A 55,022-nucleotide genomic window follows, 5' to 3' on the forward strand; every position below is an offset into this window, starting at 1 on the left:
GACCAAAATTATGACCAGCTATGTCGTTGGGCAGGCGCTGAAAGCGGGCAAGATTAAATCTACCGATATGGTGACCGTGGGTCGCGATGCCTGGGCAACCGGCAACCCGGCGCTGCGCGGCTCATCGGTGATGTTCCTCAAACCGGGTATGCAGGTGTCGGTTGAGGATCTCAATAAGGGCGTCATCATTCAGTCCGGCAACGATGCCAGCATTGCGATTGCCGACTATGTCGCAGGAAGCCAGGATGCGTTTGTTAGCCTGATGAACGGCTATGCGCAGAAAATGGGCCTGGCGAATACCACCTTTATGACCGTGCACGGCCTTGATGCGCCGGGTCAGTTCAGTACCGCCCGCGATATGGCGCTGCTGACCAAAGCGATGATCCACGACGTCCCTGAAGAGTACGCTATCCATAAAGAAAAAGAGTTTACCTTCAATAAGATCCGTCAGCCTAACCGTAACCGCCTGCTGTGGAGCTCCAACCTCAACGCCGATGGCGTGAAAACGGGGACCACAACCGGAGCGGGCTATAACCTGGTCTCCTCGGCAACGCAGGGCGACATGCGCCTGATTGCCGTAGTGCTGGGCACCAAAACCGACCGTATTCGCTTTAACGAGTCAGAAAAGCTGCTGACCTGGGGCTTCCGCTTCTATGAAACCGTGACGCCCATTAAGCCGGACGCCACCTTTATCACCCAGCGCGTGTGGTTTGGCGATAGCAGCGAAGCGAAGCTAGGCGCAGGTGAAGCCGGCTCGATTACCATTCCGCGCGGTCAGATGAAGAACCTGAAAGCCAGCTACGCCCTGAAGGATACGCAGCTGACGGCACCGCTGACCAAAGGGCAGGTGGTGGGGACCATCGACTTTAAACTCAATGATAAAACCATTGAGCAGCGTCCGCTTATCGTGATGGAAGCGGTAAACGAAGGCGGCTTCTTTAGCCGAATGATGGACTTCGTGCTGATGAAACTGCACGGCTGGTTCGGCGGCTGGTTCTCATAATCTGCCGGTCGCGCCCTGCGGGGCGCGATCAGTACAGCAGTGAAATCTGTTTTTCCTTCGCCAGCGCCAGCAGATCGTCATCCGGACAGACGTCGCTGGCAATCACGTCAAAACGCGATAAATCGCCCATTCTCGCCGGCCTGACCTTACCGAATTTACTGTGATCCACCACCAGCACGTGGTAGCGCGCGCTGCTCATCGCCCAGTGCTTAACCGGCAGTTCCTCAAGGTTGTAGCAGGTCGCCCCCTGCTCGCAGTCAATTCCCGCCGCCGAGTAGAAGGCGATGTCCGGGCACAGATGGCTCAGGGTATCCTGCAGGCTCAGCGGTTTAAAAATCGCGTTGCTGGCGTGAAACTCGCCGCCGCAGAGGATGGCCCGACAGTGGGGCTTTTCCTGCAGCGCAAGAAAGGTATTCAGCGAATAGCAGACGCCGGTAAACGGCAGGGCGTTATCAATCGCGTCGATGATCCACGGCGTGGTGGTCCCGCAGTCAAAAAAGGCCATCTGGTGGGCTTCAAGCAGGCCGGCAGCGTGGCGGGCGGCGCGGCGTTTTTCATCCACGAGGCGAGTTTTCTGGTCGCTAAGCAGGTAGTGCGTGGCGCTGCGCGGCTCCAGGACGATGTAGCCGCCCAGCAGGACAACGGGTCCATTATGGCCGTTCAGGTCGCGACGGATGGTCATTTCAGAAACGCCCAGCAGCGCTGCGGCTTCTTTAAGATGAAGCTTATCGCTGCGCTTGAGGGCCTGAATAAGCTGGCTGATGCGTTCATCACGACGTGTTTCCATAATCCCTCTAAGCTGAAATCGCCCTGCATTGGCAGGGCGTCAGTGGGCAATTTTACCTGCCTGAAGGGGGTTAGTCACGCGTCTGAAGTGCGCGCCGGGTGAGGGGCCAGGCGGCGCGGGCTATTCGCGTACCCAGCCTTTGCGGATCGGCAGGGAGAAACAGAGGCGGTACAGCCGCTGCAGGTATTGATAGAGCGGACGACCGCCGCTGTGCCACAGCAGCTGCGCGGCCAGGCAGCCGCACATGGCGGTCAGCAGGCCGCCGAGCATGTCCAGCGGCCAGTGAACGCCGAGATAGACCCGAGACCAGGCGATAGCCATCGCTGCGGCCATCAGCGCGATCCCGGCGCCCAGGCGATGCCAGAATAAGAAGGCCAGCGCGAAGGTAAAGCTGATGGTGCCGTGGTTGCTTGGGAACGAGTTATTCGGCGAGTGGTGCAGGAACTGATAGCCAACGTCGGCGGCGAAGGGGCGCTGATGCGGGAAGAGAAGGCCGAAGATCCACGACAGCGTCAGGCTTATTGCCAGGGCCAGCAGCACCTTAAATACCAGCTGGCGCTGGTTCGGTCGCCACAGCCACAGCGCGGCCGTCAGTAAAGGAACAATCAAAATCAAATCTTTGGCGAGCAGGGTGGCCAGCGCAATAGCCCACGACGGTGAGGCGGGGGTGGCGTTGATCGATGCGAACAGCGCGTAGTTGATATTTTCCAGCATACTTTCAGGCTCTTAGGGTCCGATAACAATAAGCCGCCCACCTTAAGAGACGGTGGCGATGAAATAAAGAAGTATTGTCTTAATTATCAGCTTGTTATGATGCATTTTCGGCTGGCGTATTCGTTTGCGCGCCGGCTGGAATGAGTATAAGGCCTGTAACCTAATTGAAATATAAACGAAATATAGACAGGGATAATAAAAATGGCGCCGGGCGGGGGAAACGTTGTGCTATTTTTAATTGTCACTCACAATTCACTATCTCCCCGGCAAGACTTTCATTAAACTTTGCGCGATTTTTTCTAAATAAGAGCTTTCATGCAGAATTATTCGCTTTCAGGCAAACGCCTCGGACGGCAGGCGCTGCTTTTTCCGCTGTGCCTGGTTTTATACGAATTCTCCACTTATATCGCCAACGATATGATCCAACCAGGCATGCTCTCGGTGGTCGCCGAGTTTCAGGTCGGTAATGAGTGGGTTCCGACTTCCATGACCGCCTACCTTGCGGGCGGGATGTTTTTACAGTGGCTGCTTGGCCCGCTGTCGGACCGTATTGGTCGCCGCCCGGTGATGCTGACCGGGGTGGTGTGGTTTATCGTCACCTGCCTGGCGACGCTGCTGGCCCAATCCATCGAACAGTTCACGCTGCTGCGTTTTTTGCAGGGCATCAGCCTGTGCTTTATCGGGGCGGTTGGCTACGCGGCGATTCAGGAGTCATTCGATGAGGCGATGTGTATCAAAATCACCGCCCTGATGGCTAACGTCGCGCTGATTGCGCCGCTGCTCGGGCCGCTGGTCGGCGCGGCCTGGGTCCACATCCTGCCGTGGGAAATGATGTTCGTGCTGTTTGCCGTGCTGGCGGCCGTCGCCTTCTTCGGGCTGCAGCGGGCGATGCCGGAGACCGCCACCCGCATGGGCGAGAAGCTGTCGATGAAAGAGCTGGGCCGTGATTATGGCCTGGTGCTGAAAAATCTGCGCTTTGTCGCCGGGGCGCTGGCTACCGGTTTTGTTAGCCTGCCGCTGCTGGCGTGGATTGCCCAGTCGCCGGTCATTATTATCAGCGGTGAGCAGGCGACCAGCTATGAGTACGGTCTGCTGCAGGTGCCGGTGTTTGGCGCGCTGATTGCCGGTAATCTGGTGCTGGCGCGGCTGACCTCCCGACGCACGGTACGCTCGCTGATTATCCTCGGCGGCTGGCCGATTATGCTTGGTCTGCTGCTCTCCGCGGTGGCGACGGTGGTATCGACCCACGCCTATCTGTGGATGACCGCCGGCCTGAGCGTCTATGCCTTCGGAATTGGCCTGGCTAACGCCGGCCTGGTTCGCCTGACGCTGTTTGCCAGCGACATGAGCAAAGGGACGGTGTCGGCGGCGATGGGGATGCTGCAAATGCTGATCTTCACCGTCGGGATTGAAGTCAGCAAACACGCTTATGAGCTGGGGGGCAGCGGGATGTTCAGCCTGTTTAACCTGCTAAGCGGCGTGCTGTGGCTGGCGATGATTATCTATTTTCTGCACGATAAAAGCGTCGGTAGCGGCAACGATCCGCAGTAAATCATGCTGGTAATCCCGGGCGCGGCGCGGCGCCTCACCCGGGAAAGCGTCAGGCGAACGGCGCTTCGCGATTCAGCACCTTATCGATAATATGCAGCACCCCTTCCTCATTGTTATGCGGCGCGTTGTAACCGGCGACGGCTTTTACCGGCGCGGCGGCGTTGGCCATGGCATAACCGAATCCGGCGTGTTGCAGCATTTCAATATCATTCCCGCTGTCGCCAAAAGCGACGACCTGATGATTTTCAATCCCCCAGCGTTCCTGCAGGATGCGCAGGCCGTTGGCCTTGTGCACGCCAGGCATAATCAGGTCGATGCTGCCGTAGCCGGTGGCGACGGCGTTGACCATCCCGCCTAGCGCCGCATGCAGCTTTGGCTGCATCTCGGGGATCAGATTATCGGGCACGTTAAGGCCAAATTTCAGGATCGCATCGTCGAGGTTATTGAAGTCATCCACCAGTTCAAGGCGATGATAATACTTCGCCGCGACCGCTTTTAGCTCATCGTTGTATCGATTGAGCGTATAGGCGCTGCGCTTGCCGCAGGCGATAATTTCAATTTCCGGCAGCGTCTGCAGAAAGTCGATGACCGCGTGAAAGTGATCTTTCGGCATCTGGCAGTTAAATACGTCATCTCCGGCGTTGACCACCCAGCCGCCGTTTTCGGCGACGAAGGCAATCTCATTGGCCACTTCGGGGAAAAACGAAATCAGCTGGTAGTACTGGTTGCCGCTGGCGACGACAAAGCGGATATCCTGCTCGCGCATCCGCCGATACTGGCTGAGAAAACGCTGGCGATTATAGGTTTTGGCATCGCTTAAAAAGGTACCGTCCATATCTACCGCAATTAGTTTGATGCTCATTAACTGTTCTCCATTACAGGTTCAGGCTGCGGCCTGGCCACCGCCCTAGCGACCAGGGCCGCCACCATGACCAGCCCCAGCACCACCATCATGGCGCTGCGCAGGCCGAAATGTTCGCCGAGGAAGCCCAGCAGCGGCGGCCCGACGAGGAAGGCGAGGTAGCCGGTTATCGCCACCACGCTGACGCGCTTCGGCGCATCCGGCCCGGTGTCGCTGGCGGCCGAAATGGTCAGCGGGAAACCGAGCGACGCGCCGAGCCCCCAGAGCAGCACGGAGATCCCGGCGACCCACGGATTATCAACAAAAATAATCAGACCAATGCCCAGCGCGCCCATTACCGCGCTGGCGCGAACCACCGTCACCCGGCTGTAGCGGTCAATGAACCAGCCGCCGGTAAAGCGGCCAACGGTCATCCCGAGGGTGAATCCGGCGTAAATTAAGGAGCCTGAGGTTGGGCTAAAGCCGTGACCATCCACCATCAGCAGCGGCAGCCAGTCGTTGGCGGAGCCTTCGGCGAACGCCATTGCCAGCACCACGACGCCAATCAGCAGCAGCTGAACGTCGCGCCAGACCGGCAGGCCTTTTTCCCCCTGCTGAGCGGCCTCGGCAGCATTTTTCCCGGTGCCATCAGGGATGGCGCGAATGGCTATCGCAATTGGCGCGATCGCCACCAGCGCGGCCAGCAGAATGTGCGGCGCGGCGGGCAGGCCAAAGCCGGTGACCGCCATACCTATACCGGCGCCGATCAGGGTGCCGAAGCTGTAGAAGCCGTGCATCATCGGCAGCACGGTTTTATTCATTTCGCGTTCGACGGCGGCGCCTTCAACGTTAATCGCCACTTCTGCCGAACCGAAGCTGGCGCCGAAAATCGCCAGCCCGATGGCAAACAGGGTCGCCGAAGTGAACCACAGCGCCACGCTCAGCACCGCCATGCCCACCACCGCGCAGGACATGGTGGTACGAATAACCTTGCGGGTGCCGAAACGTTTAACCAGCCACGCCGAGCAGAGAATGCCGCTCATCGAGCCAATCGACAGGCCAAACAGAACGATGCCCATTTCCGCCGTCGATAGCGCCAGCAGATCGCGGATTGCCGGCGTGCGCGTGGCCCACGAGGCCATTAGTAATCCGGGGATAAAGAAGAACATAAATAGCGCCCATAGCCGAAGCTGGAGGGCTCTGCGGGAGTTTTGCGCTGTCATCCGTAAACGCCAGTGAATGAGAAGATGCAGACAACACTAGCAAGTTTGTGTACATTTGTACATACACCGGATAGCCTTCAGGTTAGCGAATTGTTGGCTATCGTTATTCCCATCATGACCTGTGAATGGGGCGCAATGAAAAGAGATGAATATGGCCCGTCGACCGAACGATCCCCAGCGTCGGGAGCGCATTTTGAACGCGACCCTGGACACGATTGCCGCCCACGGTATTCATGCGGTCACGCATCGTAAGATTGCCTGCTGCGCCGAAGTCCCGCTGGGTTCGCTGACCTACTATTTCAGCGGTATAGATGCGCTGATTGAGGAGGCGTTTTGCATTTTTACCGCCGAGATGTCCGCTCAGTATCAGCAGTTTTTCGCCGGAGTGAGCAATCGCGATGAGGCCTGTGACGCCATCGCCGATCTGATTTTTAGCGCCCAGGTGACCACCGCGCGGAACATGGAGCTGATGTATCAGCTGTATGCCTTCTGCAGCAGCCAGCCGGCGCTAAAGGCGGTGATGCAAAGCTGGATGCAGCGCAGCCAGCAGACGCTGGAGCAGTGGTTTGAACCGCAAACCGCCCGCGGGCTGGATGCGTTTATTGAAGGCATGACACTGCATTTCGTTACCGACAGCGCGCCGCTCTCAAAAGAGGCCATTCGCCTGATGGTCGGCCGCCTGGCCGGGGAAGCGTAGCGCCGCCGAAGGTCTGTCTTTAGATAAGACAGCTTCTGCCCCGTTAGCGCAAAACTATGGGTAATAAACGTCATGATGCAAACCGCCGTCGGCGCTGTAAACGGACGATTGAGGGCGGAGTGATTCAGGATGGGGAATTTCAGGCAACAAAAAACCCATTTATATAAATGGGCTATGTAAAACATGGACTTACATAATAATCAATTAGTTACAAAGGTGATAAGGGGTGATAAATGTTAGGGAGTGGCAACCGCTGCCGCCATTTTGTCGCCATTCTTCATCGTGGCAAGTGGGTTAAACCTTAGTGCGGTTTCAAGGTGATCTGGGGCGAGGTGAGCATAACGCATTGTCATTTTAATATCGTGGTGTCCCAGTATTTTTTGCAGAGCGAGTATGTTTCCCCCGGACATCATAAAGTGAGCTGCAAAGGTGTGGCGAAGAACATGCGTTAGCTGGCCACGCGGCAAGATGATAGAAGTTTTATCCATCACTGATGCAAATTGAAAATAGTAGTCATCAAAAAATTTGAACCCCTTCAGCGCGGTGATTTCTTCATATAGCTCCTTGCTGATAGGGATGCTTCTGTTTTTCTTTCCCTTCGTTCTGGTGAACGTGATGCGGTACTTCGTTACCTGCGACCTTGTCAGATTGACTGCCTCTCTCCATCTTGCCCCAGTACTGAGGCAAATCTTCACAACCAGCGTCAACAGCTTATTTTGGCGCTGGCAGTCATACAGAAGTTCTGCAATCTGATCATGTGTCAACCAGGCCATTTCCTTTTCAGCAATAGTAAACTTACGCATGTTTTCAAGAGGGTTTGGCTGAAGCCATTCGCCCAAGCGAATCAGTTCACTAAAGGCACCGCTTAAATAACTTTGTTCAAGATTTACCGTGACAGGGCTAGCGCCATTCTTCCATTTCTCACTGAAATATATCTCTCCCGTTAGGCGTTTATCGCGGTAGTGAGCAAACATTTTTGGGGTGAGCGATGTAGCCAGAGGATTTCCTAGTGCGTCCACGATCAGCAGTAGCTTTTCGTATACGTGTTCGCCAGCAGAAAGCGAAATGCCGTGCAGTTTATACCAGAGGTTAACAATATCTTTTAAAGAGCGCCGATCAGCGACATCGCCCAGCCACGGTTTGGCCGCGGCCTCATCCATCGTGTGGCGCTCAAAGGCCATTGCCTCACCTTTTGTTGCAAATTGCTTTCGAACCCTGCGCCCGGAACGTCCGGCAGGGTAGCATTCACAGAGCCATTTGCCCGTTTCAAGTTTCCGAATAGCCATTCAATACCCCTTATTACTTGCTATGGGGGGTATAATTCACTGTTTATTTATACAGTGTCAATGTTTGATGTTCGCACCATCAAACATTCGACATTAGGTAATAGTGGCATTTAGCTAATGGTTTAAGGTCATTGATCCCACATTCAAAAGATTGGCCGCCAGATATTGGGGCTACAAGCACCCTGCCAACAGGAATACGGGTCAGCTCTTTTATGCTTGTTTTTCCCTCAATTTCAACAACCCATGTTCCATCCGATAGTTCGTCAGTTTTCATGTCTGCGACGTACGGGATTTCGTCATCAAGGATGATTACAGGCTTGCTGAGGTGAGAGGGAAGCATTGCCTTATCGAGCATATAAAAATTGGATTCGTACAGATTCCCATCAATGATTTTCTTACGAGGAACCGCGACCACATCACCCATGGCGTTGTCGTTGGCCGTCTTTATATACTCATTTGGAGAGTTTTCCGCTACGTTATGGAAGGCTTCGCCCTTCCCAAAGGAGAGCCATTCAAGCGAAGCGCCTGTTTCCATCGCGCACTGAATAACCCAGTCTGCGGGAAAAATATCCCTCATCCATCTTGTGCTCATTGTGCTAGTTGATGCGCCAAGCTGTTCGCAAAGCGCCTGTCTTGTCTTGAATCCATAAGCAATTAGTAATCGCTTGATTACTTCCTGTCCGCCTCTATTGAAGTCCATAATTACGCCTTTGGAGTTTTAATTATTGACTAACTCCATTTGAAGCATTAGCCTTCCGTTTGAAGTACGGAAATGGAGTTATTAATACTTGTCACCGCTAGTTACGGTTTAAGACTCAAACGAGGAATCTTGCACTATGACCACTAACATTTCAATCAATCTGCCTGTCCCTTCAATCTCTAAAGAAAAGTACATCGAACTCACCGGGTTATCTGAAGATACTGTGGATGCCATGCTGAAAGATGGCCGCTTACCTCGCCATCGCTTACGCAAAGATAAGGGTCGTGAAAAAGTCATGATCAATATCGCGGCAATGACAATTGACGCCCTTGCGGGTTGCAACATCGTACTTAACTGATTCGATTTTGAAACGCAGGGAGAGTGTTGACTATGTTTGATTACCAAACTTCTAAACATGCGCACTTTGATGCCGCTTGCCGAGCGTTTGCGCTGGCGCATAACCTGGAAGAAGTTGCAGCGGCTGTGGGAATGCGTCCACAAATGCTGCGCAATAAACTGAATCCTGTGCAACCGCACCGCCTGACGTGTGATGAATTGCTGGCAATTACTGACCACACAGAAGATGCCCGCCTGCTGGATGGGCTTCTGAGCCAGATTAATTGCCTGCCGTCAGTTCCAGTGAACAATGCCACGCCGGGGAATATGCAGTTTTGTGCCCTGACCGCCACCGCCAGTGTCGGTGCGATCGCTGGGGAAGCCGTATCAACGGAGTGCATGACCTCCGCCCGCCGAACTCAAATCCTTGATCGCGCCCGCGATGCCATCCGTAGCCTTTCCGTGCTGGCTTATACCGTTGAAAGCCGTATTCAGTCCGCGCCGGTGCTGGCTGCTGCTGTCGATATCGTGACAACTAACGTCACAGGAATGATGTGAGGGAAAACAATGAAAGCCTTTGTTACCTATTTGAAGCACCAGTCACCACCTATGCAGCTAGCCAGCGGTTCAACTGGCTGGATTGAGCTGCCAGATGGTCAGCGCTGGAATCCCAGCCACGTATATAAATTTACGGCGCATCAACCGCGCCGCCGTTGGTGGCATCGCCTGATGGGATTAGTCCGGGGGCAGTATGGCCATTAATCAGGAACGGCAAAAGCTGGGGCTGGCGCAGCTGCGCAACATACGCCGCAAATATTTCAGTAACAGCAGTGAAGCCGCTGATTGGTGGGACAAGTTAACGCCGGAGTGGCGCGGGGTTGTCCTCCATGCTGCGGGCGTATCTTCCGGATCCGGGGAGTTTAAAGCCAGTCTTAGCAAGTGTTGCTGGCGTGAACTTTTCGAACGTCTGGACTATCGCGCCATGATCCACTTGCGCCAGGGCATATCCAGGGCGCGTCTGACTTTTGAGGGATTCGGTTCGTTGCGGGACTCTGATTTTTCAGCCCGTACAGCACATGACAGACCGATTAAAAAAGCGCATCCGATTAATAGCCGCAACGGGGTGCAGATGATTATTGCGCCTCATATCGTTAGCAAAATGCAGCAGGAGAATCACTAATGTCCATTATTTCAGTAGACGCTAAAGAGCTGGGGCGTGAGCTGGCCGCATGGGGCGTACCACACAATTACGCCATTCTCTTTTTGGAAAAATGCACTGTAAAAAATAATCGTGTTGCCCTGCATCCATTTTTCTTTAATGACACTGAACATATGACCAGCAAGCGCCACTGGCTGGCAGTCAATGCAGCTTACTGGTGCTGTGCATATCGTGAGGCGGAAAGCCAGCTACAGCAGGTGGAAGCGCTGGCCAGCATCCGTTCCATGTATTACATCGCTGGATCGTTGGGTGCTGGTGAAATCAAGGCGCTGATCCAGGAGTGGTGGCGCAATACTTATGAACTGCATAAGGTTCCTGCGCCTAGTTATACCGCCGTACCTATTACCTTTTCTTTCCACTAACTAATCGCCTGATTTTTTGGCCATCCCAACGGTGGCCGGGGATTCTTTTGCCTTAAGGAAGCCAAAATGAACATGACACGTAACCATTTGCACGCAATAAATTCCGGTACTGACCTGCTGGCCATGCTGACCAAAGCAACTGCAGAAGGTAAGGCCGTTGCCGCCGATCTGTGTTCCACTCGCCTGGATAAGCTGGCCACCCATGCCGCAAATGAAGGTTTAAGCGCGGCTGAGATTGTCGAACTGATCCGGGAAGAGGCAGCGGCTATTTGCAGTAAAGGTGGTGCAGCATGGCAGTAAAAACACCGTTGAAATGGGTGGGCAGTAAAGCCCGCCTTATGCCGCAGCTGCTTCCGCATTTACCTGAAGGTAAACGCCTGATTGAGCCATTTGCCGGTTCCTGCGCCGTAATGATGAATACGGATTATGACGAGTACCTGATTGGTGACATTAATCCTGATCTGGTCAATCTGTATAAGGCCATGGCCTATCATACCGATGCGTTCCTTGTTGAGCTGGAAACGCTATTTTCTGCCGGTTCGCTGGGTGAAGAAGAAAGCCGGGCTGTTTTCTATTATGCAGTCCGGGATTTGTTCAATCAGTCAGAGAAGGGGGGCGCAAATTGCGTGGAATCGGCCGCGCGTTTCATGTACCTGAACCGTCACGGCTTTAATGGTCTGTGCCGCTATAACCGGCGCGGGCAGTTCAATGTACCGTTTGGTAAGTACAAGAAACCTTATTTTCCGTTAGACGAAATTCATGCATTTAAGGAAAAGGCAAAGCGGGCAACGTTTATCACCGCTCACTATTCGGAAACGCTTGAATTAGTCCGGGATGGTTATGACGTTATTTATTGTGATCCGCCATACCTGACGGAAAGCGATAATTTTACCGCTTACCATGGAAGCGATTTTACGCATATGGATCAGGGAAGGCTGGCGCGGAAGTTGCGCCGCCTGGCACGTAAAGGGATTAGTGTTGTTGCCTCAAACAGTAATCTGGAGATGGTGCATTACCTGTATGCCGGTTTTGAGGCGGTGCAGGTGAATGCGCCCCGTAGCGTTGGGGCATCGGCTGTTAGTCAGAAGATGGCCAGTGAGCTGATCCTGAAATCCCCACTTGATTCAATTGCAAAGGCCATCGCATGACGTTGGCCTTAGACAAACATTGCGCCGCCGATTCAGGGCGGCGTGATGCTAATCAGTCTGAAGATGCACACGCCATCACACACTGGGCGTATTCCTGGAATGCACCCCGTAAGGCCATTTCAAGCCCGATACCCACATACGAAGAACTACAGCGCCGAGATCGAGAGAATGCGGCGCTGGCTTGCGCCCAGGATTTGCTACAAAAGCAATCTGTGATTGTTCGTATGTCGGTAAATGCGACAGCCAGCAAGTTGGAAAAAGAACAGGGTATAAAGCGCGCAAATGCTTACCTGGCTAAAACCTTCCTTGAACGCATTCTGCCGCGTATCAATATTGTTTCAGAGCGTTATCACATCGGCAAAATGACCGCCGATACTGTGCGCCTTATGTACCGCTTCAACCACCTGCCTGATATGTCGAAAGAGGATATTGACCTGCTGGCGCAGGATGTTTCGACGTTCATCACAATGGAACTCAGTAGCATAAACGATGAAATGCCGGATGCCGGTGCGCTTAAGTTGCTGCATGCACTTTATGTCCGTGCTGCTGCCATTACTCATGCATTCCGCCAGTCTGCGCCGGATTATGAAAAGTTAATGCGTCGTTGCTTCGAGGAGCCAAAAGCCGCCGCTTCTCTTGCCAAAATGATGTCTGATCAGTGGTGGGCGCTTCGCCTGCGCCGCCATGCGTCAGAGTGGCGCGAGCATTTACATATCGCCCTGAATCACGTCAGCAAAAAGGTCAGCACTTACGCCAGCAAACAGCTTATTCGTGACTGGAAGGAGCAGAAGCGCCGCACGCGGGAATTCCTGAAGTCGATGGAGCTTGAGGATGAATTCGGCAACCGGATTAGCCTGATTGATAAGTACTGGGGGAGCGTGGCCAATCCCGCGATCCGCCGTACAGAAATGATGGTGCGTATTCGTGGATTTGAAAACGTTTGTAATGAGCTGGGGTATGTGGGGGAGTTTTACACCATCACTGCGCCGTCTAAATATCACGCGACTACTATTCATGGCCACCGCAACCGTAAATGGAATGGCAGCAGTCCGGCTGATACCCAGGGATATCTGCGTAAAATCTGGGGACGGATCAGGGCAAAGCTTCACCGGGAAGACTTGCGCGTGTTCGGAATCAGGGTTGCGGAGCCGCATCACGATGGCACGCCACACTGGCACATGTTGCTGTTTATGCGTCCTGAAGAGGTTGAACAGGTGCGCGGCATTCTGCGTGATTATGCGATGGATGAAGACCATGGCGAGCTGATCACCGATAAAGCCAGAAAGGCACGCTTTCATGCTGAAAGTATCGATCCGGAAAAAGGGTCAGCAACCGGTTATGTAGCCAAATACATATCAAAAAACATTGATGGCTATGCGCTGGATGATGAACTGGACGACGAAAGCGGCAAGCCAATGAAAGAAGCCGCCGCCGCAGCTGCTGCATGGGCATCATGCTGGCGTATCCGCCAGTTTCAGTTCGTAGGTGGTGCGCCGGTAACGGTATGGCGCGAATTGCGCAGGATGGCTGATCACGATACCGCGATGGGATTAAGCGTTGAATTTGCTGCGGTACATGATGCTGCTGACAGCGGAGATTGGGCGAAATATATCAATGAGCAGGGCGGACCATTCGTAAGACGGGATGAGCTGATCGCACGCACATGGTATGAAACCAGCCCGGAATTTAACGCATATGGTGAAGAAATTGTGCGGATTAAGGGGGTTTTCTCTCCTGCCGTTGGCATGGATGTGCCCATTTTAACCCGGATTACAAAGTGGAAGATTGTTCCGAAGTTAGCCGCCGATCAGGCGGCAGCTGTTAGCGGCGCGGATGCGCCGCCTAGGAGTTCTGTCAATAACTGTACGGAGGGTGAAGCCCGCAGGCGGTTAAAAAGTGATTTAAACCAGAGGGGGTTTGTCGGTTCCGATGAAGAAATAGCCATACTGATGCGCGGCAGCGGGGTGATGTATGGCCGGGGAGCGCTGATTTTAAAGAATGGACGGTTACAGGAGAAGCAGCATGATTCGAGCAGTCAGCGCTGGCCGGGTTGGTCGTGACGATTTTTTATTTAAGTGACAGATATTGCAGAACATTCTTATGTTTTTGTTTTCAAGTTTCGAAATGTGATTTACTCTATACTGTATCTTTATACAGTTGTTTGTAAGGGGATATTAGTGCAGGATTTATTTGTTGAGACTATTGCGCTTCAGCGGATTGCGTTATTTACAAAGTTGGTTGCTCGGGGGAATTGCTCTGTTGACGAAAAAGATGTGGCGATAGCCTGGCTGGGGGAGTTGACGGAGGATTTATCCAGAAAACTGGATGAAAATGAAGCTAATAACCCCCGATGCGGGGGCATTTTACGCTGCGGGTGTGGCTTTCAGTAGGTCAAGAGCCATTTGCTTCTGAACAGGTGAAAGGTGGTTAAGCAGAGCCTGAACCATCGCATCGCCTGTTTTTGCGCTCGGGCTGAGAGTGTGGGAAAAGGTCAGGTTCATAACAAAAGTATGCCCACACTCTACGTCCGCGCAGGCGCAGTAAATATCAGCAATCTGCCGGTGCTTCCGGTTTGTCTTGCGAATAACCGCCTTTGAGCCGCATTCCGGGCATTCGATTTTCAGCACGCGCATATTCCACTCTCCAGCTGTCAAAATATGCCTGGATTTTAGCCTTTTTTGTCTCATGCCGCATCCTTATCCGTTGTTTCAGCTGAAAAATTTAGGTGCAGTCGTGGGGGAACTTCGGGATCGCCGTTGATGGCCATAGACAGGCGGCGCTGGATAGGGCGTACTTCGTTGCGTTTATAGGTTCGCTCTGTCTTTTCCGGGTCGCCCAGTCCCGCCGCATTTTGCGGAACGATACCTGCCAGCCCGGCCGGAAAGCGGTGCGCATTCAGAATGTCCTGGGCGCTGATGTTCTTCACGTTGGCAAATTCATCCTTTGCAGAAATATCGCCCATTTCAATGAATTTGATGGCATCGCCTTCACCGCCAGGGATATTCACCAGAATGGTGGAGAAGTTGCCGATCCCCTTACTGTCCCGCAATTGTTGTTCAATCTCTTCCTCCATCTCGTCCGTCATGCTGGGGTCGCGGGTGTAGAGAATACCGCCCGTGTGCGCACCGTTGTGGTAGTAGCGACGGCGGAAAATAACCGCTTCACTGTTGAGCAGTGCGGAGTGGACGCCGCCGATGTAGTCCGGCAATCCATAGATATGCTGCTGCGGGTCGTACATCTTGATGAAAATAATGTCCTCTTCCGGGTAAACCAGCGGTTCTCCTTCCTGTAGTACCACGTAGTCACCAGGAACCGGCTGCGCGTTCTCCCTGTCCTTGCGGCGTCGCATGTAAAGGCCAGGCAGCGGTGCCAGGTCGATAACGTCACCCCAGCCGTTGCGGATTTTTGCTATGGCTATATCACCGAAGGTCAGAAAATCAAATACCGCCGCGTCAAGTTCGTCATGGGTCAGGCCACCGCTGATGTAGTCCGATATCACCATATTTTTGCGGGCGTGCAGGATGCCGCCGTGCTGGCCGTTCAGGTTAATCAGCTGCGCCAGCGCCAGGCGGTCTATTGGCTGGGTGTAGTGATCGGCGGCGTTGTCGTACCAGATATCCCGGTAATCCGTACCGGTAGTCAGCACCGGCTCGGGTTTGCCGAACGAAATAATGCTCATCTTTTTGGCTTTATCGCCGCGCTTGTTACGGGCGGTATATCGTTTTTTCGTCATGCTGCCTTCTTCATTCCCCAACGGGATTTTGGTTTATTTTCGTAGTTCAGCGGTTCGTTGTGCAGGGCGTGGGTGATCGCCCAGAATGATTCCGCGTGGCCCGTCTCCGGGCTGCGGTCTGCAACAAAGGTCATGGCGTTACCGCTTTGTGTGGTGGTGCGCCGGATGGCCATAAAGCTGGCCGGGATCTCCTTCAGCTCTTTGTCCCACTCAATGCGCTGACTTTCCACCACGTCTGCGGCTTTCAGTACCAGCTGGTTTTTGGTGCTCATGTCGTAGCGAATGGGAACAGCCACGCGCATGGCAAAGTGCTGGATATTGTCAAAGACGCCCTGGCCGATGCCGGTCACGTCAATACCCAGGTAGGTGAAGTTGTAGCGCTTAAACAGCGTCTCTATCTGCTGGGCCTGCCAGCGGAAGTTCATCCCCTTCCAGTTAAAGACGGCCAGTACGCGGAATTTTTCTGCGGCCAGTACCGGAGGGGCCAGTATGATAAAGCAGGATAAATCCCCGCTGCGGGCCGGGTCGAAGCCGCCCCATACCGGGCGATTGCCGAACGGCCGCGCAGCGTTCGGATCGTGATCCTGCCAGGTTTCCGTTTCGACGGCGCAGCCTTCCAGGTCGGTGAAGCTGAAAACACTGTCTTTGCTGTCAACGAAAACGCACATATAGAGCATATTGAAGGTGGTATCGTTGTAGCGGTTGCGCAGTTTTTCGATGCTGGCCAGGTTGAACCCGCCCGCGATCGCATCCTCCATCGTGATGATATAGCGCCACTGGCCATCCGGGCAGAGTCGCCCGCCGTCGCGCATTTCATCAAATGAAGGAAACTTAACGGCCGCGCGTTTTTTACTGCCTCTTTTCCACTCTTCGCCTGTCCAGAACGGGTAGGCCTGGTGCGTTTTCGCGGACGGGGTGGAAAAGTAGGTGGTGCGCCATTTGTCATGCGTGGCCATTGCGCTGGCCACTTCGTTAAGCCTGGCGAAGTTCGGCACCCAGAAATATTCATCGCAGTACAGATGGCCGCTGTAGGACTGCGCGGTATTTTTGTTGGTGGACAAAAAGCGCAGTTCTGCGCCGTTGCTGAGCCGGATCGGATTGCCGGTCAGGGTGATACCGAAATACTGTTCAGCGATGTTGACAATATAAGAGCGGAAATACTCTGCCTGAACCTTTGATGCAGAAAGGAATATTTGCGGGTCGCCGGTCATAACGGCGTTTTCCAACGCCTCAAAGGCAAAATACCAGGTCGCGCCAATCTGGCGGCTTTTCAGAATGTTGCGCACCTGCTGGCCAATGTTCAGGCGCAGATGTTTTTGATAGTCGAAAAGATGCTCACTGGCCCAGGTATCGAAGTCCTCCTGGGTGAGGGACGAAATATCGTTCTTCTTATACTTCCGTTTTTTACGCGGCTCGCCGTCGTCATTCTCGTTATCGCAGGCGTGATCGGCGTGTGCTCCCTTGCTTGAGGCCAGTTTCTCCTTATGTTTATTGCGCTGCGCCCGCAGCTTCACGGCGTGCGCAATGAGCATGTCCATTTCTTTAAGGTCGAGATCGGTTTTTCCTTCGCGGGCGGTCAGCAGCTGGTAGCGGCGTTCAATCGCTTCCTCAGTGCTTTCAAAACTGAGCAGATCCGCCCAGCCGTCTTTATGCGCCCAGTAGTAAACGATCCGCGCATTCGGCAGATTTAATTCTGATGCAATTTCTTTCGGCGTATAGCGGCGCAGATACAGCGCCCGCGCCACGCCTTTTAATTCTTCTGAGTATTTAGCCATAGATTTAATTATGCCGTGGCCTGAATTAAAAAACGGCGGTCGATATTCGGGGCTGTTCGGAATAAGCGCTTAACCGAATTAACCAGAATTAAGCCGGATGCGGTCTGGGGATTATTTCGCAATAATTCAGTTCACAGCATGAGATTCATTAAATCGGCAGGGGAGGGAATATGTGTCGCATTTAAAAACGGGTTGGCTGTGCGTCGCGACTGAAGGCGATACGGTTGACGGGCGGGTGATTGAGCGGCAGTGGATTATCGACATGGGGGAAACCTACGACGCTAATCATTATGCCGCCCTGCTGTGGCCGGAGCATGAGCGCGATTTCGGGAATTTTGGCGAGGTGCTGGAAGCGGAATGGCATGAGGGTGAAGACGGGCTGGCGAGATTGTTTGTCAGTATCCGCCCGAATAAGCGCCTGATTTATGCCAATGACGAAGGTCAGCTGTTGTTTTTCTCCGTAGAGCCGGAGCTGAACTGGCGAGGCGGTGAGCGCACCTATCTGATGGGGCTGGGTGTCACGGATAATCCGGCCAGCACAGGCACAACAAGACTGCGATTCGGTCGCCGTCGATTGAACAGGCAGGGATATTACAGTGGTGTGATCTCCCGTGATGGCAAAATTAAACAGGATGGACTGATGAAAAACTGGCAAAAACTTTTTGGTCTGAAGCCGAAGTTTGAAAACGAAAACCCGGCTGACGATACGCCAGCGGGTGATGATAAGTTGCAGGCGCTGGCCAGCGCATTAAACGATCTGGAAGCGCGTGTGGGGGCTATCGAAGCGCAGCTTAATTCTGTACAGGACGATGTTGATACCATTTCTGAAGTGGTCGATACCGAAGAGTTTGCCGCTATTCGTGATAATGCGGCAGAAATTGTGACCCGCTTTAATGAACTGGGTAATAACGGTAAACGTAAACAGCGTCAGATCCCAGGCAAGGCCGGAAAATTTAATTTCCTGTAATTGTTCGCGCCGCGAATAACGTAGAAACAAAATTTATTATCGCTTAATGGCGAGGGAGTTTTATGCACCTTAATAACCGTGCGCGGGAATTACTGGACAAATATTCGGCGGGGATGGCGCAGCAGTTTGGGGCGCGTGATACCAGCCGTTATTTTGCCCTGAATGACCCGCAGGAAAATGCGTTGCGTCTGGCCCTGCTGGAATCGGTGGAGTTCCTGAACATGATCACCTGTCTGGACGTTGACCAACTGAGTGGCCAGGTGATTTCCGTAGGGTCGTCGGTACTGCATACCGGCCGCAGCGAAAATGGGCGCTTTATCCGTCAGGTCGGCGTGGACGGTAACGATTATTCCCTGGTGGAAACCGACAGTTGTGCCGCCCTGCGTTGGGATCTGCTTTCCGTCTGGGCGAATGCCGGGAAAGAAGAGAATGAGTTTTACAACCTGGTGCAGGCGTTTACCACCCAGGCGTTTGCGCTGGACATGCTGCGCATTGGCTTTAACGGTAAGAGTCGCGCCAAAACCACCGATCCGACTGCGAATCCGAACGGTGAAGACGTCAACATCGGCTGGCATGAGCGCATGAAAACGCTGCTCAATGGCAACCAGATTATGACCGATCCGGTCGTGCTGGATGATGCCGGAGATTATCACTCTCTGGATGCGATGGCGTCAGACCTGATTAACGCCAAAATTCCGGCGCAGTTCCGCAATGACCCGCGTCTGGTGGTGCTGGTCGGGGCCGATCTGGTTGCGGCGGAGCAATACCGGCTGTATCAGGCGGCAGACCGTCCGACTGAGAAAATTGCCGCGCAGCTGCTGGGTAACACTATCGCGGGCCGTAAGGCCATTATCCCGCCGTTTATGCCGGGCAAGCGCATGGTTGTTACGCCGCTCAGTAACTTGCACATCTACACCCAGCGTAACACCCGTCAGCGTAAGGCCGAGTTTGTTGATGACCGTAAGCAGTTTGAAAACAAATACCTGCGCAACGAAGGTTACGCCGTTGAGGTGCCTGAATTGTACGCGGCTATCGACGAGTCCGCCGTGACCATCGGCAAGGTCAGTGAGCAGCAGGAGGGCTAATAAATGGCACTTTCTCCCGCACAACGGCACAGCCAGCGCATCGCCACTGAGCGCCAGTTACAGCGCAGTCAGGCCGTGGACAGCAGTGAGAGTATGCACATTCTGGTAAAAGCGCTGGAAAAGGACGTGGAGCAGGCACGTAGCATTCAGTTTATTCCCGATCGCATTGTGTTTAAGCGCGATGTGCTGCTGCCTCGCTGGGTGCCCACGGTGGAAGCCTATCTGGTCAGCGGCCAGGTATACGCAAACCCGGTTTTCGCCTGGTGCGTGATCTGGCTGTTTGATGTGGGAAATCTGGATAAGGCGCTGGACTGGGCGGATATCGCTATCAGCCAGCAGCAGGCCACGCCTGACCGTCTGCGCAGCAACTTTCCCACATTCGTGGCCGATACGATGCTGGCATGGGCGGAAGAGTCTGCCGGACGCGGGGAAAGTATCGAACCGTATTTTTCGCGCACCTTTGAGCGCGTCGCCAATACCTGGCGACTGCATGAGCAGGTTACGGCGAAGTGGTTTAAGTTCGCCGGGCTGGAACTGCTGCGCAATGAGGATGGCCAGAAGACGGCGGCGGGCGTGGACGATATCGACACGCTGGAAAAAGCCGATCGGTTACTGGCTGTTGCGGAACAGCACTATTTCAAAATTGGCGTGAAAACAGCCCGGCAGACCATCGCCGCACGTCTGCGCAAACTGACGCAAGGCTGACAACTACCAACCGCCAGACGGGCGCGGTGGAGGGCAAATCGCGGATGTGAATTTGCGCCGTGGAAACCGGTCAGCCCGTCTTTTTAAGGGGGATTTATGTTCAGTGGCAACCCGATTGATTACCAGGATGAGCAACTGAGCAATAACGGATTCTGGCCGGACTTAAACCTGAAGGATTTTCAGGCACAGCGCTCCCTGCCACCAGATATCGACGCAGAAACACTCGCGCAGGCGTTGTTGAGTGCTGTGATGGAAGTTAACGCAGAGCTGGAAGGGGTACAGGCCGGATATCTGGCAAAAGGGCATCTGACGGCAGAAGCTGTGCCGGGTGTCACGATGAATGGCCTGAACGGTTTATGCGCCCAGTACACCAAAGCGGTGTTTGCGCGGGGAAAGGCGGATTTGCTGGGCGAGTTCGCCACCATCGGGCGGCGTGATTCGCACCCGGGGCAGGAAAGCGCGGAGACACGCGCGGGGCTGTTAACTGAAGCCTCGGTGGTGATCCGCAGAATGAAGGGGCTGAAGAGAGCAACGGTGAAAAAGGTATGAAAAACACACAGCTGGAATCACTGACCGCCTTTTTCAGGGAAAACGTACCCGCCCGCGCAATGGGGGCATTTACCAGCGTCATGGACGAAATGCAGTTTATTCCCGCTGCAAAGGATTTGGGACTGGAACAGTACCGCCAGGCGGTTATCCGTTACAGCGCTGTGCTTTCCTGGGAGCGCTTTCCGTACAGGATTTGCGATCCGCGCCTGCTGTTTTCGCTGATGGCCGCGTGGCTTGACGACACAGACCGGGAATTATTCGATGAGCTGGGGATTAACGAGGCTGATCCTGACTGGGATGTGTCGGTGGACAGCGAAGAGACGGCCACGGTGCTGGTCAGTGTTCCGATGGTGGAAGAGCTGGTTCTGGTGCCTGACGAAAACGGGCCAATTCCGTGGCAGGGGCAACGCTGGCGACTGGCTGACCCTGAGATCTGGACGGCATTCAGTGCGCAGATTTTCGGCGCTGACAGCACCGGTGCGCCGGTAGGGGATGGCTGATGATTATCGGCGGTGAGCTGAACAAATCCCAGCTGTCGGAACTGCGCAGGACATTGGCCCGCGCAGACCTGCCAAAAGCGAAGCGGCAGCGCCTGCTGTGGCGTCTGGCCAAATACGGGCTGATCGCCGCCGCAAAGCGAAACGTACGCAATCAGGCCGATCCGGACGGGGAAGCCTGGCCGGGGCGCAGGACGAAGCGCAAAGGCAAAATGCTGCGCAACATGCCGAAGTTGCTGCATATCCGGGATATGCCGGAAATCAGCGCGGTGCGGGTGTATCTCCAGGGAGGTGGCTACCGCAACGGAACAGGGGATGTGCCTGCCGGGGTGGTGGCGTACAGCCAGCAGAACGGTATGAGCGTGAGGGTCAATCGAAGCAGCGTCAGGCGCGGCAGTCGAGCAGGGCAGATGGCGACGCCTGCGCAGGTAAAACGTCTGCGGGCGCTGGGCTACCGGGTCAGGAAGGGTAAGCGCTGGCGCAAGCCCATGGCAAAAGAGCTACTGGCGTCGATGCCCTATGACCAGGCCGGTCTGCTGATCCGCAAACTGTCGGGCAAAGCAGTAAAGGACAGCTGGACTGTCGATCTGCCCGCCCGTGAGTTTCTGGGCATGAGTGACGAGGATTTCAGCCAGGCGCTGGCCCGTCAGTTGCAGGGGATTGGCTTCGGCTGGGATGTAAGAGCACAGGATATAAGGGGACGAAATGGCGTGGCCTAATGTTGGGGTGAATCAGCTGAATCAGCAGCAGGGCGAAACCACGGAAGTGGAACGCGTGTTGCTGTTTGTCGGCCGGGGAACCGTGAATGCCGGCAAAACGTTGCCGGTGAACAGCCAGAGCGATCTGGATGTGTTGCTGGGTGAGGCGGACAGCGATCTCAAACGTCAGCTGACTGCGGCCCGCGACAATGCCGGGCAAAACTGGTGGGCATTTGTGCGGGTGCTGGATGATGCCGGGAAGTGGACAGATGCCGTGCAGGATGCGCAGCAGGTGGCCTCTGTGGAAGGTGTGGTGCTGTGTGATGCGGTTTCAGAGAAGGCTGTGATTAATGAAGCCATCGCGCTACGCAGCACCCTGATCGCGAAATATGGCCGCTGGGTGTGGTTTATCCTGGCCGTTCAGGCGATGCAGGGGGACGAAGCCCAGGCCGATTATCTGACGCGACTGACTGCGCTACAGGCGGGGATAGCTGAAAAGGCTGTTTGTCTGGTGCCGGTGCTGTGGGGCAATGAGCCGGGCGTACTCGCCGGGCGGCTCTGTAACCGTGCCGTGACTATCGCAGACAGCCCGGCGCGGGTGAAAACCGGGGCGCTGGTCAGCATGGGAAGTGATGATGTGCCGGTGGATGGCGACGGCGTATCGCTTCAGCTGGCCACGCTTCAGGCGCTGGAAGCCCAGCGTTTCAGCGTGCCGATGTGGTATGCGGACTATGACGGGTATTACTGGTCTGACTGCCGCACACTGGACGCGGAAGGCGGCGACTATCAGGCACTGGAGATGGTGCGGATCGTCGATAAGGTAGCCCGTCGCGTGCGACTGCTGGCCATTGCCAAAATTGCCGATCGGGCGCTGAACAGTACGCCGGGAAGTATTGCGGCAAACCAGCTGTATTTTGCCCGTCCGCTGCGCGAAATGTCGAAATCCAGCGAAATTAACGGGGTGCAGTTTCCGGGGGAGGTCAAATCACCAAAGGACGGCGATGTGACCATTGTCTGGAAAACGCGCAAGAAAGTGGAGGTTTATGTGGTGATCCGTCCGTATGAGATGCCGCTGGAAATCACCATCAATCTGATGCTGGATGCCAGCCTTGAGGGGGCCGCATGAGTAAGCGTATTTCCGGGGCGTCGTTTGACACCTACTGGGGAACGGATTTGATCCACGTCGAAAAGCTGACACTGGATATTACGGATAACACTGCGCTGGCGCAGACGAAGGGGGTGCCGGATGGCTATGTGGATGGGGATGTGTCCGCTGAAGGGGAAATTGAACTGTCCATCAAGGCTCTGGCCACCCTCAAAGCGCAGGCCAGTTCAGCAGGGTCGTGGCGCGGAATTCCGGTCGCGGACATGCTCTTTTACGGCAAGGCCGGAGAGGAAGAGGCCAAAATTGAAGCCTTTGGCGTCAAGCTGGTACTGAGCAGCATTCTAGACCTTGATCCGAAGGGCGGCGCTCTGTCCACCCGCAAAATCAAGGTACTGGTCACAGACCCGCGCTTTATCAATATCGACGGCATTCCGTATCTGGAGCCGGAAACCACGCAGAGTCTGATCGCGTCGTAAGGGAGAGTTATGCAGGAGTATGAAAAGGGGTTTATCACGCTGGCCATCATGGGGGCGCTGATTGCGCTGGGTAAGATGCTGACCAGCAATGAGCCGATTACCGCTCGTCTTATCCTGGGGCGCGTTATCGTCGGCAGCGCGTTGTCTCTCGCCGCAGGCGTGGCGCTGTACTTTGTGCCGGATATCCACCCGCTGGCGCTGGCCGGGATTGGCTCCGCGCTGGGTATCGCGGGTCTGAACGGTGTGGAAGTGTGGCTGCGGAAAAAGGGTTTTGATCTGGGTAAAGGAGTCGGGAAATGACGTTGAGCGAAAAACAACAGCTGTTTGTGGTGATGGTGGCCAATTTGATCCACTGGGCCGAAGAGCACGGCTTCCGTCTGACGTTTGGTGAAACGTACCGCACGCCGGAGCAGGCGGCGCTGAACGCGAAAAAGGGCAGCGGGATTTCTAACAGCCTGCATACCCAACGTCTGGCAGTGGATTTTAATCTGTTTGTGAACGGCCAGTATAAGACCCGCACCGAGGATTACCGCCCCCTGGGCGAATACTGGGAGTCGCTGGGCGGCAGCTGGGGCGGGCGTTTTAAAACCAACCCGGACGGCAATCACTTCAGCCTGGAACATAACGGGGTGCGCTGATGGAAAGGCTTGTCGCGGGTGTGCTGCTGCTTTGCGTGCTGGCATTTGTCGGAGGGTGGAAAGTGGCCACCTGGCAGCATGACAGCATGGCGCTGGCAATCAGCCAGGCGGCGACGGCTACCGGTAACCGCCTGGCGGACGCGGCCAGCCAGTCCGGGCGCAGGCTGGAAGAGCAACTGGAGGCTTTGAAAAATGCGCCACCGCGTGAGATCCGCACCGAAGTGGTTAAGCCGGTGTTCACTAACGTGTGCATGTCTGATGATTTTGTCCGCATGTACAACGACGCCGCCGCCAGTACCGAACGTGCGCTTTCAGGAAAACCTGAAAACTAAGTGTGCAGTGAGCCTGCCGAGGCTGGCAGGTAAAACGGGCAGGGATGCCGCAGAGCTATTAACGATGTATCTCGACCTTTACGGGCAGTGTGCCGCCCGTCATAACCAGCTGGTCGATGAAATAAATTTACGAGAGGATTTACAGCGTGGAAAAACAAATTATTGAACTGACCGTGGCCGGAAAGGATATTGCTTTTGAGCCGAATATTGCCGCCTACAATAAATTAATTAATGACATGTCAATGGATAATAAAGTGTCTCCGGCACATAACTATCTGGTGCGTATTGTGACAGCGGAAACCAAAGATAACTTGGCCGATATTCTGAAATTACCGGGCGCGGCGTTGCAGCTGGTTAACGAAGTGAATAAGCGCTTTGCGCCTGAACTGGATATTGTTGCAAAAAACTGAGCGCCCGGATTACCGCCATTAATCAGAACGGGATGGAACAGTATTATATTTTGCGCAGACATTATTTACCATGCGGTGATGATTCACTGGATGATATTGCTGCTGCATTGTGGCTGGATAATCGCTACTGGGAAAATATGAGTGTGGCCGTAGCGAACGGAATTGGGACTGCTTTTAAGGGAAGCTAATGAACAGCCTGGATTTTACGTTAAGTCTGATTGATAAATTCACGCGCCCGCTTAAGGCTGCGCAGAATTCGGCTGTTCAGTTTGCGGATAAGTCTGTTCAGGCGTTTAAACGTATCGGTATCGGTGGCGCTGCACTGTATGGCGTGGGGCAGTCCATCGGCGGAATGCTGGCACCGGCATTTGATATGTTTAATGCGCTTCAGGAGCAGTCCGCCAGGGGCATTGATTCTGGCGTGCTGAAGACTGTCCAGCGCGACGCGCTGGCCTTCAGCACCACTTACGGCACGGTGGCCACCGATTTTGTCCGTTCCACCGCAGAGATTAACAGCGCCATTGCCGGGCTGACCGGGCAGGAGTTGCCGAAGGTGACGAAGGTCGCCAACCTGATGGCATTTGAAATGCAATCATCCACCGCAGAAACGGCTGAGTTTATGCGCCAGATGTTCGCTAACTTCCGCACAGACGCTGATTCGCTGGGGAAAGTACAGTTTGCGGAGCAGCTGGCCGGGAAAATGACGCTGATGCGCCAGCGCTTCGGGCTGGAAATTGGGATGGTCAAAGACCTGATGGAAGGTGCTCGCGGCGCGGGCACAAACTACGGGGTCGGCATGAATGAGCAACTGGCCGTGATGGGTGAGTTGAGTCGCACCCTGGGAACGGAAGCCAGCAGTGCCTACGAGGGCTTTATGACCTCAGCTATCGAGGGTGGTAAAAAGCTGGGCCTGTCGTTCACTGACACGGCCGGGAAGATGCTCTCCATGCCGGATATTCTCACTAAGCTACAGGGGAAATACGGCCAGAGCCTGGAAGGCAATCTGAAAGCCCAGAAAGAGCTGGATGACGCCTTCGGCGATAGTTCGGCGGTGGTAAAGCAGCTTTACGGCAATGTGTCCGTGCTCCAGCGCAATATCACCGAGTTGGGCGGCGCGGACGGGCTTAAACGCACCCAGGAGGCGGCAGCAAAACTGGTTAAACCGATGGATCGGTTTATGGCCATTATCCGGGCTATTCAGATTGCCATCGGGTTAACGCTGGTTCCGGCGCTTAACCCTCTGCTGGACTGGGCCGCGCAGATAGGTCAGACCTTTGCCCGCTGGATGAGCTTATTCCCGAATATCGCCCGCGTGGTGGGCTGGGTGGCAATGGCAGTACTGGGGTTTGCTGCGGTGGGGGCGATCCTGAATATTATCATGGGGCTGTCTGCTTTCATCCTGACGGGCTGGGGAGCCGCGCTGAAACTGGTCAGTGGAGCGCTGATGGTGGTTCGTACGACAGCGATGCTGACCGGTGCCGCCATTAACTTTATGAGCTGGCCGGTTTTGCTGGTTATCGGGGCCATCGCGCTGCTGGTCGCCGGGTGTTATCTGCTGGTTAAGCACTGGGACACGGTCAAAGCCGCTGTGATGGACACGGCCGCGTTTCAGGTTGTGGCGCAGGCTGTCAGCTGGCTGGCGAATCTCTTTGCCTCCGTGTGGGAATATATTTCAGCGGGCTGGAATAGTTTTATTGCGCTGCTGACGGGATTTTCACCGCTCGACGCATTAAGCGGCATGGCGTCGGGAATAATGAAACTCTTTGACGGTATATGGCAGGCCATTAAGAAAAGTTTCAGCGCATCATGGAGCTGGATTGTGGATAAATTGAACATGATCCCCGGTGTGAATATCAGCACCACCACGACAACGCCACCCGTGACAGAAAATAAACTTTCAACGGGTGGGCAATTACGCAGCGTTGAGCCGGGCGGTATCAGCCGAACCATTAATAACAGCAATAATAATAAAGTGGATAAGCGTGGTAACAGCATCGGTACGGTGAATATTTATCCGCAGGAGCCATTTACGCCAGGTAAATTGCAGGAGTGGCAGGAGATGGGATTATGAGTGATTTATTGTATATCGACCTGCTGATTACAAATGATGATTTTGTCCTGAATACCGGTAATGAGCCTGTTTTATGTAATAACCGCCAGAGTATCGGACAGGACGTGATTCACAGCATTATTGAAAGCGGACTGGCAACGGAATTAATTGCCGAACGTAGCCCGACGCTGCGTGGCGATATTTTTACCCGCATGGAATTACTGATTGAAGACGATGAACGGCTGATACCCGGCACGGTATCCATTACGGAAGAAACGCTGTCGCGCCTGTGGGTGACGGCAGATACCTATGATTTTGGTGCGCTGTCGCTGAGGGTGGATCTATGACGGAAAAACCGCAGGTGGATTTTGAAACTCTGGTCAGTGAAAGCGGTATGCCCGCGACGGCCGACGAGGCCCGCAGCCGGTTTAATATCATCGCCGCAGAAGAGGGGATTATCACCAATACGTCGAAAATGTCGCCGTTCTGGCGGCTGATCACGGCCATCGTCACCGCGCCGGTGATGTGGCTTCGCGACGTGCTAATCCATACCGTGCTGGCCAATATGTTCGTGGCGACGGCAACCGGGCAGATGCTGCGTTTGCTGGCCTGGTCGGTCAATATCACGGTTAAACCGGCAACGGCCGCACAGGGTGTTATCCGCTTCTATAAAGCCTCACCGGCCGCAGTCGTCACGATTAAAGCCGGAACGCTGGTGCAGACCGAGCGTATCAACGGCACGGTATATCGCCTTGCGGTAACGGAAGATTTCACTCTCACCGCAGGCACTGCCAGCGCACTGGTGCCGGTGAAAGCGGAGGGGACGGGTGGCGCGTATAACCTCGCGCCGGGATATTACCGGATTTTGCCTGTGGCGGTGTCAGGTATCAGCCATGTGGTGAGTGAAGAAAACTGGCTGACGGTGCCGGGTGCTGATGAAGAGAGCGATGATGAACTTCGTGAACGCTGCCGTAACCAGTTCAACCTGGTGGGTAATTACCACACCGATGCGGTCTACCGCTCCATGATTGCGGGTATCGCCGGGTTGAGCATTGACCGTATCTATTTTGAGCACGACGCCCCGCGCGGCCCAGGAACCGCTAACGCCTATTTGTTGCTGGACAGCGGCGTGATCTCCGATCCGTTTGTGGCGGCGGTAAATGACTACATCAATACCCAGGGCCACCACGGACACGGCGATGACATGCAGTGTTTCGCTATGCCGGAAACAGCCCACGATCTGGATGTTGTCCTGTACCTGCCTGACCCGGACAACATGCTGGCTGATGAACGCGATGCGCTGCTGTCGGGTGTGGAAAACCTGGTGCGCTGTGCATTTCGGGAAAACACGGATTATGGCGTGAAGAAGACGTGGCCGTATGGCCGGTTCTCCTTCTCTAATCTGGGCAGGGAGATCCACCGGACGTTTACGGCGGTGGATTCAGTCACCTTTTCCCTGCGGGATATCGTCAGCGATCTGAACGTCCCACGTCTGGCCAGCCTGACGGTGAGTATCGAACATGACTGATTTTGATAAAAAACTGGCCGGGTTAACGCTACCTTCATGGATGAACAAAGGCGAGCCACGCAAATTACTGAATACAGCCCGGCGCTACTGGAAGCTGGTCTGGGAGTGGATCACCTGGCCGGTTAACCAGTTCGACCCGCTGACCTGCTCGGAGTCAATTTTACGGCTGATGGCCTATGACCGGGATATTACCCGCTTCAACGGTGAGCCGCTGTACCTGTTCAGAAAGCGCGTGGCGTATGCCTTTGTGAATGCGGCGGACTCAGGCTCCATCGCCGGTTTTATTGCCATCTTTGAACGCCTGGGGATTGGCTACGTGGAGTTGCTGGAACGTCAGCCGGAAATTGACTGGGACGTCATCATCGTCAGGGTATCGGACAGCCAGATAGCACAGAACGCCGACCTGATGATGCAGATTATCCGCCAGTACGGCCGCACCTGCCGCCGCTATCGGTTTGAGGTAATGACCACGCTTCAGCTGTATATCAACGCCGGGTGGAATGACGGGGAATTAATCTGCTATTACGCCGGGGAATATATCGGTGGGGAAAAACGGCTGGACGGGGAATATGTCTGTTTCCCGGCCAGTGATGGAATCAATGATAACGCCATGTTTGGCGCAAAACTGTAGGTATTATTTATGAGTCAGACGGTGATTACTTCCGCCTTTGAACAGTTAAAAGCCCAGGAAGCGGCAAACGGTGGCGTTGTCATTCTTGATGAATTTGTGTTTGCAAATATTCCAAATCTGGACATTACCAGTCCTATTGATCGTGGTGAAGGGTTGCCGGAAGAGGCGATGATTGTCCATCGTCAGGCGGTGGGTAAAACCGGCATGGTAAACAATAACGCGGTGGTGTATTCCGTCGTGATGGGCGCGGATGTCGGGGATTTTGAATTTAACTGGGTTGGCCTGGTTAACAAAGCGAATAATGTCGTGGCGATGATTGTCCATGCGCCCATGCAGAAGAAAATTAAAACGGCGACTGGCCAGCAGGGTAACGTTTTAACCCGCTCTTTCCTGATGGAGTATAACGGCGCGTCAGAGCAGACCCAGATTATCACCCCGGCAGATACCTGGCAGATTGATTTCACGGCTCGCCTGGGTGGTGTTGATGAGCGTATCCGCTGTGAAAATATTGATATCTATGGTGAAGCCTCATTTTTTGGGGATGGTTTCCTGGTCAGCAAAAACGGATCGCAGTGCGTCGTAAAAAAGGGTGTTGGCTACATTGCCGGGGTTCGTGCTGAATTATTGTTTGATCAGACTGTCACCGTTGACCAGAAGCCGGTAAAAATTTGGGCTGATGTAAGCTGGAAAGGTACGCTTACCAGCATCTGGGCATCTTCGGTAAAGCTGACAATTGCTGAATCCCTTTCTGATTATCATGACAATGATGAACAGCATTATGTATTTGCCATTGCGGCCATCAATGCTGACGGTACTGTTTTAGATTTGCGTCCTTCCGGATTTTCATTGAAAGAACTGGGTTCTAATAATAAAGGAAGTGGTTCATCATATCTTGGAATATACCCGGCAGGAACTGTTCAGAATCTGGTGACTTTTTTGTCATTTGATATGTTCAACATTAAAAATGATGCTTCTGAAGACGTTACCCAGGCCATTATTGATGTTTTTAATTACTCTAACGACTTGGGTATTCCTGTTGTTCAGAAATCAGGAAGATATCTTATTTCAGGAAACACATTTGCAACCAGTACCGCAGGTTTTGATCTGGATGGAGCTACGTTTGTTCCGTCTGCTAACTTCACAGGATACCTTCTGGGGACGCAGAGTGAATTACCAGTCACTTATGATTCATCAAGTGCAGTTGTTTCAGCCATTAATAATGTCCCGATCTCTCCTGGTGACAGCATCCTGAAAGGATTAAAAAACACCTCAGTACTTAATGGCCATGCTGTTTTTATACGTGGTGCTGATCCTCTGTATGTTGCTCGCGGAAAAACTAAGTACTGGTGGCATAATACCCGCATTTCTAACAGAGGGAAAATGGATGACAGGATGAAGTATGGGGTGTCATCCGTAAATGAGGTGATAGCTCTCCCGGTTAAAAAGAAAATAACAGAGTTCCGTTTGCCAGCATGGGATTTTATTAATGGGCCGTCTAATAATGGGGTGATGCGTTTTAATAATATCACCCGTGCCAGAATCTATGGCGGGGCAATATACAACAGGCCGTTACAGGATAATGAAAAGAATCCAGTTATTATATCATTGAATTATTGTTATGATATTAGCGTGGAGGATCTTTATGATGAGTATCCTTCATATCCTGTCGTGGGGGGACAGATTGCTTATGCCTATACGTTAAACTTTAATTATGTCAATCGACTTTCATTCAAAAACTGCTGTGCTCAGGGGTATGGTTGGGGGGTGGTTGGTGGGCAGTTAGCAACAAACCTTTCATATAAAGAGTGCAACCTGAATCGTATCGATATGCATGATCCATTTATGGGCACTCTGAATGCAGAAGATTGCTCGGTTGGGTGTTGGGGGTTCTCTGTATTTGGTATGGGAGATATGCATATAAGCCGTATTACGGTTGATCTTGATGATTCTTTTTATGGTGGATACCGGGAAATTGCCGGAATTTTTAATACTCGCCCGGATTTTAGTGGTGTGTTTGACGGTAATATATATATAAACGGCCTGACTATTGTTGGGGATGCCTCCGCATACAGGGAATCTACCGGGCACGGTGTGTCGCTGTTTTCTGCATATTCCTACAATGGTGGGTTGGGGTACATCCCGGAAGGTTCTCCCGTTGAACCTTGGGGTTTCCGTGAAATTATCGTAAAGGGGCTGAATTGTGTTGATCCGATACAAGGGCGGCGTTTTGATTCAATAATTAAAGCAGACTCCGTACAACAAACAACATATTTCCCATTGAGAGTGAAAATTGAAGATGCAAGATTCAATTCGACTGAGCCTGAATGTATTGATTTGCATGGATGGAGGGTGCCTGCGTATAACAAGGAATCTGTGAATATTACGCATACTCTTAATTATAAGCCAACAAACTTCATCGAGATGAATGATGTATCGCTGGCAGGCCTGGAAGTGATAAGACCTTATTTAAATTATGACTATCATAATATTGACTTTAAAATGAGGAATGCAAGAAATACAGAGAATACGAATTCGCCAATAGCATTTTATACCGATCAGTGTGGCAGATATGAGTTCAGTAGCTGTGCATTACGAAAAATATCAGACAGAACATACAGTACGGGCAATCTCCTGAACAGGAATTCAACCTTTGTTGTCAATGGAGGTGTTTTTAACTCATTGTCAGGCCTGCCCTTTGATATCACTTTCAATAGTGGATATAACACGCCGGTTCTCGCATCAAATGTGCTTTTTGTCGGGCTTTATTCTCAGACAAGTGTTACGGCGATAAATGCTAATTTAGCTGAGTTCTCTGTGTGTGAAAATTGCAAGTATTTCAGCAATGAAACTGTTGGGTATATCAGTCCCGCCTTGTGGTTAGGCTCTGCCGGTGCGAATGGTATTTCAACATCATTTAACGTTGCCCGTGAAAACAATCTGAGCCTGACGTTCACTGTCAGTGCGGGTGGTAATTCAGAAACATTGATTAATCCAGTGAAAATGCCAGGTTCTGTAGCGCCAGGAAATGTTGGGGGGACTTTTTTTTCTTCTGCTACCGGGAGTCGGGTAGATTTTCAATTGAGCCTGAATTCACGCGGATTGAAAGCGAATGTTGGGAAAGTTATGTCATCAGGAACGTTAACAGGTATTTATTTACAATAGAGGTGGGTATGTCATTTACGGTGAGCAAAAAAGTATCACGACAGCTGTCATATTCTGAGTTTGGTGCATCAGATGTGAATGAAGTCATTACAGCAGAGCTAGCTTTTGAGGCAGTAAATGTAATCGGGCTTGATGCAAAGAATATTTGCCAGGTACAGTTTTCTGTCGTCATTAACGGTAGTTCAAATCCGGGAAGTTATATTCATAGTTTTACTTTTTCAGGTAATGGAAACCCTCTTAATGAGGCTGAGGCTAGTTTACGAGAAGAAATAGCGCTGTAACGCCTATGCTTTATGAGGGGGGATATATGTGGCAGTACAAAAATATCAGACTGAATGAGCGATTAACTGATATTAATTGCTCCGTCATTCCGGCACATCAATGGATTTATGGTCTGGGGCAGCAAACGGAAAACGGGAGCTATCTGAGTCCTGGTAACGCTGTTTCGTATCTGTCACAGCAGCTGGCAGGCGTGGGCAATATCTCAGATGTGGTGATATTCCTGTTAACCGGTAGCGGTCATGATGATTTTGTGCGGAACCTGGGCGACCTGGCTGATGTGCTTCCGCTTCCGGCCATGATGCAGGTTAAACGACTGGCAAAGTCGGCGGCAGAGCTGGCCACAGAGAGGATGCTGATCCCGTCACCTGCAACCGCGTCAGTTGCGGCCGTGCCGTTCTCTACACCGACAACCCGCGCTGCGCTGAATGGACAACGCGTTGCGGAAGCGCAGATACAGGCTGCATCCGGGGTCAGTCTTGTGGGGGCAAGGGAGGCATTGGCTGACTTTATCCAGGAAAGAAACAACATTCTCAGCGAGGTGGCCAGTGGTCTGGAATCTCTGAAGGGGAAAACCGCCCGAGCCTGGACGTTCACCGCACAGGGCGATATCACCACCACGCTGCGTAATATGGTGAAAGATATTCCGGCCGTGTCGGCGGTGCATTGCGCTGCGGTGATGATGGTAGGGGAAAATCTGGCAGGACTCAGGGAGATGATACATGAACTCGATAGCGACGCTGGCGCTTAACGGCGAAGGTATCCCTCTGAAAAACATGCGGGTCACGCTCACCATGCAGTTTCAGGACAAAGAACAGTCAGGGCAGACCAGTTCCACAGCTAGGGCAGAGCAGGGAACGAAGGGTAAAGAGCTGCGCGTATCTGGTGAAGTGCCGTTTAAAACCCCGGAGGTGCTGAAGCGCATCTTTGAACTGGCAAGCGCCACCGGCGACGATGGGCAGCGCCAGAAATACCGGGTTGCGCACGATGTAGCCCGTGCGGTGGGATTTCGTGAAGCCACGTTTACCGGGAGTCTGGACGCGCCACAGCAGGAAGGGCGCATGTCCTGGCTGGTCACGTTCACGCTGACCGAATTTATCAGCGTACCGGAAAAGCGGGAAGAGCGTGCGGCCGGAAAGGTCTCCGCGCAGAAGCAAACGGCGGGTACAGGCGGTGCTGCGGGCAGCGGAACCGCCTCAGCCGGGGAAAGTGACGAAAAACTGACGTGGTTTGAGAGCAAGGTGCTTAAACCGGTAAATGAAGCGCTGGGGTAATACGTGAAACCAGTTCAGCGAGTTTATTTATCAACACAGCAGGTTCATTGTCCTGATATCGATCTGGTACTGGAGCTGAACAGCTGCGGCCGGGGATTTATCACTGCGCAGACGGATCAGGACTACACCGGCAAACTGGTGCGGGTAGACGTGGGCTATTCCGATTTGCTGTTGCGCTGGTTTACCGGATACGTTGAACGCTCTCAGCCAGCGGAGAACGGCTTTCAGCGTCTCTTTGTGCGCGAGCTGGCAGGGGTGTTTGATAAACAGTGGCCGTGCTCCATGCAACACCCGACACTGAAGCTGATTGGCAGCTGGCTGGCAGAGCAGAGCGGCATCACGGTGCAGGTGCCGGACTCCGGATACGCGACGACACCGATCCCCCATTTCACCCACAGCGGCACCGGCTTTCAGTTGCTGAGTGCGCTGGGTCAGGCATTCAGCGTGCCGGACTATATCTGGCATCCATTGCCGGACGGTGGGCTGTATCTGGGCGGTGCAGACGGGGCCATGTTTGCCGGTCGGGAAGTGGACATCCCGGCTGAATTTGCCCAAAGTACGGCGGGCGGCAACAGCATGACACTGCCGGTGGTACAGAGTTTGCGGCCCGGTGTGGAGATGAACGGCCAGCGGATCACCCGTGTACACCTGCACAACGCAGATATGACCGTGACCTGGACGCCGCGCAATAAGCAGACCGGCCAGCCACTCCAGAAAACGCCGCTTCAGCGCCAGATTGAGGCGCACTACCCGGAGCTGGCCAGCGGACTGCATACACCGAAAATGGGGCGGGTCGTGGCGCATACGGAACCAGTCAGCAGCGGTAATTTTGCCGATCCGTTTCGCCCGCGCTACGCTGTGGATGTGCAGCTGCTGGACGCGAACAGCAACCCGGACGGCAGTACGCCAGTCTACTCAGCCGTACCGCTGCCGGTACCGATGGCAGGGCATGATTCAGGACTGTTTCAGTTCCCGGCGCTGGGAACGCTGGTCGAAATGGGGTTCACCGGGGGGCGTCCGGATAAGCCTTTTATCCGTGGCAGTCATGCAGACGGTACAAGCCTGCCTGACCTGAAGCCGGGAGAACAGCTGCAACAGCAACGCGAAGAGGTATCGCAGCGCGTCACCCAGGCCGGAGACTGGGAACGAAAAACCGATCAGGCTATCCGTGAAAACTCTATGTCCAGGCAAGTGACCGCCGATACGGAAAAGCGCGAGCTGGTCACGCGGGAAACGATGGTGAAAGCCTCTGACAAAACCACGGTGATTGGCACGGCGCAGCTGACGGCCGGGGCCGTTCAGCATATTGCGGCAGGTGATTATGCCGTGGCCACAGGCCGCAACCGCCTGGCAACAATCAGCGGCGATGATGAAACGGAGGTTGCTGGCCAGCAGACCACAACCACCGGCAAAGGTCTGATAGAGAAGATTGGCACGATACGCCGCAGCGTCGCCGCCGTGCAGCAGCAGATTGTTGCACCGGTGGTCTGGATCGGCTCAGAGCAAATCAATGTGACACAGCTGATGCTGGACACGCTCGACGTGGTAAAAGAACTGGCCACGCTCACCGCCAGCCATACCCACCCGGACACCGGCCCACCAACCAACGCCGGAGACATTGAGGGTGTGGCGACGAAGACCGATACACTCAACGCGAAATACTCCCCCGTCATCGCTAAGTAACCTTGGTCAGCCCGCGTAATGCGGGTTTTTTTGTACCCGTCACCAGACCGCGCAAGACGCGCCCAGACCGCACATAACATTACCCACACGCCCGACAATCAGCAAATCAGATCGTTGCAACAGCGGGGTGCTGGCTGCGCCACAGCCCGACAAAATAAATCTTTACCGGACGAAATCGGCGCTACACCGCACCCGCCTGCACTTTTTGGATCATAAAAATTTTTCAGTCGGAATTTTTTATAAAGGATACCGTCAGCCCGCGCCACGGGTGGGGCGGTGCAGTTGGTCGAGAACTGAAAAGAGTGAAAAGAATTTCAGTTTTTTTCAGAGGGAAGGATCTGCGAAGGATCTAATTAAGATTTTAACTATCAGATAAAAAGGGATATTTTATATTTTATGTGAGTCTAAGGGGGGGGCGTGTGGTGGTATTTGCTGAAAATATGGGTGGCTTTTAAAGTCAGAGCAGGCGCGGTCTGGCGAAGAATTATCCCCGTGAACGTGACTGAAAAAAGCGAGATAGATTAAACTGTGACTATGTATAGATTTCGGATTGTGGTGTGGAGGCGTTTGAATGCAGAGAATTGCAATATACGAAGCAAGCTTTACTTTTGAGTGGATTGAAAGGTCAGCTTTTAGGATTACAGGCGCGTTTATTGGTTGTTTTGTGAATGATTGAATTTGTGTTTGATTGTAGGTAGAGTCGCCACAATATCTTGGATGAGAGCTGTGAACTAACATTTCAAAGTGCCGAATATATAACGGCACTAATGATAATAATTAGTCAAAAACAAGACGGTGAGATAAATCATACTCTTTATGTAAGAAGACGTTTTTTGCTTTCATGTTTTGATTTGATACCCATATTGGCTCCCCTGATTCATACTTATCATCCGGATAAACGGATATAAATCCGGATTTGGTTTCCCTTAGTAGACTTATAAACTCCCCGACTATATTGCATAAGCACATTATTCCGTTTGGTCCAGGGGTTATTATGGCAATTTTGGTATACTTAGGGGATATGACCCAATCACCACATATCCATCCGACAATATCTCCTTTTGGGGAGATTAATGCATTACCCAGTGTTGCTCTGACTGCTATGCAAACTTTATTAGCATAACCAATATCATCTTTTACTTTTTCCCATGGTGGGCCAAATATAGAAAAGAGACATGAATCTGAATTTTTATTCATTAGATATGTTGACTGTTCTGTCGAAATGTTATTAACCCCGTTAATATGTATACCTTCGCCGTTAAAGCTGATATTTGCCCCTAAGTAATCCATAGAGAATCTTTCAATTTTGAGTGGTTCATCGCCTTTAGCTATCATTATCAAAACTATTTTACCTTTATCTAATCTTATTTCGATTGTTGCGCCGTGAGTATCAAGGTCATAATTCGAAGTTACTCCATGGAATATGTTTTTTTCAATAAATGCAAGTATGCCATCAGTGCTTTTGAATATGGCGTTAAATCCTATCGGTCCTTCTTTCTCATCTGGTTCAGAAAACCAGAATAATGGTTTACCATAAACTTTAATGAAAATTGGAGCTCCAATGGAAATTATAGAACCAATCTGTATCTTAAAGCCTTCATTTTCTGGGTATAGAAGTCCCTTAACTAATTTATTACGTTTTGAAAATGGATTTTCTTTTGCTAGCCAAACTCTTTTTTTTGAAATTCTTGTGTCTGTCACATCATCATGACATCCCTTGCACAGTAATGTCATTTTTTCTGGATCGTGTTTTTTAGCATCTTTAAATTCTGGCTCAATATGCTCATAATCAACAAAAATATTCCCACAAATCACGCATCCATAACCTGCATCATGTCTTATCTTTCTTCTAATATCAGCCTCAATGTATCTTTTAAGACCGTGTTTATTAATGTTTTCTTTGTTCATGATAACCCTTTTATGAGTGGTTGATGAATTTTAGGATTTAAAACTCTAAAATATTGCTCAATAAATCGGATGGTTACTACCGAAATATTTAAGTGCTAGATGGTAATAAAGTCATTTAAACTGTTGCTTTATCAGGATGTTTTGTATTTAATTTATTATCTTATGTATCGTGAAACATAAGGGTAAGAAATGGTGCCGGGAGAATTGATTGCATTTAAGCCTATTAATATACCAACAGGAGAGCATCTAACTGTATTTCCCTGTATTATGAGATCTTTGTTTATTGAAACATCATTTTTATTGATGGCTACTTCTACGCCATTACATAACATTTTACCGCGAAGAATTTTTATTTTATCAGGTGGACAAAATTCAATTTCAATGAGAATAACTCTAGATTTAGTTCTGATTGTGATTTTCTTGGCAACAAATTCAATATCCCACAAGTATGCTGAGTACATGAGGATATTATCCTTAATTTGTAATATGGGTATATTGAACTCATCAAATATTATTAAATTTAATAACATTTGTCCATCTTCAAATCTGAATTCGATAAGAGAATAGCCATCAATCATTAAAGGGATGAATTGAGATGTTTTATTTTTAATTTGTGTGTTAATTATAAATGTGTTGCTGCCAATTTCCACAGATGCTTCAGTGCCAGAAAAATGAAAATTATATGGCTTAGTTACTCCACTTTTTAAATTAAAAGGTGCTTTGTCAGCGGCCATTACATTTTCTATAGGGAGCAATCCTCCAGATCTCTCTCGGTGATGAAAGTTACAGAGAAGAGTGATTTCACTAGCAACATGTCTTTTAACATTTGCCCAGCCAAGCATGTGCTCGTATTCATATAGTGGTAAACCGCAAATGACACATCCGAACCCGCAGCGCCGTCGAATTTCTCGTTGCATTGGTTCTGGAATGTTTCGGTTAGTACAATTTTGAACTAATTTATTCATCAGCAATGTCCTCTGAGTATAACTTGTGGAGAATACGAATTAGATACTAAACATCCAAGGTTACCGGTTTTTTGTAGCCTCTACAAAGAACAAAGAACAAAGAACAAAGAACAAAGAACAAAGAACAAAGAACAAAGAACAAAGAACAAAGAACAAAGAACAAAGAAATTAAAATTTCTCATAATCCCAAGTTTTAATTAATCACTGGAGGAAAGTCGTATCCGGAATTCCTGCATCATCAGAGTATGAAACTCCGATGGAATTTGCAACCTCATCAGTTTAAGCAGATATCAGTAGACATGACATACAAATCAAATTCATCAATAAGTATATGTTGAAGGTCTTCAGGAATGTCAAGGTCTAAATAATCCTACTTGAAATTTTTTCCCGATGCTATTGCTGATTCCCCGAACGGATAGGTGCGACTCTGTCGCCACTTTGTCGCCAATGACATATTAATCATGTGACAATCGATTGATTTATAAGGGATAAAATAGAAGGCAACAAAAAACCCATCAACCTTGAACCTAAGTGGCGGGGTTGATGGGCTCCACAAAATGGGGACATCAAAGAAAAGCAGTGGCACTACTTATGACTGATGCCCGTGAGAAAAGTTCTGCCAATGCGCATTTTTTTCGCAAAAATTTACTGAAGCCCCGGCCAGATGATTACAATCAGCGTCCCGGCGAGGGTCAGCAGCACGTTGGCTATCGCATAGGTCCCCGCATATCCCAGCGCCGGAATGTTGCTGCGCGCGGTGTCGCTGATAATCTCCATCGCCGGCGCGCAGGTTCTGGCCCCCATCATCGCGCCAAACAGCATTGCGCGGTTCATGCGCAGGACGTAGGCGCCGAACAGGAAGCAGATCACTACCGGCACCAGGCTGACGATCAGGCCCGCCGCCAGCATCTGTCCGCCGACGGCGCCGAGGCCGTGGCCAATCCCGGCGCCGGCGCTCAGGCCGACCCCGGCCATAAAGACCATCAGGCCGAACTCTTTCACCATATTCAGCGCCCCCTGCGGGATATAGCCGAAAGTCGGGTGGTTGGCCCGCAGGAAGCCGAGCATGATCCCGGCAAACAGCAGCCCTGCGGCGTTGCCGATGCCGAAGCTGAACGAGCTGAACTGGAAGGTGATCATGCCGATCATCAGGCCGACGATGAAAAAGGCGCAGAAGGCGAGCAGGTCGGTGACCTGGCTGTGGATGGAGATAAAGCCGATGCGGTCCGCCACGGTTTTTACCCGGCGCGCGTCGCCGCTGACCTGCAGAACGTCGCCTTTGTTGAGCACCACGTTATCGTCGATAGGCATTTCAATCTGGCTGCGGATCACACGGTTTAAGAAACAGCCGTGATCGGTCAGCTTCAGCTGGGCGAGACGGCGGCCCACCGCATTGTGGTTTTTGACCACAATCTCTTCGGTGACGATGCGCATATCCAGCAGGTCGCGGTCGAAGACCTCCTTGCCGTTACGGAAGCTAGGGTCAAGGCGGGCGTGGGCATCCGGGTAGCCTACCAGCGCGATATCATCCCCTTTTTGCAGCACCGCATCGCCGTCCGGGTTAGCCAGAATACCGTTACGCCGAATACGTTCGATATAGCAGCCGGTCTGGCGGTAGATCCCCAGCTCGCGCAGATTTTTGCCGTCCGCCCAGGCCACCAGCTCGGGGCCAACGCGGTAGGCGCGGATCACCGGCAGATAGACCTTACGCTTAGAGTCGGTATCCAGCCCGCGCTCACGGGCAATCTGCTGGGCGCTGGTTTGCAGATCCTGATGCTGCAGCTTGGGCATATAGCGCGCGCCGACGATCAGGCTGACCAGGCCAACCAGATAGGTCAGGGCATAGCCGAGGCTCAGATGGTCGAGCGAAAGCGCCAGCTGGTCGGCCGGTAGACCAAAGTGGCGCAGCGTATCGCCCGCGCCGACCAGCACCGGCGTTGAGGTCATTGCGCCGGCGAGCATCCCGGCGGTCAGGCCGATATCCCAGCCGAAGAGTTTACCCAGCCCTAAGGCCAGCAGCATCGCGCTGCCAACCATCACCAGGGCGAGCATCAAATAGTTTTTCCCGTCGCGGAAAAAAATAGAAAAAAAGTTGGGGCCGGCTTCGACGCCGACGCAAAAAATAAACAACATAAAGCCCAGATTCAGCGCATCAGTGTTAATACTGAAATGCTGCTGGCCTAATAATAAGGAAACTACTAAAACGCCAATGGAATTACCAAGTTGTACTGACCCGAGACGCAGTTTCCCGAGACAGAGACCGAGTGCAAGGACAACGAATAATAACAGGATGTAATTCCCGTTTAACAAATCTGCGACGTTTATATTCACGAAAACCAACTTCTCATTTACTAGTAAGTTGTTGAAGGAAATGGTTATTTGGTCTAAGGTTGCTTCAGTGTTCGCGTTGTCCCGAACCCTATTCTGGCATCCCGTTATAACCGGCAAAAATATAGTCGACAGTTTAATCCTTCCTGGATGCTGCGGCTAGTCACAATCGTATTTACGCCATCGGGAGCCTTTATTGGCATGGATTGCCAGAATGCTTTATCTGACTGGGCTAATTGGAAGTGGGTTAGAGGCAGAATCAGGAGGATGTTGTGAAAGCTGAGCGTGCTTGGGCGGGTGTCGCCTGCGGGTTCTTTCTGTTTATCGTGGTCTGTTTATCGCTGTTATTACATATGAAAGGCGCCTTTCGGGCTGGCGGTAACCCTGAGCTCGGGCTGCTGCTTTTTTTGCTGCCCGGCGCGCTGGCGAGCTGTCTCTCTCCGGGACGGCGCGTGCTACAGCCGCTGGTCGGCGCAATTCTGGCGGCGCCGGTTTGCCTGGCGATAATGCGGATTTTTTTCGTTACTCAGCGGACGTTCTGGCAGGAGCTGGCGTGGCTGTTTAGCGCGGTATTCTGGTGTGCGCTCGGCGCGCTGTGCTCTTTGTTTATCTGCGTCTGGCTCGATACCAGACGCAGCAACTCATCAGAGCAATGAACCGGCTCAGGCAAACAGGCCGAGGTTCTCTTTGGCCCAGGCTTCAAAGTCGGTGCAGCCGCCGATATGCTTCTGATCGACGAAAATCTGCGGCACGGTCTCAACCGGTTTACCTACGGTCTTTTCCAGATCGCTTTTGCTGATGCCCTCAGCGTGAATATCAACGTAGCGATAGTTAAAATCGTCGCGCTCGTTGGTCAGTTTTTCTGCCAGCTCTTTGGCACGTACGCAATATGGGCAACCTGGACGACCAAAAATTACGGTAAACATTATTTCTCTCCTTAAATCTCAGCCGGATGGCGAATGGGGCCTATGATGCCGCGTTCTGCCGGTGAGTAAAAGAAGGTTCTGCCTTTTGCTTTGATGGTTTAAGGCTATGTTTGATAAATGACTTTGCTTTTGAACCGTTATACTGACCCTGTTGTGCAACGATTTTTTGCTTCGCCGCGCGAAACCCACGGACCGGAGGAGAGTTATGCGATCGCCCGCTGCGTTACCCAAAAGCGTTCTGCTGGTAGAGATCGTCGGCATCGTGCTGCTGACGCTGGCCTGGCTCTCGCTTAATCAGTACCTGCATCTGCCGGCGCCTTTTGCCAGCCCAACCGCGGCGCTGATCATGATTTTTGTCGGCGTGCTGCTGATGATCCCGGCCGCGATAGCGCTGGTGTGGCGGATGGCGAAGATCGTTGCGCCCCAGCTAACCGAAAGCAAAAAAACACCTTCTTCATTGTCAGACAGAGAAAAACGAGATGACGCCGACCATTGAGCTGCTGCGTAGCCACCGCTCCATTCGCCACTTTACCGACGAACCCATTAGCGACGAACAGCGCGCGGCGATTATTGCCAGCGCGCAGGGAGCTTCCAGCTCCAGCTTTTTACAATGTACTTCGATTATTCGTATTACCGACCCGCGCCTGCGCGAGCAGCTGGCGGCGATGAGCGGCGGCCAGCAGCACGTCGCGCAGGCGGCGGAGTTTTGGCTATTCTGCGCCGACTTTAACCGTCTGCTGCAAATTTGCCCGGATGCCCAGCTGGGCCTGGCGGAGCAGCTCCTGCTCGGCGCCGTCGATACCGCGATGCTGGCGCAGAACGCGCTGGTGGCCGCGGAGTCGCTGGGCCTTGGCGGCGTCTATATCGGCGGCATCCGCAACAGCATTGAGGCGGTGACCGAGCTGCTGCAGCTGCCGCAGCACGTCCTGCCGCTGTTTGGGCTGTGCCTCGGCTGGCCGGCCGATAATCCTGACGTCAAGCCGCGCATACCGGCGGCGATGCTGGTCCATGAAAACGGCTATCAGCCGGTCGATGACGACGTGCTGGCACAGTATGACGAGCAGATGGCGCAGTACTACCGGTCGCGCGGCAGCAACGCGCGCCGGGATACCTGGAGCGACCATATCCGCCGCACCATCATCAAAGAAAGCCGGCCGTTTATTCTCGACTATCTGCATAAGCAGGGATGGGCAACGCGCTGATTGCGTGTAAACTGCACCCGGTCTGGCATCCGGGTGTTCCGCCAGGCCAGCGCTAATGTTGCGACTTGTCAGCTATCAACGGCCCGCCTGAACGGGTCTTTTTGCCGAGGTGCAGGGTGAAAATTGCCATATTATCCCGGGACGGGACGCTGTACTCATGTCGTCGCCTGAGTGAAGCCGCGCATAAATGCGGCCACCAGGTCGAAATCCTCGATCCGCTCTCCTGCTATATGAACGTCAGCCCGGTGGCCTCATCGATTCACTATAAAGGCCGCCAGCTGCCGCATTTCGATGCCGTGATCCCGCGCATCGGCTCGGCAATTACCTATTACGGCACCGCCGCGCTGCGTCAGTTCGAGCTGCTGGGCAGCTATCCGCTGAATGAATCTGTCGCCATTACCCGCGCGCGCGACAAGCTGCGTTCGCTGCAGCTGCTGGCGCGTCAGGGGATCGACCTGCCGCTGACCGGTATTGCCCACTCCCCGGATGACACCAGCGACCTGATCGCTATGGTCGGCGGCGCGCCGCTGGTGGTCAAGCTGGTCGAAGGCACGCAGGGAATCGGCGTGGTGCTGGCAGAGACCCGTCAGGCGGCGGAGAGCGTGATTGACGCCTTCCGCGTGCTGAACGCCCATATTCTGGTGCAGGAGTATATCGCCGAGGCGAAAGGGCGGGATATTCGCTGTCTGGTGGTGGGGGATGAGGTCGTGGCGGCGATTGAGCGGCGGGCGAAAGAGGGCGATTTCCGCTCCAACCTGCACCGCGGCGGCGTTGCAACGGTGGCGACGATTAGCGAGCAGGAGAGAGCGATCGCCATTAAGGCGGCGAAAACGCTCGGTCTGGACGTTGCCGGGGTCGATATCCTGCGCGCCGACCGCGGGCCGCTGGTGATGGAAGTTAACGCCTCGCCGGGTCTTGAGGGCATCGAAACGACTACCGGCGTTGATATCGCCGGGCATATGGTGGCCTGGATTGAGCGGCAGGCGACGCCGGAATTCTGTCTGAAAATGGGCGGATAGCGCGCATTGATGACACTTTCATGGTATGCGCCGCGTTTTTTGCGTAAGCTATGACGTCGTTTTTCCACAGCAAGAGGTTACAGGTCATATGGATTCACTGGTCGTTCCGGGTCTTGATACGTTACGTCACTGGCTCGACGAATTAGGCATCAGCTTTTTTGAGTGTGATTCCTGCCAGGCATTGCACCTGCCGCACATGCAGAACTTCGACGGCATTTTTGACGCCAAGCTCGATCTGGTGGATAACGTGGTGCTCTTTTCCGCGCTGGCGGAGGTGAAGCCGTCGGCGCTGCTGCCGCTCGCGGCGGATCTCTCGGCGATTAACGCCAGCTCGCTGACCGCCAAAGCCTTCCTCGATATCCAGGACGATAATCTGCCCAAGCTGGTGGTTTGTCAGGCGCTGCCCGTTGGCGTCGGCATTACCGTCGATCAGTTCGGCTGGTTCTTCCGCCTGGGCGAAGAACAGATCTCTATGATTATCCTCGAAGCCGCGGCCAATCAGCTGCTGTATAAAGCCGATGAGGAAGAGGATCTCGCGGTGCAGGAGGTTCAGCACCATTTTCTTCACTAGCCCCGTCGATGAATAGCGCAGCCACTGCCAGAGCGGCTGCGTATTACACGCTTTTATTCTGCTTTTAACCCGCCGTTAAAGAATTTTTCACCGCCATTCTGCCGCTTTCGGCTTATCACATAGACCCATATTGCATAAAAAATTGATAAAAGGCGTTATTTTACCTGGGCTATAGCCTCTTATTCTGGCTACAGTTATTCTGACGCTGCTTCCAGTTGCGGGCAACCATTCCGGGAGAGGTCCTCTCTCCTTTTCTTAGACAATGAAAAAATATGCATGATTTTTGCATGCGGATAATTGCGTATATTAAGTCCGTTGTTAACGGGCATTGAGAAGGAATAAGAGATATGACCGCCTTTGGTAAAAAATGGTTAACAGGTTTGGTGACTGGCGCGCTGATGGCCGTCTCTGCCGGTTCGCTCGCCGCTGAACAGAAAACCCTGCACGTTTACAACTGGTCTGACTATATTGCCCCGGACACGGTGGCCGATTTTGAAAAAGAGACCGGCATTAAAGTGGTGTACGACGTTTTTGATTCCAACGAAGTGCTGGAAGGCAAACTGATGGCGGGCAGCACCGGTTTTGACCTGGTGGTACCGTCAGCCAGCTTCCTTGAGCGCCAGCTGGCGGCGGGCGTGTTCCAGCCGCTGGATAAAAGCAAGCTGCCTAACTGGAAAAACCTCGATCCGGAAGTCTTAAAGCTGGTGGCGAAGCACGACCCGGATAACAAATATGCGATGCCGTATCTGTGGGCTACCACCGGTATTGGCTATAACGTCGATAAAGTGAAAGCCATCCTGGGTAAAGACGCGCCGCTGGATAGCTGGGATCTGGTGCTGAAGCCGGAAAACCTCGAAAAACTGAAAAGCTGCGGCGTCTCCTTCCTCGATGCGCCGGAAGAGATTTTTGCAACCGTGCTCAACTACCTCGGCAAAGATCCGAACAGCATGAAGGCCGATGACTATACCGGTCCGGCGACCGACCTGCTGCTCAAGCTGCGGCCGAACATCCGCTACTTCCACTCCTCGCAGTACATCAACGACCTGGCCAACGGCGATATCTGCGTCGCGATCGGCTGGGCGGGCGACGTATGGCAGGCCGCAAACCGGGCAAAAGAGGCGAAAAATGGCGTGAACGTCTCCTACTTTATTCCGAAAGAGGGGGCGATGGCGTTCTTCGATGTCTTTGCGATGCCGGCAGATGCTAAGAATAAAGATGAGGCTTATCAGTTCCTTAACTATCTGATGCGCCCTGAAGTCATCGCTAAGATTAGCGATCAGGTGTACTACGCCAACGGCAACAAGGCCTCAACGCCGCTGGTCAGCGAAGCCATCCGCAGTAATCCGGCGATTTATCCGCCGGCCGACGTGTTCGCCAAGCTGTTCACCCTGAAGGTTCAGGAGCCGAAAATCGACCGCGTGCGCACCCGCGCGTGGACCAAGGTAAAAAGCGGGAAATAAAACCTGATGGCCCGGTTCGCCGGGCCTGACCAGGTGACGAGTAGCCGGAGTATTGCAGTATGCCCGGCTAAAAAAACGCACCAGGATGGTGCGACTGCACGAAAAGAATGATGTATGGCAACCGGGCCATACGGTGGTGAGTTTTTTGCCGGAGAGCAGCTAAGTGAATGACCTAATTTCCCGCCCACAAATGAAAACCCCTAAGGCGCTGACCCCGCTGCTGGAAATCCGTAACCTGACCAAATCGTTCGATGGGCAGCACGCCGTCGATGACGTAAATCTCACTATTTATAAAGGCGAAATCTTCGCTCTGCTGGGCGCATCCGGCTGCGGGAAATCAACGCTGCTGCGCATGCTGGCTGGCTTCGAGCAGCCTACCGCCGGGCAGATTGTGCTGGATGGCGTCGACCTGTCGCGCGTCCCGCCGTACCAGCGGCCGATCAACATGATGTTTCAGTCCTACGCGCTGTTCCCCCATATGACGGTGGAGCAGAACATCGCCTTTGGCCTGAAGCAGGACAAGCTGCCGAAGGCCGAAATCACCAGCCGGGTGCAGGAGATGCTGGCGCTGGTGCATATGCAGGAGTTTGCGAAACGCAAGCCGCACCAGCTGTCCGGCGGCCAGCGCCAGCGCGTGGCTCTGGCCCGTAGCCTGGCAAAACGGCCGAAGCTGCTGCTGCTCGACGAGCCGATGGGCGCGCTGGATAAAAAGCTGCGCGACCGGATGCAGCTGGAGGTGGTGGACATCCTCGAACGCGTGGGGGCGACCTGCGTGATGGTGACCCACGATCAGGAAGAGGCGATGACTATGGCCGGGCGTATTGCGATCATGAATCGCGGTAAGTTCGTGCAAATCGGCGAACCGGAGGAGATCTACGAGCACCCGACGACCCGCTACAGCGCGGAGTTTATCGGCTCGGTCAACGTCTTCGAAGGGCTGGTGCAGGAGCGGCTGGAAGATGGTCTGGTGCTCAACTCGCCGGGGCTGGTGCATCCGCTCAAGGTCGACCCTGATGCTTCCATCGTCGATAACGTGCCGGTCTGGGTCGCCCTGCGTCCGGAGAAAATCATGCTCTGTGACGAGCCGCCGGCGGATGGCTATAACTTTGCCGTCGGTGAGGTGATCCACATTGCCTACCTCGGCGATCTGTCTATCTACCACGTGCGCCTGCAAAGCGGGCAGATGCTCAGCGCCCAGCTGCAGAATGAACATCGTCATCGCAAAGGCTCGCCAACCTGGGGTGATGAAGTCCGTTTATGCTGGGACGCGGACAGCTGCGTCGTTCTGACGGTGTAAGGAGAGGGCGATGAGTATATTAGAACCACCGGCAGGGGCGAAAAAGCCGGGCGGCGTGACGCCGTGGCTGACGCGCCTGCAAATGGCCCACGGCCGCAAGCTGGTGATTGCGCTGCCGTATCTGTGGATGACGCTGCTGTTTCTGCTGCCGTTCCTGATCGTCTTTAAAATCAGCCTCGCAGAGATGGCGCGGGCTATACCGCCCTATACCGACCTGCTGGAGTGGACCGACGGTCAGCTGACGGTCACCCTTAATCTGGCGAACTTCCTGCAGCTAACCGACGATCCGCTCTACTTTGAGGCCTATCTGCAGTCGCTGCAGGTGGCCGGGATCTCAACGTTCTGCTGCCTGCTGCTGGGCTATCCGCTGGCGTGGGCGGTGGCGCACAGCAAGCCGTCAACGCGCAATATCCTGCTGCTGCTGGTGATCCTGCCGTCGTGGACCTCGTTCTTAATCCGCGTATATGCGTGGATGGGGCTGCTGAAAAGTAACGGCGTGCTGAATAACTTTCTGCTGTGGCTGGGGGTCATCGACCAGCCGCTGGAGATTCTGCACACCAACCTGGCGGTCTATATCGGCATTGTTTACGCCTACCTGCCGTTTATGGTGCTGCCCATTTATACCGCGCTGACGCGGATCGACTACTCGCTGGTGGAAGCGTCGCTGGATCTGGGCGCCCGCCCGTTGAAAACGTTCTTCCAGGTGATCGTGCCGTTGACCAAAGGCGGGATTATCGCCGGTTCGATGCTGGTCTTTATTCCGGCCGTGGGCGAGTTTGTTATTCCGGAACTGCTCGGCGGCCCGGACAGCATCATGATCGGCCGCGTGCTGTGGCAGGAGTTCTTTAACAACCGCGACTGGCCGGTGGCTTCGGCGGTGGCCATTGTGATGCTGCTGCTGCTGATCGTACCGATTATGTGGTTCCACAAGCATCAGCAAAAACAGATAGGGGAACACGGATGAGTGATTTGCCGGTAGTACGTTCGCCGTGGCGAATTTTGATCCTCGTGATTGGGTTTACCTTCCTGTATGCGCCGATGCTGATGCTGGTGATCTACTCGTTCAACAGCTCGAAGCTGGTGACCGTGTGGGCCGGCTGGTCAACGCGCTGGTATAGCGTGCTGTTCCACGACGATGCGATGATGAGCGCCGTGGGTCTTAGCCTGACTATCGCCACCTGCGCGGCAACGGCGGCGGCGATCCTCGGGACTATCGCCGCGGTGGTGCTGGTGCGCTTCGGCCGCTTTCGCGGATCGAACGGCTTTGCGTTTATGATCACCGCGCCGCTGGTGATGCCGGATGTCATTACCGGCCTGTCGCTGCTGCTGCTTTTCGTCGCGCTGGGACACGCGATTGGCTGGCCGTCGGATCGCGGTATGCTGACCATCTGGCTGGCGCACGTGACCTTCTGTACCGCCTACGTCGCGGTGGTGATTTCGTCGCGGCTGCGCGAGCTGGATCACTCCATCGAGGAGGCGGCGATGGATCTGGGCGCCGCGCCGCTGAAGGTGTTTTTCATCATCACGCTGCCGATGATCATGCCGGCGGTGATTTCCGGCTGGCTGCTGGCGTTCACCCTGTCGCTGGACGATCTGGTGATTGCCAGCTTTGTTTCCGGCCCTGGCGCCACCACGCTGCCGATGCTGGTTTTCTCCAGCGTGCGCATGGGCGTCAATCCGGAAATCAACGCCCTGGCGACGCTTATCCTCGGCGTGGTCGGGATTGTTGGTTTTATCGCCTGGTATTTGATGGCCCGCGCAGAAAAGCAGCGAGTACGCGATATCCAGCGTGCAAGACGCGGCTGAAGCCCCTAAAATCGATAGCAAGACCTGGTGCCGGCGTCGCGATTGCGCGACGCCGTTTTCATGGAAGACTTAACCGTTGGGATTGTTTACAAAAACTCGTTCCTCTCATGCTCGCCTGAACGTCCCTGCGCTGGTGCAGGTGGCGGCGTTCGCCATTATTTTAATCCGCGCCCTCGACCTGCTGATGATCCTCAATCAGCTTGGCGTGCGGGGGGTCGGTGAGTTTATCCATCGCAGCGTGCAGACGTGGCCCCTGACGCTGGTCTTCTTCTCAAGCCTGCTGCTGGTATTTGTTGAAATCTGGTGCGCGTTTTCATTGGTGAAAGGGCGTAACCGGGCGCGCTGGATCTATCTGCTGACGCAAATTATCGTCAGCGGCTATCTGTGGGCCGCCTCGCTGGGCTACGGCTACCCGGAACTGTTTAGCATTGCCGGTGAATCGAAGCGGGAAATTTTCCGTTCGCTGGTGATGCAGAAGCTGCCCGACCTGCTGGTGCTGATGCTGCTGTTTGTCCCGGCATCGTGCCGACGGTTTTTCCGACTGCAATAACGGTGATACAATCCCCGCCCCTGATTTTTTGAAGGTCTTTTTATGCACTGCGCACTCTATGACGCGGGCCGCTGTCGCTCCTGTCAGTGGCTGGAACTGCCGCTGGAACAACAGCTCGCCGATAAAATGGCCGATCTGCGGTCGCTGCTGGCAGAACGCCCGGTGACGACGTGGTGCGAACCGGTCTCCGGTCCGGAAGCCGGCTTTCGCAATAAGGCCAAAATGGTGGTCAGCGGCAGCGTTGAGCGTCCGCTGCTCGGCATGCTGCACCGCGATGGCAACCCTGAAGACCTGACCGATTGTCCGCTGTACCCGGCAAGCTTTGCGCCGGTCTTCGCGCTGCTGAAGCCGTTTATCGCCCGCGCCGGCCTCACCCCTTATCAGGTGGCCCGCCGACGCGGGGAGCTGAAGTATCTGCTGCTCACCGAAAGCCGGCTCGACGGCGGCATGATGCTGCGCTTTGTGCTGCGCTCTGAGACGAAGCTCGCCCAGCTGCGCGCCGCGCTGCCGTGGCTGCAGGCGCAGCTGCCGCAGCTGAAGGTGATTACCGCCAATATTCAGCCGGTGCACATGGCGATTATGGAAGGGGAGCAGGAGATTTTCCTCACCCCGCAGCAGGCGCTGGCGGAGAGCTTTAACGGCGTACCGCTGTGGATCCGCCCGCAAAGCTTCTTTCAAACGAATCCTGAGGTAGCCAGCCGGCTGTACGCCACCGCCCGGGACTGGGTACGCCAGCTGCCGGTGGATCACATGTGGGACCTGTTCTGCGGCGTTGGCGGTTTTGGCCTGCACTGCGCCACTCCGCAGATGCGGCTGACCGGCATCGAGATTGCGCCGGAGGCCATAGCCTGCGCGCGGCAGTCCGCCGCCGGGCTGGGCCTCAGCAACATCCACTTCCAGGCGCTGGACTCCACCCGCTTTGCCACCGGCGAGGGCGAAATTCCGCAGCTGGTGCTGGTGAACCCGCCGCGCCGCGGGATTGGCAGCGAGCTGTGCGACTACTTAAGCCGCATGGCTCCGCCCTATATTATCTACTCCAGCTGCAACGCCCGCACGATGGCCAAAGATATCGCTCAGCTGGCGGGCTATCGAACCGAGCGGGTGCAGCTGTTCGACATGTTCCCCCACACCGCGCACTATGAAGTGCTGACGCTGCTGGTACGCGAAGTTTAAACAAAATGTGAACTCTTCTGCTGGCCAAAATCGGGTAAGCTTCGTTAATAAGAGCATGATATTAGCGGAGCGACACCGGTGGCGAAGAAAATCCTGTTAGTTGAAGATGACGATGATATTGCCGCCCTGCTGCGCCTGAATTTGCAGGACGAGGGGTATCAGATTGTCCACGTAGCGGACGGCGCGCAGGCCCTGGCGCTGCTGGAAAAAAGCCCCTGGGATGCGGTGATCCTCGACCTGATGCTGCCGAACGTTGACGGCCTGGAGATCTGCCGGCGCATCCGTCAGATGACCCGCTATCTGCCGGTGATCATCATCAGCGCCCGATCCAGCGAAATCCAGCGCGTGCAGGGGCTGGAGATGGGGGCGGATGATTATCTGGCTAAACCCTTCTCCGTTCTGGAACTCATTGCGCGCGTCAAAGCGGTGTTCCGCCGCCAGGAGGCGATGGGGCTAAATCTGCTGATGGATGCCGGGCGCATCGCCTGCCACGGCCTCAATATCGATCCGCTGTCGCGCGAGGTCAGACTGCGCGGCGAACTGGTCGATCTGACCCCGCGCGAGTTCGATCTGCTGTACTACTTCGCCCGTCATCCGGGAGAGGTTTTTTCGCGCCTGGCCCTGCTCGACAGCGTCTGGGGCTACCAGCACGAAGGCTACGAACATACGGTCAATACCCATATCAACCGCCTGCGCAGCAAAATCGAGCACGAGCCGACGGAGCCTGAAATTATCCTCACCGTGTGGGGAAAGGGCTATAAGTTTGCCGTGGAGCGCAAAGAGGTGGGGCAATGATGCGCCGTCTCAGCCTGAGCCAGCGCCTGGCGCTGGTCTTCACCTCGCTGCTGCTGCTGTGCGCGGCGGCGGTGTGCCTCGTTCAGCTCTATACCAGCGCGCAGTACGGTAACGCGATGGTGCAGCGTCTTTCTGCCGGGCTGGCGCAGCAGATTGTCGCCCGCGAGCCGCTGCTGGATGCGCAGGGGCAGGTCGATCGCCAGGCGCTGAAGCCGCTGTTCGACCGGCTGATGATTTTTAATCCCAGCGTTGAGCTCTATCTGGTTTCTCCTGACGGCGAGCTGTTAGCCGATGCCGCGCCGCCGGGCCATATCAAACGCCAGCGCATCGATCTGGCGCCGGTGCAGGCGTTCCTCTCTGGCGGCACGTGGCCGGTTTACGGCGACGATCCCCGCAGCCTCGAACAGCAGAAAGTCTTTAGCGTTGCGCCGCTGCGCCTCGAGGGCCAGCTGCGCGGCTATCTCTATATCATTCTGCAGGGAGAAACCTTTAACGAACTGGCGGCAACCGCCTGGCAGCAGACGCTGTGGAGCCTGCTGCTGTGGACGCTGCTGCTGGTGGCGCTGTTTGGCCTGCTGGCGGGAGGGCTGGCGTGGTACTGGGTCACGAGGCCGGTGCGTCAGCTCACCGCCCAGGTGGCGATACCCGGTCCGGACAGCATGGTGGCGATCAAAGCGCTGGCGGCGCAGACGCCCGACCCGCATCCCGGGAATGAGGTGGCGATCCTGCATAATCGCTTTATTGAGCTGGCCCGGCAGATTGCCGATCAGTGGGATCGTCTGGCCGATAGCGACCGCCAGCGGCGCGAGTTTATCGCCAATATTTCCCACGATCTGCGCACTCCGCTGACCTCGCTGCTTGGCTATCTGGAGACGCTGACGCTGAAGGCCGACCGGCTTAATGCCGAGGATCGCCAGCAGTATCTGAATATCGCGCTGCGCCAGGGCAATAAGGTTCGCCATTTGTCGCAGCAGCTGTTTGAGCTGGCCCGGCTCGAACATGGCGGCATCAAACCGCAGCCGGAGAAGTTCATCTTCGCTGAGCTGGTTCAGGACGTCGCGCAGAAATTCGATTTAGCCATTGCTACCCGCGGTATTGGTTTACAGCTGTCGCTGGCCGAGGGATTGCCGCCGGTGGTGGCCGATTTATCGATGATCGAGCGGGTGCTGACGAATTTACTCGATAACGCCATTCGCCACACGCCGGAAGGAGGGCTGATTCGCCTGACGGCGCGCCAGCAGGCGTCGCAGATTGTCGTCGAGGTGGCGGACAGCGGCCCTGGCGTCGCCAGCGAGCTGCGGGCAACCCTGTTTGAACGTCCTTCGGTGCTTGAGCCTGGCCAGCGCCGGGAATCGACGGGGGGATTGGGGCTGATGATCGTGCGCCGCATGCTGCAGCTGCACGGCGGCGATATTCGCCTGCAGGACGCCGCGGCAGGGGCCAGCTTCCGCTTTACCCTGCCGCTGTAAGGTTTTCCCGGCGGTCCGTTTCGGCGCTCACGCCCGGGGCCGGGAAGGGCCCGCGCTTACTCAGGGAACCACTGGCTGCTGATTTTCTGATAGGTGCCGTCTGCTTTAATTGTTTTCAGCGCGCCGTTCAGCTTCTCCAGCAGCGCTTTGTTATCCGGGCGTACCGCGATCCCGAGGCCGGTACCGAAGTATTGCGCATCGGTCACTTTCGGCGTGGCGACGCCCAGCTGCGGGTTGGTTTTCAGCCACTCGTTGACCACCGCGGTGTCGCCGAATACGCCATCAATACGGCCATTTTTCAGGTCGATAAACGCATTCTGGTAGCTGTCATAGGCGACGGTTTTCACTTCAGGATGCTTATCCTGCAGGTATTTCTGATGGGTGGTGCCGTTTTCCATCCCGATACGTTTGCCTTTCAGATCGGCAAATGAGTGGAAGGCATCTTTTTTGGCGATCACCAGCGCGGAGTTGGCGTAGTACGGTTCGGTGAACGACACCTGCTTGCTGCGCTCCGGGGTAATATCCATGCCGGAAATCACCGCATCATATTTTTTAAATTTTAGCGCCGGGATCAGGCTGTCGAAGGCATGGTTGGTAAAAGTACACTCCGCCTGCATCTGCTTGCACAGCGCTTTCGCCAGGTCGAGATCGAAGCCAACGATCTGATTATTAGCATCCATGGATTCAAACGGAGGATAGGTTGCGGAAACGCCAAAGCTGATTTTTTCTGCGCCAGCGGCGCCAAAAGCGAAAGAGGTAAGCAGTGCAGCCAGAACTAACTTTTTCATCGTCGAACTCCCGTCGGTCAATCTTATGATGTTGTGCCGTGTTTGCGGTCGGGTTTTACAATGCCATTAAATGAATTTATATTCAATAATGATGTATAAGTATTTTTATTGGCATAAAAAAAGACGGGTAAGTCATCATCCTTACCCGTCTTGCTATTTACTAATTATGCATTTATGAACGTTAGCTTCGGCGCTCAAACGCCAGCGCTCTGTGCTCCACCAGACGCATTAACAGCGTCAGCAGGCCGTTGACGATCAGGTACACAATACCGGCCGCGCCGAAGACCATAACGTCGTAGGTCCGCCCGTACAGCAGCTGGCTGTGGCCCATCACCTCCATCAGCGTGATGGTATAAGCCAGCGAGGTACTCTTGAAGACCAGCACCACTTCGTTGGAGTAGGAGGAGAGGGCGCGCTTAAAGGCATACGGCAGCAGGATCGCCAGCGTGTCCTTTTTGCTCATCCCCAGCGCGCCGCAGGACTGCCACTGGCCCTCAGGAATGGCGCGGATCGCGCCATAAAACAGCTGGGTGGTATAGGCGGCGCTGTTTAGCGACAGGGCAATCAGGGCGCACAGCCACGGCTCAGAAATCAGATGCCACAGCACCGGATACTCCTGCAGTGTCGGAAACTGCCCCGGACCGTAGTAAATCAGGAAGATCTGCACCAGCAGCGGCGTACCGGTAAAGAGCGTGATATACGCCCGCACAATCCATACCAGCCCCGGCGTTTTCAGCGTCAGGATGATGGTAAAGATCAGCGACAGAATCAGCGCGACGACGATCGAAGCCGCCGTCAGCGTCAGGCTGGTATGCAGCCCTTTGAGCAGTTCTGGTAAGTAGTCGAGCATCAGCCAGGTCTCCGTTCGAAGCGCGTCGCACGCTGGTCAATACGTTTGAGGATGTACTGACTGAGCAGAGTGATAACCAGGTAGATTGCCGCCGCGATGATGTACCAGTTAAACGGCTCCTGGGTGCGGGTGGCAATGCTCTTGGTTTGCAGCATCAGATCGTTAACGCTGATTAAGCTGACCAGGGCGGTATCTTTTAGCAGCACCAGCCACTGGTTGCCGAGCCCCGGCAGGGCGTGGCGCCACATTTGCGGCATCACCAGGCGGAAGAAAATCGCGCTTTTCGACAGCCCCAGCGCCTGACCCGACTCCCACTGTCCCTGCGGCACCGCTTTTAGCGCGCCGCGCAGGGTTTGCGAAGCGTAGGCGGCGTAAAGCAGAGACAGCGCGACCGCGCCGCACAGGAACGGGCTGACGTCGAAGTTTTCAATCTGCATCTGCACCGGGATCTGCGCAAAGCCCAGATTGATG

General features: G+C 54.0%; 61 protein-coding genes and 2 pseudogenes (2 of these 63 running past the window's edge). 47 read left to right on the forward strand and 16 right to left on the reverse strand.

The genetic code is table 11. The features are described from left to right. Nucleotides 1-1,003: the 3' portion of a serine-type D-Ala-D-Ala carboxypeptidase gene (gene dacC / locus GO007_RS03215; protein WP_095095471.1), read on the forward strand. Its footprint begins 200 nt before the window's first position; the window shows 1,003 of its 1,203 coding nt (coding positions 201-1,203); its start codon lies off the left edge, out of view; the stop codon is at nt 1,001-1,003. Nucleotides 1,004-1,031: 28 nt separating this feature from the next. On the opposite strand, the gene deoR is transcribed toward dacC, so the two are convergent. After that, nucleotides 1,032-1,790, reverse strand: coding sequence for a DNA-binding transcriptional repressor DeoR (deoR, locus tag GO007_RS03220; protein ID WP_095095474.1), 759 nt, complete (start codon nt 1,788-1,790; stop codon nt 1,032-1,034). A gap of 120 nt (nt 1,791-1,910) precedes the next feature. Beyond that, nucleotides 1,911-2,504 (reverse strand): undecaprenyl-diphosphate phosphatase, encoded by a 594-nt coding sequence (ybjG, locus tag GO007_RS03225; RefSeq protein WP_095095477.1) that lies wholly within the window; start codon nt 2,502-2,504, stop codon nt 1,911-1,913. Between the two features lie 315 nt (nt 2,505-2,819). Between ybjG and GO007_RS03230 the strand changes: the two genes are divergently transcribed. Continuing rightward, entirely contained in the window at nt 2,820-4,055 is a 1,236-nt protein-coding gene (locus GO007_RS03230) for an MFS transporter (RefSeq protein ID WP_095095480.1), read from the forward strand. A 49-nt stretch (nt 4,056-4,104) separates the two neighbouring features. On the opposite strand, the gene GO007_RS03235 is transcribed toward GO007_RS03230, so the two are convergent. Both GO007_RS03235 and GO007_RS03240 read right to left on the reverse strand, forming a co-directional pair. Next, nucleotides 4,105-4,917 carry a Cof-type HAD-IIB family hydrolase gene (locus GO007_RS03235; protein WP_095095482.1) on the reverse strand — a complete coding sequence of 271 codons (813 nt, stop codon included), beginning with the start codon at nt 4,915-4,917 and terminating at the stop codon, nt 4,105-4,107. After that, entirely contained in the window at nt 4,917-6,119 is a 1,203-nt protein-coding gene (locus tag GO007_RS03240; RefSeq protein WP_095095484.1) for an MFS transporter, read from the reverse strand. Before GO007_RS03240 ends, GO007_RS03235 begins: the two co-directional genes overlap by 1 nt. Nucleotides 6,120-6,270: 151 nt before the next feature. Here GO007_RS03240 and GO007_RS03245 point away from each other — a divergent pair, with 151 nt between their 5' ends. Continuing rightward, a complete protein-coding gene (locus tag GO007_RS03245; RefSeq protein WP_095098008.1) occupies nt 6,271-6,816 on the forward strand; it encodes a TetR/AcrR family transcriptional regulator in 546 nt (181 codons plus the stop codon). A 236-nt stretch (nt 6,817-7,052) separates the two neighbouring features. On the opposite strand, the gene GO007_RS29475 is transcribed toward GO007_RS03245, so the two are convergent. Next, nucleotides 7,053-8,102, reverse strand: a complete 1,050-nt coding sequence (locus GO007_RS29475) for a phage integrase (RefSeq protein WP_047043598.1) — start codon at nt 8,100-8,102, stop codon at nt 7,053-7,055. 79 nt (nt 8,103-8,181) lie between these two features. Beyond that, nucleotides 8,182-8,802 carry a phage repressor protein CI gene (locus GO007_RS03255; protein WP_047043595.1) on the reverse strand — a complete coding sequence of 207 codons (621 nt, stop codon included), beginning with the start codon at nt 8,800-8,802 and terminating at the stop codon, nt 8,182-8,184. A 136-nt stretch (nt 8,803-8,938) separates the two neighbouring features. Here GO007_RS03255 and GO007_RS03260 point away from each other — a divergent pair, with 136 nt between their 5' ends. From GO007_RS03260 to GO007_RS03290, 8 genes are all read left to right on the forward strand, one after another. Beyond that, the gene (locus GO007_RS03260; RefSeq protein WP_032411114.1) at nt 8,939-9,160 is read left to right on the forward strand and encodes a hypothetical protein; all 222 of its coding nucleotides are present in this window, start codon (nt 8,939-8,941) and stop codon (nt 9,158-9,160) included. 32 nt (nt 9,161-9,192) lie between these two features. Continuing rightward, complete coding sequence (locus tag GO007_RS03265; RefSeq protein ID WP_032411115.1) at nt 9,193-9,696, forward strand: phage regulatory CII family protein; 504 nt, start codon at nt 9,193-9,195, stop codon at nt 9,694-9,696. Nucleotides 9,697-9,705: 9 nt separating this feature from the next. Beyond that, nucleotides 9,706-9,900 carry a phage filamentation protein Fil family protein gene (locus tag GO007_RS28900; protein WP_095095487.1) on the forward strand — a complete coding sequence of 65 codons (195 nt, stop codon included), beginning with the start codon at nt 9,706-9,708 and terminating at the stop codon, nt 9,898-9,900. After that, nucleotides 9,890-10,318, forward strand: coding sequence for a hypothetical protein (locus GO007_RS03270; RefSeq protein WP_095095490.1), 429 nt, complete (start codon nt 9,890-9,892; stop codon nt 10,316-10,318). Before GO007_RS28900 ends, GO007_RS03270 begins: the two co-directional genes overlap by 11 nt. Then, nucleotides 10,318-10,719, forward strand: a complete 402-nt coding sequence (locus tag GO007_RS03275) for a hypothetical protein (protein ID WP_032411119.1) — start codon at nt 10,318-10,320, stop codon at nt 10,717-10,719. Before GO007_RS03270 ends, GO007_RS03275 begins: the two co-directional genes overlap by 1 nt. A gap of 66 nt (nt 10,720-10,785) precedes the next feature. Beyond that, entirely contained in the window at nt 10,786-11,019 is a 234-nt protein-coding gene (locus GO007_RS03280) for a DUF2732 family protein (protein ID WP_032411120.1), read from the forward strand. Beyond that, complete coding sequence (locus GO007_RS03285; RefSeq protein WP_095095493.1) at nt 11,010-11,867, forward strand: DNA adenine methylase; 858 nt, start codon at nt 11,010-11,012, stop codon at nt 11,865-11,867. Before GO007_RS03280 ends, GO007_RS03285 begins: the two co-directional genes overlap by 10 nt. Continuing rightward, nucleotides 11,864-13,927, forward strand: a complete 2,064-nt coding sequence (locus GO007_RS03290) for a replication endonuclease (protein ID WP_095095496.1) — start codon at nt 11,864-11,866, stop codon at nt 13,925-13,927. Before GO007_RS03285 ends, GO007_RS03290 begins: the two co-directional genes overlap by 4 nt. Nucleotides 13,928-14,230: 303 nt before the next feature. On the opposite strand, the gene GO007_RS03295 is transcribed toward GO007_RS03290, so the two are convergent. The 3 genes from GO007_RS03295 to GO007_RS03305 are packed head-to-tail and all read right to left on the reverse strand — an operon-like array spanning nt 14,231 to nt 17,375. Beyond that, entirely contained in the window at nt 14,231-14,554 is a 324-nt protein-coding gene (locus GO007_RS03295; protein WP_080884402.1) for an Ogr/Delta-like zinc finger protein, read from the reverse strand. Beyond that, nucleotides 14,551-15,600: a phage portal protein gene (locus GO007_RS03300; RefSeq protein WP_080884403.1), complete on the reverse strand. Its 1,050-nt coding sequence runs from the start codon at nt 15,598-15,600 to the stop codon at nt 14,551-14,553. Before GO007_RS03300 ends, GO007_RS03295 begins: the two co-directional genes overlap by 4 nt. Beyond that, entirely contained in the window at nt 15,597-17,375 is a 1,779-nt protein-coding gene (locus GO007_RS03305) for a terminase large subunit domain-containing protein (RefSeq protein WP_080884404.1), read from the reverse strand. The genes GO007_RS03300 and GO007_RS03305 overlap by 4 nt, the downstream gene beginning before the upstream one ends. A 172-nt stretch (nt 17,376-17,547) precedes the next feature. On the opposite strand from GO007_RS03305, the gene GO007_RS03310 reads away from it, so the two are divergent. From GO007_RS03310 to GO007_RS03410, 23 genes and pseudogenes are all read left to right on the forward strand, one after another. Further along, a complete protein-coding gene (locus GO007_RS03310; RefSeq protein ID WP_080884405.1) occupies nt 17,548-18,342 on the forward strand; it encodes a GPO family capsid scaffolding protein in 795 nt (264 codons plus the stop codon). A gap of 62 nt (nt 18,343-18,404) precedes the next feature. Continuing rightward, entirely contained in the window at nt 18,405-19,427 is a 1,023-nt protein-coding gene (locus GO007_RS03315; protein WP_049183309.1) for a phage major capsid protein, P2 family, read from the forward strand. Nucleotides 19,428-19,430: 3 nt separating this feature from the next. Beyond that, nucleotides 19,431-20,132 (forward strand): phage terminase small subunit, encoded by a 702-nt coding sequence (gene gpM / locus GO007_RS03320; protein WP_080884406.1) that lies wholly within the window; start codon nt 19,431-19,433, stop codon nt 20,130-20,132. Between the two features lie 96 nt (nt 20,133-20,228). Then, nucleotides 20,229-20,681 carry a head completion/stabilization protein gene (locus tag GO007_RS03325; protein ID WP_042920119.1) on the forward strand — a complete coding sequence of 151 codons (453 nt, stop codon included), beginning with the start codon at nt 20,229-20,231 and terminating at the stop codon, nt 20,679-20,681. Further along, nucleotides 20,678-21,181, forward strand: coding sequence for a phage tail protein (locus GO007_RS03330; protein WP_065805333.1), 504 nt, complete (start codon nt 20,678-20,680; stop codon nt 21,179-21,181). Before GO007_RS03325 ends, GO007_RS03330 begins: the two co-directional genes overlap by 4 nt. Continuing rightward, nucleotides 21,181-21,897 carry a hypothetical protein gene (locus GO007_RS03335; protein ID WP_095095502.1) on the forward strand — a complete coding sequence of 239 codons (717 nt, stop codon included), beginning with the start codon at nt 21,181-21,183 and terminating at the stop codon, nt 21,895-21,897. Before GO007_RS03330 ends, GO007_RS03335 begins: the two co-directional genes overlap by 1 nt. Then, nucleotides 21,884-23,002, forward strand: coding sequence for a DUF2586 domain-containing protein (locus GO007_RS03340; RefSeq protein WP_080884409.1), 1,119 nt, complete (start codon nt 21,884-21,886; stop codon nt 23,000-23,002). The genes GO007_RS03335 and GO007_RS03340 overlap by 14 nt, the downstream gene beginning before the upstream one ends. Beyond that, nucleotides 22,999-23,457: a phage protein gene (locus tag GO007_RS03345; RefSeq protein WP_080884410.1), complete on the forward strand. Its 459-nt coding sequence runs from the start codon at nt 22,999-23,001 to the stop codon at nt 23,455-23,457. The genes GO007_RS03340 and GO007_RS03345 overlap by 4 nt, the downstream gene beginning before the upstream one ends. A gap of 9 nt (nt 23,458-23,466) precedes the next feature. Further along, on the forward strand, nt 23,467-23,757 hold the full coding sequence (locus GO007_RS03350) for a phage holin family protein (protein ID WP_042920132.1): 291 nt from the start codon (nt 23,467-23,469) through the stop codon (nt 23,755-23,757). Then, complete coding sequence (locus GO007_RS03355; RefSeq protein ID WP_080884411.1) at nt 23,754-24,095, forward strand: M15 family metallopeptidase; 342 nt, start codon at nt 23,754-23,756, stop codon at nt 24,093-24,095. The genes GO007_RS03350 and GO007_RS03355 overlap by 4 nt, the downstream gene beginning before the upstream one ends. After that, nucleotides 24,095-24,427 carry a hypothetical protein gene (locus tag GO007_RS03360; protein WP_080884412.1) on the forward strand — a complete coding sequence of 111 codons (333 nt, stop codon included), beginning with the start codon at nt 24,095-24,097 and terminating at the stop codon, nt 24,425-24,427. The genes GO007_RS03355 and GO007_RS03360 overlap by 1 nt, the downstream gene beginning before the upstream one ends. After that, on the forward strand, nt 24,399-24,593 hold the full coding sequence (locus tag GO007_RS29045; protein ID WP_080884413.1) for a hypothetical protein: 195 nt from the start codon (nt 24,399-24,401) through the stop codon (nt 24,591-24,593). Before GO007_RS03360 ends, GO007_RS29045 begins: the two co-directional genes overlap by 29 nt. After that, nucleotides 24,574-24,837 (forward strand): putative phage tail assembly chaperone, encoded by a 264-nt coding sequence (locus GO007_RS03365; protein ID WP_080884414.1) that lies wholly within the window; start codon nt 24,574-24,576, stop codon nt 24,835-24,837. The genes GO007_RS29045 and GO007_RS03365 overlap by 20 nt, the downstream gene beginning before the upstream one ends. Before the next feature lie 32 nt (nt 24,838-24,869). After that, nucleotides 24,870-25,025 carry a DUF6890 family protein gene (locus GO007_RS29695; RefSeq protein WP_318351349.1) on the forward strand — a complete coding sequence of 52 codons (156 nt, stop codon included), beginning with the start codon at nt 24,870-24,872 and terminating at the stop codon, nt 25,023-25,025. Further along, complete coding sequence (locus GO007_RS03370) at nt 25,025-26,908, forward strand: phage tail tape measure protein (RefSeq protein WP_080884415.1); 1,884 nt, start codon at nt 25,025-25,027, stop codon at nt 26,906-26,908. The genes GO007_RS29695 and GO007_RS03370 overlap by 1 nt, the downstream gene beginning before the upstream one ends. Next, entirely contained in the window at nt 26,905-27,234 is a 330-nt protein-coding gene (locus GO007_RS03375) for a DUF2590 family protein (protein ID WP_080884416.1), read from the forward strand. The genes GO007_RS03370 and GO007_RS03375 overlap by 4 nt, the downstream gene beginning before the upstream one ends. Continuing rightward, the gene (locus GO007_RS03380) at nt 27,231-28,415 is read left to right on the forward strand and encodes a baseplate J/gp47 family protein (RefSeq protein ID WP_080884417.1); all 1,185 of its coding nucleotides are present in this window, start codon (nt 27,231-27,233) and stop codon (nt 28,413-28,415) included. Before GO007_RS03375 ends, GO007_RS03380 begins: the two co-directional genes overlap by 4 nt. Beyond that, nucleotides 28,408-29,046: a hypothetical protein gene (locus GO007_RS03385; protein WP_080884418.1), complete on the forward strand. Its 639-nt coding sequence runs from the start codon at nt 28,408-28,410 to the stop codon at nt 29,044-29,046. The genes GO007_RS03380 and GO007_RS03385 overlap by 8 nt, the downstream gene beginning before the upstream one ends. A gap of 9 nt (nt 29,047-29,055) precedes the next feature. Continuing rightward, nucleotides 29,056-29,886 (forward strand): annotated as a pseudogene (locus GO007_RS29050) (phage tail-collar fiber domain-containing protein); the annotation flags it as partial. Nucleotides 29,887-32,216: 2,330 nt separating this feature from the next. Beyond that, on the forward strand, nt 32,217-32,489 hold the full coding sequence (locus tag GO007_RS03395; protein WP_142248191.1) for a hypothetical protein: 273 nt from the start codon (nt 32,217-32,219) through the stop codon (nt 32,487-32,489). A 26-nt stretch (nt 32,490-32,515) separates the two neighbouring features. Continuing rightward, nucleotides 32,516-33,238, forward strand: a complete 723-nt coding sequence (locus GO007_RS03400) for a hypothetical protein (RefSeq protein WP_080884420.1) — start codon at nt 32,516-32,518, stop codon at nt 33,236-33,238. Further along, on the forward strand, nt 33,210-33,761 hold the full coding sequence (locus GO007_RS03405) for a baseplate complex protein (RefSeq protein ID WP_080884421.1): 552 nt from the start codon (nt 33,210-33,212) through the stop codon (nt 33,759-33,761). Before GO007_RS03400 ends, GO007_RS03405 begins: the two co-directional genes overlap by 29 nt. Nucleotides 33,762-33,764: 3 nt before the next feature. Beyond that, a complete protein-coding gene (locus GO007_RS03410; RefSeq protein WP_080884422.1) occupies nt 33,765-35,444 on the forward strand; it encodes a hypothetical protein in 1,680 nt (559 codons plus the stop codon). Between the two features lie 777 nt (nt 35,445-36,221). Here GO007_RS03410 and GO007_RS03415 read toward each other — a convergent pair. From GO007_RS03415 to GO007_RS03425, 3 genes are all read right to left on the reverse strand, one after another. Continuing rightward, nucleotides 36,222-37,352 (reverse strand): HNH endonuclease signature motif containing protein, encoded by a 1,131-nt coding sequence (locus GO007_RS03415; protein ID WP_095095509.1) that lies wholly within the window; start codon nt 37,350-37,352, stop codon nt 36,222-36,224. Between the two features lie 155 nt (nt 37,353-37,507). Next, a complete protein-coding gene (locus tag GO007_RS03420) occupies nt 37,508-38,317 on the reverse strand; it encodes a hypothetical protein (protein WP_080884425.1) in 810 nt (269 codons plus the stop codon). Nucleotides 38,318-38,962: 645 nt separating this feature from the next. Next, entirely contained in the window at nt 38,963-40,648 is a 1,686-nt protein-coding gene (locus GO007_RS03425; RefSeq protein ID WP_095095512.1) for an aspartate:alanine antiporter, read from the reverse strand. 269 nt (nt 40,649-40,917) lie between these two features. Between GO007_RS03425 and ybjM the strand changes: the two genes are divergently transcribed. Beyond that, nucleotides 40,918-41,301 carry an inner membrane protein YbjM gene (ybjM, locus tag GO007_RS03430; RefSeq protein ID WP_095095515.1) on the forward strand — a complete coding sequence of 128 codons (384 nt, stop codon included), beginning with the start codon at nt 40,918-40,920 and terminating at the stop codon, nt 41,299-41,301. Nucleotides 41,302-41,307: 6 nt separating this feature from the next. Here the strand turns inward: ybjM and GO007_RS03435 are convergent, their stop codons facing one another. Continuing rightward, nucleotides 41,308-41,571, reverse strand: coding sequence for a GrxA family glutaredoxin (locus GO007_RS03435; protein WP_004859945.1), 264 nt, complete (start codon nt 41,569-41,571; stop codon nt 41,308-41,310). 205 nt (nt 41,572-41,776) lie between these two features. Between GO007_RS03435 and GO007_RS03440 the strand changes: the two genes are divergently transcribed. From GO007_RS03440 to GO007_RS03495, 12 genes and pseudogenes are all read left to right on the forward strand, one after another. After that, nucleotides 41,777-42,067, forward strand: a complete 291-nt coding sequence (locus tag GO007_RS03440) for a YbjC family protein (RefSeq protein ID WP_095095517.1) — start codon at nt 41,777-41,779, stop codon at nt 42,065-42,067. Then, nucleotides 42,051-42,773, forward strand: a complete 723-nt coding sequence (gene nfsA, locus GO007_RS03445; protein WP_095095520.1) for a nitroreductase NfsA — start codon at nt 42,051-42,053, stop codon at nt 42,771-42,773. The genes GO007_RS03440 and nfsA overlap by 17 nt, the downstream gene beginning before the upstream one ends. 116 nt (nt 42,774-42,889) lie before the next feature. Continuing rightward, complete coding sequence (gene rimK / locus GO007_RS03450; RefSeq protein WP_095095523.1) at nt 42,890-43,792, forward strand: 30S ribosomal protein S6--L-glutamate ligase; 903 nt, start codon at nt 42,890-42,892, stop codon at nt 43,790-43,792. 88 nt (nt 43,793-43,880) lie between these two features. Then, entirely contained in the window at nt 43,881-44,363 is a 483-nt protein-coding gene (locus tag GO007_RS03455) for a type III secretion system chaperone family protein (protein ID WP_095095526.1), read from the forward strand. Nucleotides 44,364-44,710: 347 nt separating this feature from the next. Further along, nucleotides 44,711-45,823, forward strand: coding sequence for a spermidine/putrescine ABC transporter substrate-binding protein PotF (potF, locus tag GO007_RS03460; protein WP_095095530.1), 1,113 nt, complete (start codon nt 44,711-44,713; stop codon nt 45,821-45,823). Between the two features lie 163 nt (nt 45,824-45,986). Then, entirely contained in the window at nt 45,987-47,120 is a 1,134-nt protein-coding gene (gene potG, locus GO007_RS03465) for a putrescine ABC transporter ATP-binding subunit PotG (protein WP_095095533.1), read from the forward strand. 10 nt (nt 47,121-47,130) lie between these two features. Continuing rightward, a complete protein-coding gene (gene potH, locus GO007_RS03470) occupies nt 47,131-48,084 on the forward strand; it encodes a putrescine ABC transporter permease PotH (RefSeq protein ID WP_095095536.1) in 954 nt (317 codons plus the stop codon). Then, complete coding sequence (gene potI, locus GO007_RS03475; RefSeq protein ID WP_095095539.1) at nt 48,081-48,926, forward strand: putrescine ABC transporter permease PotI; 846 nt, start codon at nt 48,081-48,083, stop codon at nt 48,924-48,926. The genes potH and potI overlap by 4 nt, the downstream gene beginning before the upstream one ends. A 60-nt stretch (nt 48,927-48,986) precedes the next feature. Next, nucleotides 48,987-49,476, forward strand: a pseudogene (locus GO007_RS03480) (YbjO family protein). Between the two features lie 42 nt (nt 49,477-49,518). Further along, on the forward strand, nt 49,519-50,649 hold the full coding sequence (rlmC, locus tag GO007_RS03485; protein ID WP_095095545.1) for a 23S rRNA (uracil(747)-C(5))-methyltransferase RlmC: 1,131 nt from the start codon (nt 49,519-49,521) through the stop codon (nt 50,647-50,649). Between the two features lie 78 nt (nt 50,650-50,727). Further along, nucleotides 50,728-51,444 carry a response regulator transcription factor gene (locus GO007_RS03490; RefSeq protein WP_095095548.1) on the forward strand — a complete coding sequence of 239 codons (717 nt, stop codon included), beginning with the start codon at nt 50,728-50,730 and terminating at the stop codon, nt 51,442-51,444. Beyond that, nucleotides 51,441-52,913, forward strand: a complete 1,473-nt coding sequence (locus GO007_RS03495) for a sensor histidine kinase (protein WP_095095551.1) — start codon at nt 51,441-51,443, stop codon at nt 52,911-52,913. The genes GO007_RS03490 and GO007_RS03495 overlap by 4 nt, the downstream gene beginning before the upstream one ends. A 56-nt stretch (nt 52,914-52,969) precedes the next feature. Here GO007_RS03495 and artJ read toward each other — a convergent pair whose 3' ends face one another. The 3 genes from artJ to artQ form a co-directional block, all read right to left on the reverse strand. Next, the gene (gene artJ / locus GO007_RS03500; protein WP_095095554.1) at nt 52,970-53,701 is read right to left on the reverse strand and encodes an arginine ABC transporter substrate-binding protein ArtJ; all 732 of its coding nucleotides are present in this window, start codon (nt 53,699-53,701) and stop codon (nt 52,970-52,972) included. A 181-nt stretch (nt 53,702-53,882) separates the two neighbouring features. After that, complete coding sequence (artM, locus tag GO007_RS03505) at nt 53,883-54,551, reverse strand: arginine ABC transporter permease ArtM (RefSeq protein WP_095095557.1); 669 nt, start codon at nt 54,549-54,551, stop codon at nt 53,883-53,885. After that, nucleotides 54,551-55,022 carry the 3' portion of an arginine ABC transporter permease ArtQ gene (gene artQ / locus GO007_RS03510; protein ID WP_095095560.1) on the reverse strand. It continues 245 nt past the right edge of the window, so the window shows 472 of its 717 coding nt (coding positions 246-717); its start codon lies off the right edge, out of view; it ends in the stop codon at nt 54,551-54,553. Before artQ ends, artM begins: the two co-directional genes overlap by 1 nt.

Origin of the sequence: Klebsiella sp. 10-1, from assembly GCF_009758445.1 — a bacterium.
GTDB classification, from domain to species: Bacteria; Pseudomonadota; Gammaproteobacteria; order Enterobacterales; family Enterobacteriaceae; genus Klebsiella; species Klebsiella scottii.

What these genes read in the sequence shown, in the direction of transcription:
- GO007_RS03335 (WP_095095502.1), top strand. Translation starts at nt 21,181, where the DNA reads ATGATTATCGGCGGTGAGCTGAACAAATCCCAGCTGTCGGAACTGCGC.
- potH (WP_095095536.1), top strand. Translation starts at nt 47,131, where the DNA reads ATGAGTATATTAGAACCACCGGCAGGGGCGAAAAAGCCGGGCGGCGTG.
- GO007_RS03300 (WP_080884403.1), bottom strand. Translation starts at nt 15,600, where the DNA reads ATGACGAAAAAACGATATACCGCCCGTAACAAGCGCGGCGATAAAGCC.
- artJ (WP_095095554.1), bottom strand. Translation starts at nt 53,701, where the DNA reads ATGAAAAAGTTAGTTCTGGCTGCACTGCTTACCTCTTTCGCTTTTGGC.
- GO007_RS03330 (WP_065805333.1), top strand. Translation starts at nt 20,678, where the DNA reads ATGAAAAACACACAGCTGGAATCACTGACCGCCTTTTTCAGGGAAAAC.
- GO007_RS03360 (WP_080884412.1), top strand. Translation starts at nt 24,095, where the DNA reads ATGGAAAGGCTTGTCGCGGGTGTGCTGCTGCTTTGCGTGCTGGCATTT.
- GO007_RS03285 (WP_095095493.1), top strand. Translation starts at nt 11,010, where the DNA reads ATGGCAGTAAAAACACCGTTGAAATGGGTGGGCAGTAAAGCCCGCCTT.
- GO007_RS03455 (WP_095095526.1), top strand. Translation starts at nt 43,881, where the DNA reads ATGGATTCACTGGTCGTTCCGGGTCTTGATACGTTACGTCACTGGCTC.
- rlmC (WP_095095545.1), top strand. Translation starts at nt 49,519, where the DNA reads ATGCACTGCGCACTCTATGACGCGGGCCGCTGTCGCTCCTGTCAGTGG.
- GO007_RS03420 (WP_080884425.1), bottom strand. Translation starts at nt 38,317, where the DNA reads ATGAATAAATTAGTTCAAAATTGTACTAACCGAAACATTCCAGAACCA.
- GO007_RS03305 (WP_080884404.1), bottom strand. Translation starts at nt 17,375, where the DNA reads ATGGCTAAATACTCAGAAGAATTAAAAGGCGTGGCGCGGGCGCTGTAT.
- GO007_RS03415 (WP_095095509.1), bottom strand. Translation starts at nt 37,352, where the DNA reads ATGAACAAAGAAAACATTAATAAACACGGTCTTAAAAGATACATTGAG.
- ybjG (WP_095095477.1), bottom strand. Translation starts at nt 2,504, where the DNA reads ATGCTGGAAAATATCAACTACGCGCTGTTCGCATCGATCAACGCCACC.
- GO007_RS03245 (WP_095098008.1), top strand. Translation starts at nt 6,271, where the DNA reads ATGGCCCGTCGACCGAACGATCCCCAGCGTCGGGAGCGCATTTTGAAC.
- GO007_RS03340 (WP_080884409.1), top strand. Translation starts at nt 21,884, where the DNA reads ATGGCGTGGCCTAATGTTGGGGTGAATCAGCTGAATCAGCAGCAGGGC.
- GO007_RS03400 (WP_080884420.1), top strand. Translation starts at nt 32,516, where the DNA reads ATGTGGCAGTACAAAAATATCAGACTGAATGAGCGATTAACTGATATT.
- artM (WP_095095557.1), bottom strand. Translation starts at nt 54,551, where the DNA reads ATGCTCGACTACTTACCAGAACTGCTCAAAGGGCTGCATACCAGCCTG.
- GO007_RS03290 (WP_095095496.1), top strand. Translation starts at nt 11,864, where the DNA reads ATGACGTTGGCCTTAGACAAACATTGCGCCGCCGATTCAGGGCGGCGT.
- GO007_RS03265 (WP_032411115.1), top strand. Translation starts at nt 9,193, where the DNA reads ATGTTTGATTACCAAACTTCTAAACATGCGCACTTTGATGCCGCTTGC.
- GO007_RS03495 (WP_095095551.1), top strand. Translation starts at nt 51,441, where the DNA reads ATGATGCGCCGTCTCAGCCTGAGCCAGCGCCTGGCGCTGGTCTTCACC.
- GO007_RS03435 (WP_004859945.1), bottom strand. Translation starts at nt 41,571, where the DNA reads ATGTTTACCGTAATTTTTGGTCGTCCAGGTTGCCCATATTGCGTACGT.
- GO007_RS29695 (WP_318351349.1), top strand. Translation starts at nt 24,870, where the DNA reads ATGGAACAGTATTATATTTTGCGCAGACATTATTTACCATGCGGTGAT.
- GO007_RS03345 (WP_080884410.1), top strand. Translation starts at nt 22,999, where the DNA reads ATGAGTAAGCGTATTTCCGGGGCGTCGTTTGACACCTACTGGGGAACG.
- GO007_RS03270 (WP_095095490.1), top strand. Translation starts at nt 9,890, where the DNA reads ATGGCCATTAATCAGGAACGGCAAAAGCTGGGGCTGGCGCAGCTGCGC.
- GO007_RS03280 (WP_032411120.1), top strand. Translation starts at nt 10,786, where the DNA reads ATGAACATGACACGTAACCATTTGCACGCAATAAATTCCGGTACTGAC.
- GO007_RS03375 (WP_080884416.1), top strand. Translation starts at nt 26,905, where the DNA reads ATGAGTGATTTATTGTATATCGACCTGCTGATTACAAATGATGATTTT.
- GO007_RS03315 (WP_049183309.1), top strand. Translation starts at nt 18,405, where the DNA reads ATGCACCTTAATAACCGTGCGCGGGAATTACTGGACAAATATTCGGCG.
- GO007_RS03405 (WP_080884421.1), top strand. Translation starts at nt 33,210, where the DNA reads ATGAACTCGATAGCGACGCTGGCGCTTAACGGCGAAGGTATCCCTCTG.
- GO007_RS03355 (WP_080884411.1), top strand. Translation starts at nt 23,754, where the DNA reads ATGACGTTGAGCGAAAAACAACAGCTGTTTGTGGTGATGGTGGCCAAT.
- deoR (WP_095095474.1), bottom strand. Translation starts at nt 1,790, where the DNA reads ATGGAAACACGTCGTGATGAACGCATCAGCCAGCTTATTCAGGCCCTC.
- GO007_RS03240 (WP_095095484.1), bottom strand. Translation starts at nt 6,119, where the DNA reads ATGACAGCGCAAAACTCCCGCAGAGCCCTCCAGCTTCGGCTATGGGCG.
- GO007_RS03230 (WP_095095480.1), top strand. Translation starts at nt 2,820, where the DNA reads ATGCAGAATTATTCGCTTTCAGGCAAACGCCTCGGACGGCAGGCGCTG.
- GO007_RS03385 (WP_080884418.1), top strand. Translation starts at nt 28,408, where the DNA reads ATGACTGATTTTGATAAAAAACTGGCCGGGTTAACGCTACCTTCATGG.
- GO007_RS03235 (WP_095095482.1), bottom strand. Translation starts at nt 4,917, where the DNA reads ATGAGCATCAAACTAATTGCGGTAGATATGGACGGTACCTTTTTAAGC.
- GO007_RS29475 (WP_047043598.1), bottom strand. Translation starts at nt 8,102, where the DNA reads ATGGCTATTCGGAAACTTGAAACGGGCAAATGGCTCTGTGAATGCTAC.
- GO007_RS03395 (WP_142248191.1), top strand. Translation starts at nt 32,217, where the DNA reads ATGTCATTTACGGTGAGCAAAAAAGTATCACGACAGCTGTCATATTCT.
- gpM (WP_080884406.1), top strand. Translation starts at nt 19,431, where the DNA reads ATGGCACTTTCTCCCGCACAACGGCACAGCCAGCGCATCGCCACTGAG.
- GO007_RS28900 (WP_095095487.1), top strand. Translation starts at nt 9,706, where the DNA reads ATGAAAGCCTTTGTTACCTATTTGAAGCACCAGTCACCACCTATGCAG.
- GO007_RS03350 (WP_042920132.1), top strand. Translation starts at nt 23,467, where the DNA reads ATGCAGGAGTATGAAAAGGGGTTTATCACGCTGGCCATCATGGGGGCG.
- GO007_RS03260 (WP_032411114.1), top strand. Translation starts at nt 8,939, where the DNA reads ATGACCACTAACATTTCAATCAATCTGCCTGTCCCTTCAATCTCTAAA.
- GO007_RS03380 (WP_080884417.1), top strand. Translation starts at nt 27,231, where the DNA reads ATGACGGAAAAACCGCAGGTGGATTTTGAAACTCTGGTCAGTGAAAGC.
- potI (WP_095095539.1), top strand. Translation starts at nt 48,081, where the DNA reads ATGAGTGATTTGCCGGTAGTACGTTCGCCGTGGCGAATTTTGATCCTC.
- GO007_RS03255 (WP_047043595.1), bottom strand. Translation starts at nt 8,802, where the DNA reads ATGGACTTCAATAGAGGCGGACAGGAAGTAATCAAGCGATTACTAATT.
- GO007_RS03370 (WP_080884415.1), top strand. Translation starts at nt 25,025, where the DNA reads ATGAACAGCCTGGATTTTACGTTAAGTCTGATTGATAAATTCACGCGC.
- nfsA (WP_095095520.1), top strand. Translation starts at nt 42,051, where the DNA reads ATGACGCCGACCATTGAGCTGCTGCGTAGCCACCGCTCCATTCGCCAC.
- GO007_RS03295 (WP_080884402.1), bottom strand. Translation starts at nt 14,554, where the DNA reads ATGAGACAAAAAAGGCTAAAATCCAGGCATATTTTGACAGCTGGAGAG.
- GO007_RS03325 (WP_042920119.1), top strand. Translation starts at nt 20,229, where the DNA reads ATGTTCAGTGGCAACCCGATTGATTACCAGGATGAGCAACTGAGCAAT.
- GO007_RS03440 (WP_095095517.1), top strand. Translation starts at nt 41,777, where the DNA reads ATGCGATCGCCCGCTGCGTTACCCAAAAGCGTTCTGCTGGTAGAGATC.
- GO007_RS03275 (WP_032411119.1), top strand. Translation starts at nt 10,318, where the DNA reads ATGTCCATTATTTCAGTAGACGCTAAAGAGCTGGGGCGTGAGCTGGCC.
- potF (WP_095095530.1), top strand. Translation starts at nt 44,711, where the DNA reads ATGACCGCCTTTGGTAAAAAATGGTTAACAGGTTTGGTGACTGGCGCG.